At 66.9% G+C, this 57,671-nt stretch carries 47 protein-coding genes and 1 pseudogene (1 of these 48 running past the window's edge); 35 read left to right on the top strand and 13 right to left on the bottom strand.

All coding sequences use genetic code 11. The annotated features are described in order from the left end of the window. From LXT21_RS33180 to LXT21_RS33145, 8 genes are all read left to right on the top strand, one after another. Positions 1–899 carry the final stretch of a non-ribosomal peptide synthetase gene (locus tag LXT21_RS33180; RefSeq protein ID WP_254042226.1) on the top strand. It extends 4,240 nt beyond the left edge of the window, so only the last 899 of its 5,139 coding nucleotides appear in the window; its start codon lies off the left edge, out of view; it ends in the stop codon at positions 897–899. Next, entirely contained in the window at positions 896–2,407 is a 1,512-nt protein-coding gene (locus LXT21_RS33175; protein WP_254042225.1) for a condensation domain-containing protein, read from the top strand. Before LXT21_RS33180 ends, LXT21_RS33175 begins: the two co-directional genes overlap by 4 nt. Then, on the top strand, positions 2,407–3,606 hold the full coding sequence (locus LXT21_RS33170) for a cytochrome P450 (protein ID WP_254042224.1): 1,200 nt from the start codon (positions 2,407–2,409) through the stop codon (positions 3,604–3,606). Before LXT21_RS33175 ends, LXT21_RS33170 begins: the two co-directional genes overlap by 1 nt. Before the next feature lie 81 nt (positions 3,607–3,687). After that, the gene (locus LXT21_RS33165; protein ID WP_254042223.1) at positions 3,688–4,392 is read left to right on the top strand and encodes a hypothetical protein; all 705 of its coding nucleotides are present in this window, start codon (positions 3,688–3,690) and stop codon (positions 4,390–4,392) included. Between the two features lie 242 nt (positions 4,393–4,634). Beyond that, positions 4,635–5,963, top strand: coding sequence for a hydroxymethylglutaryl-CoA reductase, degradative (locus LXT21_RS33160; RefSeq protein ID WP_254042222.1), 1,329 nt, complete (start codon positions 4,635–4,637; stop codon positions 5,961–5,963). 234 nt (positions 5,964–6,197) lie between these two features. Then, positions 6,198–8,462, top strand: coding sequence for a family 2 encapsulin nanocompartment cargo protein terpene cyclase (locus LXT21_RS33155; RefSeq protein WP_254042422.1), 2,265 nt, complete (start codon positions 6,198–6,200; stop codon positions 8,460–8,462). Between the two features lie 60 nt (positions 8,463–8,522). Beyond that, positions 8,523–9,920: a family 2B encapsulin nanocompartment shell protein gene (locus LXT21_RS33150; protein WP_254042221.1), complete on the top strand. Its 1,398-nt coding sequence runs from the start codon at positions 8,523–8,525 to the stop codon at positions 9,918–9,920. A 35-nt stretch (positions 9,921–9,955) separates the two neighbouring features. Continuing rightward, entirely contained in the window at positions 9,956–11,356 is a 1,401-nt protein-coding gene (locus tag LXT21_RS33145; RefSeq protein ID WP_254042220.1) for a family 2B encapsulin nanocompartment shell protein, read from the top strand. 189 nt (positions 11,357–11,545) lie between these two features. Here the strand turns inward: LXT21_RS33145 and LXT21_RS33140 are convergent, their stop codons facing one another. Both LXT21_RS33140 and LXT21_RS33135 read right to left on the bottom strand, forming a co-directional pair. Then, the gene (locus LXT21_RS33140) at positions 11,546–13,465 is read right to left on the bottom strand and encodes an eCIS core domain-containing protein (RefSeq protein WP_254042219.1); all 1,920 of its coding nucleotides are present in this window, start codon (positions 13,463–13,465) and stop codon (positions 11,546–11,548) included. Next, entirely contained in the window at positions 13,462–15,111 is a 1,650-nt protein-coding gene (locus tag LXT21_RS33135; RefSeq protein WP_254042218.1) for an SAM-dependent methyltransferase, read from the bottom strand. The genes LXT21_RS33140 and LXT21_RS33135 overlap by 4 nt, the downstream gene beginning before the upstream one ends. Before the next feature lie 273 nt (positions 15,112–15,384). On the opposite strand from LXT21_RS33135, the gene LXT21_RS33130 reads away from it, so the two are divergent. The 4 genes from LXT21_RS33130 to LXT21_RS33115 all read left to right on the top strand — a co-directional run bounded on the left by LXT21_RS33130 (position 15,385) and on the right by LXT21_RS33115 (position 21,489). Then, positions 15,385–17,727 (top strand): DUF1588 domain-containing protein, encoded by a 2,343-nt coding sequence (locus LXT21_RS33130; protein ID WP_254042217.1) that lies wholly within the window; start codon positions 15,385–15,387, stop codon positions 17,725–17,727. A 5-nt stretch (positions 17,728–17,732) separates the two neighbouring features. Further along, positions 17,733–19,130 carry a DUF1552 domain-containing protein gene (locus LXT21_RS33125; RefSeq protein ID WP_254042216.1) on the top strand — a complete coding sequence of 466 codons (1,398 nt, stop codon included), beginning with the start codon at positions 17,733–17,735 and terminating at the stop codon, positions 19,128–19,130. Positions 19,131–19,215: 85 nt separating this feature from the next. Continuing rightward, positions 19,216–20,097 (top strand): hypothetical protein, encoded by an 882-nt coding sequence (locus tag LXT21_RS33120; protein WP_254042215.1) that lies wholly within the window; start codon positions 19,216–19,218, stop codon positions 20,095–20,097. Between the two features lie 180 nt (positions 20,098–20,277). Next, positions 20,278–21,489: an MFS transporter gene (locus LXT21_RS33115; protein WP_254042214.1), complete on the top strand. Its 1,212-nt coding sequence runs from the start codon at positions 20,278–20,280 to the stop codon at positions 21,487–21,489. On the opposite strand, the gene LXT21_RS33110 is transcribed toward LXT21_RS33115, so the two are convergent. Further along, positions 21,474–22,367: a LysR family transcriptional regulator gene (locus LXT21_RS33110; protein ID WP_254042213.1), complete on the bottom strand. Its 894-nt coding sequence runs from the start codon at positions 22,365–22,367 to the stop codon at positions 21,474–21,476. The genes LXT21_RS33115 and LXT21_RS33110 overlap by 16 nt on opposite strands. A gap of 165 nt (positions 22,368–22,532) precedes the next feature. Here LXT21_RS33110 and LXT21_RS33105 point away from each other — a divergent pair, with 165 nt between their 5' ends. Together LXT21_RS33105 and LXT21_RS33100 are read left to right on the top strand one after the other, a co-directional pair. Then, on the top strand, positions 22,533–23,006 hold the full coding sequence (locus LXT21_RS33105) for an SRPBCC family protein (protein WP_254042212.1): 474 nt from the start codon (positions 22,533–22,535) through the stop codon (positions 23,004–23,006). A gap of 61 nt (positions 23,007–23,067) precedes the next feature. Next, the gene (locus tag LXT21_RS33100) at positions 23,068–23,736 is read left to right on the top strand and encodes an NAD(P)-dependent oxidoreductase (RefSeq protein ID WP_254042211.1); all 669 of its coding nucleotides are present in this window, start codon (positions 23,068–23,070) and stop codon (positions 23,734–23,736) included. Between the two features lie 816 nt (positions 23,737–24,552). On the opposite strand, the pseudogene LXT21_RS33095 reads toward LXT21_RS33100, so the two are convergent. Then, positions 24,553–25,330: pseudogene (locus tag LXT21_RS33095) on the bottom strand (IS3 family transposase). A gap of 307 nt (positions 25,331–25,637) precedes the next feature. Between LXT21_RS33095 and LXT21_RS33090 the strand changes: the two are divergent. From LXT21_RS33090 to LXT21_RS33065, 7 genes are all read left to right on the top strand, one after another. Beyond that, positions 25,638–27,335: a metallophosphoesterase family protein gene (locus LXT21_RS33090; protein ID WP_254042210.1), complete on the top strand. Its 1,698-nt coding sequence runs from the start codon at positions 25,638–25,640 to the stop codon at positions 27,333–27,335. Then, positions 27,332–29,197, top strand: coding sequence for a hypothetical protein (locus tag LXT21_RS33085; RefSeq protein ID WP_254042209.1), 1,866 nt, complete (start codon positions 27,332–27,334; stop codon positions 29,195–29,197). The genes LXT21_RS33090 and LXT21_RS33085 overlap by 4 nt, the downstream gene beginning before the upstream one ends. Positions 29,198–29,307: 110 nt before the next feature. Continuing rightward, complete coding sequence (locus LXT21_RS45000) at positions 29,308–29,610, top strand: transposase (protein ID WP_323395261.1); 303 nt, start codon at positions 29,308–29,310, stop codon at positions 29,608–29,610. Beyond that, positions 29,559–30,128 (top strand): transposase, encoded by a 570-nt coding sequence (locus LXT21_RS45700; protein ID WP_407667078.1) that lies wholly within the window; start codon positions 29,559–29,561, stop codon positions 30,126–30,128. Before LXT21_RS45000 ends, LXT21_RS45700 begins: the two co-directional genes overlap by 52 nt. A gap of 482 nt (positions 30,129–30,610) precedes the next feature. Next, complete coding sequence (locus tag LXT21_RS33075) at positions 30,611–30,799, top strand: Rossmann-fold NAD(P)-binding domain-containing protein (protein ID WP_254042207.1); 189 nt, start codon at positions 30,611–30,613, stop codon at positions 30,797–30,799. Then, positions 30,796–31,005 (top strand): Rossmann-fold NAD(P)-binding domain-containing protein, encoded by a 210-nt coding sequence (locus LXT21_RS33070; RefSeq protein ID WP_254042206.1) that lies wholly within the window; start codon positions 30,796–30,798, stop codon positions 31,003–31,005. The genes LXT21_RS33075 and LXT21_RS33070 overlap by 4 nt, the downstream gene beginning before the upstream one ends. A gap of 61 nt (positions 31,006–31,066) precedes the next feature. After that, positions 31,067–31,735 carry an NAD(P)-dependent oxidoreductase gene (locus LXT21_RS33065; protein WP_254042205.1) on the top strand — a complete coding sequence of 223 codons (669 nt, stop codon included), beginning with the start codon at positions 31,067–31,069 and terminating at the stop codon, positions 31,733–31,735. A gap of 84 nt (positions 31,736–31,819) precedes the next feature. Here LXT21_RS33065 and LXT21_RS33060 read toward each other — a convergent pair whose 3' ends face one another. Then, a complete protein-coding gene (locus LXT21_RS33060) occupies positions 31,820–33,751 on the bottom strand; it encodes a c-type cytochrome (RefSeq protein WP_254042204.1) in 1,932 nt (643 codons plus the stop codon). Positions 33,752–34,088: 337 nt separating this feature from the next. On the opposite strand from LXT21_RS33060, the gene LXT21_RS33050 reads away from it, so the two are divergent. Beyond that, entirely contained in the window at positions 34,089–34,739 is a 651-nt protein-coding gene (locus tag LXT21_RS33050; RefSeq protein WP_254042203.1) for a TetR/AcrR family transcriptional regulator, read from the top strand. A 22-nt stretch (positions 34,740–34,761) separates the two neighbouring features. On the opposite strand, the gene LXT21_RS33045 is transcribed toward LXT21_RS33050, so the two are convergent. Next, entirely contained in the window at positions 34,762–35,091 is a 330-nt protein-coding gene (locus tag LXT21_RS33045; protein ID WP_254042202.1) for a hypothetical protein, read from the bottom strand. A gap of 130 nt (positions 35,092–35,221) precedes the next feature. Here LXT21_RS33045 and LXT21_RS33040 point away from each other — a divergent pair, with 130 nt between their 5' ends. The 5 genes from LXT21_RS33040 to LXT21_RS33020 all read left to right on the top strand — a co-directional run bounded on the left by LXT21_RS33040 (position 35,222) and on the right by LXT21_RS33020 (position 38,861). After that, on the top strand, positions 35,222–35,773 hold the full coding sequence (locus LXT21_RS33040) for a dihydrofolate reductase family protein (RefSeq protein ID WP_254042201.1): 552 nt from the start codon (positions 35,222–35,224) through the stop codon (positions 35,771–35,773). Beyond that, positions 35,770–36,765, top strand: a complete 996-nt coding sequence (locus LXT21_RS33035) for an RNA polymerase sigma factor (RefSeq protein ID WP_254042200.1) — start codon at positions 35,770–35,772, stop codon at positions 36,763–36,765. The genes LXT21_RS33040 and LXT21_RS33035 overlap by 4 nt, the downstream gene beginning before the upstream one ends. A gap of 65 nt (positions 36,766–36,830) precedes the next feature. Continuing rightward, positions 36,831–38,021, top strand: coding sequence for a glycosyltransferase family 39 protein (locus tag LXT21_RS33030; RefSeq protein ID WP_254042199.1), 1,191 nt, complete (start codon positions 36,831–36,833; stop codon positions 38,019–38,021). Positions 38,022–38,142: 121 nt separating this feature from the next. Then, positions 38,143–38,343, top strand: a complete 201-nt coding sequence (locus LXT21_RS33025; protein ID WP_254042198.1) for a hypothetical protein — start codon at positions 38,143–38,145, stop codon at positions 38,341–38,343. Between the two features lie 41 nt (positions 38,344–38,384). After that, a complete protein-coding gene (locus LXT21_RS33020; RefSeq protein WP_254042197.1) occupies positions 38,385–38,861 on the top strand; it encodes a YybH family protein in 477 nt (158 codons plus the stop codon). Between the two features lie 261 nt (positions 38,862–39,122). Here the strand turns inward: LXT21_RS33020 and LXT21_RS33015 are convergent, their stop codons facing one another. After that, a complete protein-coding gene (locus tag LXT21_RS33015) occupies positions 39,123–39,791 on the bottom strand; it encodes a hypothetical protein (protein ID WP_254042196.1) in 669 nt (222 codons plus the stop codon). 35 nt (positions 39,792–39,826) lie between these two features. Between LXT21_RS33015 and LXT21_RS33010 the strand changes: the two genes are divergently transcribed. After that, positions 39,827–40,864 carry an AraC family transcriptional regulator gene (locus tag LXT21_RS33010; RefSeq protein WP_254042195.1) on the top strand — a complete coding sequence of 346 codons (1,038 nt, stop codon included), beginning with the start codon at positions 39,827–39,829 and terminating at the stop codon, positions 40,862–40,864. Positions 40,865–40,972: 108 nt separating this feature from the next. Here LXT21_RS33010 and LXT21_RS33005 read toward each other — a convergent pair whose 3' ends face one another. From LXT21_RS33005 to LXT21_RS32985, 5 genes are all read right to left on the bottom strand, one after another. Beyond that, positions 40,973–41,665 (bottom strand): helix-turn-helix transcriptional regulator, encoded by a 693-nt coding sequence (locus LXT21_RS33005; RefSeq protein ID WP_254042194.1) that lies wholly within the window; start codon positions 41,663–41,665, stop codon positions 40,973–40,975. A gap of 13 nt (positions 41,666–41,678) precedes the next feature. Further along, positions 41,679–42,824 carry an epoxide hydrolase family protein gene (locus tag LXT21_RS33000; protein WP_254042193.1) on the bottom strand — a complete coding sequence of 382 codons (1,146 nt, stop codon included), beginning with the start codon at positions 42,822–42,824 and terminating at the stop codon, positions 41,679–41,681. A gap of 118 nt (positions 42,825–42,942) precedes the next feature. Continuing rightward, a complete protein-coding gene (locus LXT21_RS32995) occupies positions 42,943–44,367 on the bottom strand; it encodes a DUF1552 domain-containing protein (protein ID WP_254042192.1) in 1,425 nt (474 codons plus the stop codon). Then, the gene (locus tag LXT21_RS32990; RefSeq protein ID WP_254042191.1) at positions 44,364–46,082 is read right to left on the bottom strand and encodes a DUF1592 domain-containing protein; all 1,719 of its coding nucleotides are present in this window, start codon (positions 46,080–46,082) and stop codon (positions 44,364–44,366) included. The genes LXT21_RS32995 and LXT21_RS32990 overlap by 4 nt, the downstream gene beginning before the upstream one ends. Before the next feature lie 243 nt (positions 46,083–46,325). Beyond that, positions 46,326–47,699, bottom strand: coding sequence for a hypothetical protein (locus tag LXT21_RS32985; RefSeq protein ID WP_254042190.1), 1,374 nt, complete (start codon positions 47,697–47,699; stop codon positions 46,326–46,328). 419 nt (positions 47,700–48,118) lie between these two features. Between LXT21_RS32985 and LXT21_RS32980 the strand changes: the two genes are divergently transcribed. From LXT21_RS32980 to LXT21_RS32950, 7 genes are all read left to right on the top strand, one after another. Next, entirely contained in the window at positions 48,119–49,543 is a 1,425-nt protein-coding gene (locus LXT21_RS32980; RefSeq protein WP_254042189.1) for a WD40 repeat domain-containing protein, read from the top strand. Between the two features lie 161 nt (positions 49,544–49,704). After that, on the top strand, positions 49,705–50,784 hold the full coding sequence (locus tag LXT21_RS32975; protein WP_254042188.1) for an SMI1/KNR4 family protein: 1,080 nt from the start codon (positions 49,705–49,707) through the stop codon (positions 50,782–50,784). Positions 50,785–51,086: 302 nt separating this feature from the next. Next, positions 51,087–51,656, top strand: a complete 570-nt coding sequence (locus tag LXT21_RS32970) for a hypothetical protein (RefSeq protein WP_254042187.1) — start codon at positions 51,087–51,089, stop codon at positions 51,654–51,656. Positions 51,657–51,964: 308 nt separating this feature from the next. After that, complete coding sequence (locus tag LXT21_RS32965; RefSeq protein ID WP_254042186.1) at positions 51,965–52,567, top strand: bacteriocin fulvocin C-related protein; 603 nt, start codon at positions 51,965–51,967, stop codon at positions 52,565–52,567. Positions 52,568–53,180: 613 nt separating this feature from the next. Continuing rightward, a complete protein-coding gene (locus tag LXT21_RS32960) occupies positions 53,181–53,516 on the top strand; it encodes a putative quinol monooxygenase (protein WP_254042185.1) in 336 nt (111 codons plus the stop codon). Positions 53,517–53,933: 417 nt separating this feature from the next. Then, positions 53,934–54,779 (top strand): helix-turn-helix transcriptional regulator, encoded by an 846-nt coding sequence (locus tag LXT21_RS32955; protein WP_254042184.1) that lies wholly within the window; start codon positions 53,934–53,936, stop codon positions 54,777–54,779. 45 nt (positions 54,780–54,824) lie between these two features. Then, positions 54,825–56,078 carry a hypothetical protein gene (locus tag LXT21_RS32950; RefSeq protein WP_254042183.1) on the top strand — a complete coding sequence of 418 codons (1,254 nt, stop codon included), beginning with the start codon at positions 54,825–54,827 and terminating at the stop codon, positions 56,076–56,078. A 163-nt stretch (positions 56,079–56,241) separates the two neighbouring features. Here the strand turns inward: LXT21_RS32950 and LXT21_RS32945 are convergent, their stop codons facing one another. After that, positions 56,242–57,150 carry a carboxylesterase family protein gene (locus LXT21_RS32945; protein ID WP_254042182.1) on the bottom strand — a complete coding sequence of 303 codons (909 nt, stop codon included), beginning with the start codon at positions 57,148–57,150 and terminating at the stop codon, positions 56,242–56,244. Positions 57,151–57,671: the final 521 nt, after the last annotated feature.

Genomic DNA, 57,671 nt, shown 5'->3' with positions numbered 1-57,671 from the left:
TCATGGTCAGCGGGCACAGGCTGGACGACGGGGTCGACGCCGAAGCCACCCACGTGCCCATCGGGCGACCGCTGTTCAACACGGACCTGGTGGTGCTCGACGCGCACGGGCAGGTGGCTCCGCCGGGCGCGGTGGGGGAGCTCTGCATCGGTGGGGCCGGTGTCGCGAGAGGCTACCGCGACCAGCCGGGCCTCACCGCCGAGCGATTCGTCCCGGACCCCTTCGGCACACAGCCGGGGGCGCGGCTCTATCGCAGTGGGGACCTGGCCCGGTGGTTGCCAGGAGGCGTCATCGAGTTCCTGGGCCGCCGTGATGAGCAGGTGAAGGTCCGGGGTGTCCGGGTGGAGCTGGCCGAGGTGCGTGCCGCCTTGTCCGCGCATCCCGGCGTGGTGGATGCGCTCGCGCGGGTCGACTCGCGTGGCGGGGAGGCTCGCCTCGTGGGCTATGTCGTGGCACGGGGCGCGGGCGCGGTGTCGGCGCAGGCGGTGCGCGAGGACCTGGCGCGCAGGGTGCCGGCGCATCTGGTGCCGTCGGAGGTCATCGTCCTGGAGTCCTGGCCGCTGACCGCGAACGGGAAGGTGGATGCTTCGCGGCTGCCCACGACGGACCGGCGCCCAGACGCGCCCTACACGGCGCCGAGGACGGAGACCGAGGTCCGCGTCGCGGCGGTGGTCTCCGAGCTTCTGGGCGTGAGTCGGGTGGATGTGCACGAGAGCCTGCTCGCGCTCGGCATGCATTCATTGCAGGCGATGCGGCTTGCCTCGCGGTTGAGCCGGATGGTGGGGCGGGAGGTCGGGCTCGCCACGATTCTCACCGGGCCGACCCTCGCGCAGCTCGCCCATGCGCTCGCAGAGGCCCCGGTCGCGAAGCCCACCATCAAGAGGTTGCCTCGCGGATGACGACCGCGTTCCCGATGTCGTTCGCCCAGCAGCGATTGTGCTTCCTGCACCGGATGGACCCCACCGGCGCGGCCCACGCCACCGTTCGCTGCCACCGTGTCACCGGGCCCCTGGATTCACGAGCCCTGCGGGAGGCCCTGGACGTGCTGGTGGCCCGGCACGAGCCTCTGCGCACCGTCTTCCCGCTGGGGACGCAGCAGCAGGTCTCCGAGGCCGGGCACGCGCATGTGCGCGTCCTGGAGGTCGCGACAGAAGCCGAGGCCCTGCGACTCGCGTACGAGGAGGCGGCTCGGCCGTTCGACCTGGAGCAGGGTCCCTTGCTGCGGCTCACCGTGATGCAACTGACGCCCCGGACGCACTTCCTCGTCCTCGCCGTGCACCTGCTGGCGGCGGACGGCACCTCGCTCCAGGTGTTCACCGAGGAGCTGGCCCTCGCATATCGCGCGGCGCTCGCGGGGCAGTCCGCGGTCCTGCCCGAGCTGCCCGTGCAGTACGTGGACTGGGCCGCATGGCAGCGCGAGCAGCTCACCGCCGAGCGGCGCGAGTCGCTGTCGCGCTGGTGGAGGGAGCAGCTGTCGGGGGTCCCCCTGTTCCTGGACCTCGTCCCTCCGCGTCCCGTGCTGGGGCGGGGACGGCGCATGCATCGGGTGCTGCCCGCTGGCGTCGCCGAGGGGGTGCGTGCCCTCGCGAGCGCCGAGCGGCAGACGGTGTTCACGGTGCTGGCCGCGGCGTGCGGCAGGGTGCTCGGGCACCGGGCGGGACGCGAGCAGGTGCTGCTCGGACTGGCCGTGGCGAACCGGGACCTGCCCGAGGTCGAGCGGGTGCTCGGGTTCTTCGTCGACACCGTGGTGCTCCAGGTGGACCTGCGCGGCGACGTCGACCTCCGCGCGCTGCTCACCCGGGTGGCGTCGGCCACGGCGGCGGCCTATGCGCACAAGGACCTGCCCTTCGAGCAGCTCGTGGCGGACCTGCGCCCGCCGAGAGACCCGACGCGGTCCCCCGTCGTCCAGGTCAACTTCGCCTACCATCCCGTGGGCACGGCGGGCGCCCTGGCATTGCACGACTGCGAGGTGACGGAGCTTCTGCTGGACCTCCCCTCCGCGAAGTTCGAGCTCACCGTTCGGGTGGAGGAGCGCTCTGACGGCGCGTTCACCGTGTGGGCCGAATACGATGAGAGTCTCTTCGATTCGGTGTTCATCGAAGGGCTGCTCGCGGCCCACGAAGAAGTCCTGCGGGCGGCGACTCCCGATGCGCGTGCATCGCTTCCACGCTCGCCGCCGGAGGGGAGGGAACGACACCTCAGCCGCATCTTCGCGGACGTGCTGAGGGTTGCCTCGGTCGCTCCGGACGACGACTTCTTCCTGCGCGGCGGCCACTCCTTGCAACTCGTCGAAGTCGCGGTCCGCATCCGGAATGAAATGGGCCAGGACCTCAGCTTGCGTGAGCTGTACCAGCATCCCACCGTGGCGGGCATCGCCGCCCGGCTCGACCGGACAGGCGCACCCTGATGCGCCCTTCCTATCCCTTCCCCAAGGACTGGAGCCTCCCGCTGGAGCCTCCCGCTGAGTACGAGCGGCTGCGGCAGGAGGCCCCGGTGTGCCCCGTGAAGTTGTGGGACGGAAACACGTCGTGGCTGGTGAGCCGCTACTCCGACGTGTTGACGGTGCTGGGAGACCCTCGGTGGGTCGCGGACTCCACGCTGCCGGGGTTCCCGCACCTGTCGCCCGCGTCCGCGGCACGACAGGGCAGGCCGCTGGCCTTCTTCCTCCGCCCGGATGCGGAGTACCGGGCGCAGCGGGCCATGCTCGTGCAGGAGTTCATGCCCCGGCGGATGGAGGCCCTGCGGCCACGCATCCAGGCCACCGTGGACGCGGCGCTCGACGCGATGCTGGCGGGCCCGAAGCCCGCGGACCTGATGTCGGCGTTCGCGCTCCCCGTGGCCCTGCAAGTGATTGGCGACCTGCTCGGCGTGCCTCGGGACGGCGCCGAGGACCTGCATGGCCTCAGTCGGACCGTTGGCTCCCGTGCGTCCTCCCGCGAGGAGGCGAGGGCGGCCCTGACGGCGCTGGATGACTTCTTCCTGCGGTGTGTGGAGGCGAACCTGCGTGAGCCTGGGGACACGCTCATCGGTCGCGTCGTCACGGAGCAGGTCGCGACGGGGAAGCTGAGCCCGCCGGATGCGGCCTCCCTGTTCCACGCGCTGTACTACGCCGGGCACGGACCCTCGGCGTACATGTTCGGGCTGGGGACGTTGGCGCTGCTCCTCAACCCCGAGCAGCTCGCGAGTTTCAGGGAGATGGAGGACCCCGCCGCCATCACCGCGGCGGTCCAGGAGCTCCTGCGCTTCGTCAACGTCTCGCATCTTGCCCGGCAGCGCGTCGCCACGGCGGATGTCACCGTGGGCGGCCAGCTCATCCGCGCGGGCGAGGGGGTCCTCGCGCAGCCGGACTCCGCCAACCGCGATGGCACGGTCTTCGAGGCGCCGGACCGCCTGGACCTCCACCGGGAGGCGCACCGCAATTTCGCCTTCGGCCATGGCATCCACCTGTGCACCGGGCGCGCGCTGGCCCTCATCGAGTTCGAGGTGGTGTTCAAGACGCTCTTCCAGCGCATCCCCACGTTGCGGCTGGCCGTGCCGCTGGAGGAGATCCGCTTCAAGAAGGACGAGAACCTGCTCGGCGTGCACGCGCTGCCGCTCACCTGGTGACTCGCGTCGCATGGCCGCCGTTGCCATGGCGGGCGGATTGGATGACCCTGAGCCGGTCTCCTCCTCCCTGGGTGGGCGTGCATGCGCAATCTCGATTTCAGCTCCTGGAGTGCGGTGCTCACCACCCTGCTGGGGCTGGTCGTGGTGTCGCTGGTGGCCGTGAGCATTCGCCTGCTGCTGATGCAGACCGTCCAGCGTCGGCGCGAGCGCGAGAACCGGCAGATCAACGAGCGGCTCAAGACGCTGATCGCCGCCTACAAGACGCTGGGCGGCTCGTTCACGGGGGAGCTGGAGGTGGACCCCACCCATCTGCGCGACCTGCGCCGCCGGGCGGAGGAGGCGGCCGCCTCGGGGCAGGAGGTGTCGGCGCCCGACTCGGCCTCCGAGCGCCGGCGGCGCATCCGCGATGCCGTGGAGGCGGCGCTGTCGGATGTGCTCCTGCTGGGGACCGAAGAGCAGGTGTCCCTGGCGGCGCGGGCCGCGCGCGACATGGTCGCCGGCCGGCCGGTGCGGACGCTCGAATTGGTGGTGTCGCTGCGCGGGTTCATTCGTCAGGCCCTGGACCTGGAGCCCATCCCCCCGTCACTGGACATCCCAGAGCAAGGCCCGCTGCGGACCGTCTCGAGTGGTGGCAAGGGCGGAAGCAAGGAGGGCGGGAGTGGTCGAGGCGGGGGTGGGGGCGGAGGAGGAATGGGCGGCGCCGCGGGTGGTGGCCTGGGCCTGGGCGCGGGGCTGGGCGTTGGTGGCCTGGAGCGGGACGATGCAGGGCCTGACGAACAGCGCTGAGCCTGTCCGCCGTGAGATGGCACCCATCCTGCCTTGACAGTCGAGGCCGGCAGTGCCCCGACGCGGCCAGTGCGAGTGACTTGTCTGTGATTCGGTGACTTGACGTGTCAGCCCCCGGCGTTGACGCGTCAACCGAGCCACTCGGCGGGCGCATCCTCCTTGAATCATGCGGGATGCAGTCCGGCGCGGCATGGCGCCATCGTTGCAGAGGCTCGAGCGCGGTTCTGCACCGAAGGAACAACATGTCTGACACCGTGACCTCCCGGCTCCCGAGGTTCCACAAGCTGGCGATGGAGGAGCGCCACGCGCACCTCTCGCGCATGTTCGGGCTACAGCCCGAGGACCTGCGGCAACTGCTGGGCACGGAAGCGCTCCAGCCTGTCCTGGCGAACCAGATGATCGAGAACGCGGTGGGGACGTTCTCCCTGCCGCTGGGCCTGGGCCTCAACCTCCAGGTCAACGGGTGCGACTACCTGGTGCCCATGGCGGTGGAGGAGCCGTCCGTGGTGGCCGCCGTGTCCTTCGCCGCGAAGATTGTCCGCGAGTCCGGTGGCTTCACTGCCGAGGCGGACCCCTCGCTGATGATTGGCCAGGTGCAGGTGTCACGCTACGGCGACCCGCAGGTGGCCACCGAGCACCTCCTGGCGCACAAGGAGCAACTGCTCGCGCTGGCCAACAGCTTCCACCCGGCCATGGTGGCGCGCGGCGGCGGGGCCAAGGACGTGGAGGTGCGCGTGCTGCCGGCCCCCGAGGGCCCGTGCGGAGAGCCGTTGCTCATCGTCCACCTCATCGTCGACACGCAGGAGGCGATGGGGGCCAACCTCATCAACACCATGGCGGAGGGCGTGGCGCCGCTCATCGAGCAGCTCACCGGCGGCAAGGTGTACCTGCGCATCCTCTCCAACCTGGCGGACCGGCGGCTGGCGCGCGCCATCTGCCGCATCCCCGTGCCGCTGCTGGCGGACTTCGAGATGCCGGCCGAGGAGATCGCCGAAGGCATCGCCCAGGCCAGCCGCTTCGCGGAGGCCGACCCGTATCGCGCGGCCACGCACAACAAGGGCGTGATGAACGGCATCGACGCGGTGGCCATCGCGACGGGCCAGGATTGGCGCGCCATCGAAGCCGGCGCGCACGCCTTCGCCTGTCGCAGCGGGCAGTACCGGCCGCTCTCCACCTGGTACCTGGAGGAGGGGCACCTGGTGGGGCGCATCGAGCTGCCCCTGGCGCTGGGCACGGTGGGCGGGCCCATCAAGCTCCACCCAGGCGTGCAGATGGCGCTCAAGCTGATGCGGACCACCTCGGTGCGCGAGCTGTCCATGGTGTTCGCGGCGGTGGGCCTGGCGCAGAACTTCGCGGCGCTCCGGGCGCTGGGAAGCGTGGGCATCCAGAAGGGCCACATGGCGATGCACGCGCGCTGCGTGGCGGTCACGGCCGGCGCGCGCGGCGACTGGGTGGAGAAGATCGCCAACCTGCTGGTGAAGGCGGGCCACGTGAAGGTGGAGAAGGCCCGCGAGCTGCTGGCGAACCTCCCCGCGGAGGATGCCGCCGCCGCGACCGGCACCAGCGTCTGACGCCGTGACGACCCGCTCCGACGGACGTGTCATCCGTCTCGCTGACACGTCCGCTGCGACGACTGACGTGTCAAACGTGCGGGCCTGGCTGTTTCATCCTCCTTGAATCACGCGGGATGCGGCCTGAAACACCCCGGCACCGTCGTTGCAAACGGGGCCGGGCTCGATGAGTGAAGTCCTTCGTGAAACACGCAATGCCTATCGCTGGATAGATGGGACCCACGAGACATGAGCATGTCCAAGGCGCGGCAGCAGCAACCCTTCCAGCTCCCTGAGTTCTACGTGCCGTGGCCTGCGCGACTGAACCCGAACCTGGAATCGGCCCGCGCGCACACCAAGGCGTGGTCCTACGAGATGGGCATCCTGGGGCCGCCGAGGGACGGCACGCAGCGGGAGGTCTGGTCCGAGCGCCGCTTCGACGGCATGGACTACGCGCTCCTGTGCTCGTACACGCACCCGGAGGCGGCGGGGCCGGTGCTGGACCTCATCACGGACTGGTACGTCTGGGTCTTCTACTTCGATGACCACTTCCTGGAGGTCTTCAAGTACTCGCGCGACGTGAAGGGCGGGCAGGCCTATCTGGACCGGCTGCCGCTGTTCATGCCGCTGGACCTGAGCCAGACGCCGCCGGAGCCCGTCAACCCGGTGGAGCGCGGCCTCTGGGATTTGTGGCAGCGCACGGTGCCCGCCATGTCCATGGACTGGCGCCGCCGCTTCTACGAGAACACCCAGCACCTGCTCGACGAGTCGATGTGGGAAATCGACAACATCAGCGAGGCGCGCATCTCCAACCCCATCGAGTACATCGAGATGCGCCGCAAGGTGGGCGGCGCGCCCTGGTCCTCGGACTTGGTGGAGGTGGCCGTCGCGGCGGAGATTCCGGACCGGGTGGTGAAGAGCCGGCCGCTGCGCGTCTTCAAGGACACGTTCTCCGACGCGGTGCACCTGCGCAACGACTTGTTCTCCTACGAGCGCGAAATCCTGGAGGAGGGTGAGCTCTCCAACGGCGTGCTGGTGGTGGAGACGTTCCTCGACTGCGACACGCAGCGCGCCGCGGACCTGGTCAACGACTTGCTGACGAGCCGGCTGCAGCAGTTCGAGACGACGTTCGCCACGGAGCTGCCGTGGCTCTTCGCGGAGTACGGACTCAACCCGGTGGAGCAGGCGCAGGTGCTCACGTACCTGCGCGGGCTCCAGGACTGGCAGTCCGGCGGCCACGAGTGGCACATGCGCTCCAACCGCTACATGAACCAGCACGCCGAGGAGCGCCCGTCCCTCATGGTGCCGGTGCCCGCGGGCCTGGGCACCTCCGCGCTCCGGCTGCCGTTGACGGCGGGCGCGCTGGGGATGGGGCCTCGGGCCCGCTCGCTGAGCCACACGCCGCGCCAGCACGTGGGCCCCACGACGCTGCCGAAGTTCTACATGCCGTACAGCACGTACGTGAGCCCCCACCTGGACCACGCGCGGAGGGCCTCCAAGGCCTGGGCTCGGCGGATGGGCCTGTTGGAGGTGGTGCCCGGCGTGGGGTTCTACGTCTGGGACGACCACAAGTTCGACGCGGCGGACGTGGCCCTCTGCGGCGCGCTCATCCACCCGGACGCGACGCCCGAGCAGTTGGAGCTGACGGCGTGCTGGCTGGTGTGGGGGACGTACGCGGACGACTACTTCCCCCTGCTCTACGCCAACAGCCGGGACATGGCGGGCGCGAAGGCGTTCACCGCGCGGCTGGGGCAGTTCATGCCGGACGACGTGGAGACGGCCAGCGCGGCGGTGCCCCTCAACCCGGTGGAGCTGAGCCTGGCGGACTTGTGGAAGCGCACCGCGGGCCCGCTGACGCCGCGCGGCCGCAAGCTGTTCCGCAAGGCCATCCAGGACATGACGGACAGCTGGGTGTGGGAGCTGAACAACCAGCTGCTCAACCGCGTGCCGGACCCGGTGGACTACGTGGAGATGCGCCGCAAGACGTTCGGCTCGGACCTCACCATGTCCCTGGCGCGCCTGTCCCACGGGGACGCGGTGCCCGAGGACGTCTTCAATACCCGCACGCTGCGGGGGCTGGAGAACTCCGCCGCGGACTACGCCTGCTTCGTCAACGACTTGTACTCCTACCAGAAGGAGATTCAGTTCGAGGGCGAGCTGAACAACTGCGTGCTCGTCGTCCAGAAGTTCCTGGGCGTGGACAAGGACACGGCCGTGCACGTCGTCAACGCGATGATGACCGCGCGCATGAAGCAGTTCGAGCACCTGGTGGCCAAGGAGCTGCCCTCGGTCATCCGCACCTTCGAGCTGGATGAGAAGGCGCAGGCGAAGCTGCACAAGTACGTGGAGCAGCTGCAGCAGTGGATGGCGGGCATCCCCCGGTGGCACGCGGGCGTGACGCGCTACACCGAGGTGGAGCTCATCCACGACGCGGCGCCGAAGCTCCAGACGGGCAAGCCCGTGAGCCTGGGGACGTCGGCGATGCGCATCGCCGAGCTGTTCCGCGCCACGCGCCCCTGAGAAGTCCCAAGGCAGACACATTCCGAAGTGACGAGTCTTCAATCCGAAGAAGGGTGACCCATGTCCAATGATTCGAAGAAGTTCGACGACAACAACCAGAGCCTGGGCACGCAGGCGGCGCGGCAGCTGGCGACGACGACGAAGTCCGAGCCGCAGATGCAGGGCATCTCCTCGCGGTGGCTGCTCAAGCTGCTGCCGTGGGTGCAGGTGTCCGGCGGTACGTACCGCGTCAACCGCCGCATGACGTACGCGGTGGGCGACGGCCGCGTCACCTTCACCAGCACGGGCGCCAAGGTGGCGGTGATTCCGCAGGAGCTGGGCGAGCTGCCGCTGCTGCGTGGGTACGAGGACGTGGAGGCGCTCACCGCGCTGGCCAACCGCTTCGAGCAGAAGGAGTTCAAGGCGGGCGAGGTCATCACCGAGGCTGGCAAGGAGGCCGACTCCATCGTCCTCATCGCGCACGGCAAGGTGAACCGCATCGGCACCGGCAAGTACGGTGAGCCCGTGGTGCTGGAGACGCTGGCGGACGGCGACCACTACAGCTATCAGGCGCTGCTGGAGTCGCAGGACTACTGGCAGTTCACGGCCAAGGCCATGACGCCCGTCATTGCCCTGGTGCTGCAGCAGTCCGCCTTCGAGACGGTGGTGGCGCAAGTCCCGTCGCTGCAGAAGCACATCGAGAAGTTCAAGGCGCGCTCGAAGAAGAAGCAGGACACCACGGGCCAGAAGGCGATTGAGCTGGCGGCCGGCCACCACGGCGAGCCGGTGCTGCCGGGGACCTTCGTGGACTACGAGACGAGCCCCCGCGAGTACGAGCTGGCCATCGCGCAGACGGTGCTCCAGATTCACACCCGCGTCGCGGACCTCTTCAATGACCCGATGAACCAGACGCAGCAGCAGCTGCGCCTGACGGTGGAGGCGCTGAAGGAGCGCAAGGAGCACGAGCTCATCAACAACCGCGAGTTCGGCCTCTTGCACAACGCGGACCTCAAGCAGCGCATCCACACCCGCTCGGGCGCGCCGAGTCCGGACGACATGGACGAGCTGCTCGCCACGGTGTGGAAGGAGCCGTCGTTCTTCCTGGCGCACCCGCGCGCCATCGCCGCGTTCGGCCAGGAGTGCAACAAGCGGGGCATCTACCCCACCAGCGTGGAGATGAACGGCAACCACGTGCCCGCGTGGCGCGGCGTGCCGATTGTCTCTTGCAACAAGCTGCCCATCTCCGAGTCGCGCACCACGTCCATCATGCTGATGCGCGCGGGGGAGAAGAACCAGGGCGTGGTGGGCCTGCACCAGGCGGGCATCCCCGACGAAATCGAGCCCAGCCTCAACGTGCGCTTCATGGGCATCAACGAGAAGGCCATCATGAACTACCTGGTGACGGCGTATTTCTCCGCGGCGGTGCTGACGCCGGACGCGCTGGGCATCCTGGAGAGCGTGGAGCTGGGTCGCTCGTAGTCGTCTCCTGACTCGAAACCACGAAAGACCCCTTCATGGCGAATCCAGACAAAGAGTTGGCGGCCCACGAGGGCACCAGCCTGAGCACGGCCGGCGCGCGGCAGCTGGCGACGACGACCAAGTCGCAGCCGGTGATGCAGGGCATTTCGCCCCGCTACCTGCTGAGCATCCTGCCCTGGGTGCAGGTGTCGGGCGGCACGTACCGCGTCAACCGGCGGCTGACGTACGCGGCGGGCGATGACCGGCTGAACTTCAGCAACATCGGCGTCAAGGTGGAGGTGATTCCGCAGGAGCTGCTGAAGCTGCCGCTGATGCGGGGCTTCCAGGACGCGGATGACCTGCTCATCCGCACGCTGGCGGGCCGCTTCACCCAGCAGCAGTACAAGGCGGGGGACACCATCGTCGAGGCGGGCAAGGCCGCCCAGGACGTGTTCCTCATCGCGCACGGCAAGGCGCAGAAGCTCTCGAAGGGCAAGTACGGCGACCCGCTGGTGCTGGACACGCTGGCGGACGGCGACCACTTCGGCGACCAGGCGGTGGTGGAGTCGAACGACGTGTGGCCCTTCACCGTCAAGGCCCTCACGGCCTGCACGGTGATGGCGCTGCCGCAGGACGTGTTCGAGGCGCTCATCGTCCAGTCCCCGGCGCTCAAGGCGCACGTGGAGCGCTACAAGGCGAAGCTCAAGAAGCCGCAGGACAAGGCAGGGCAGGCGGCCATCCCGATGACGGCCGGCCACCACGGCGAGCCCGTCCTGCCGGGCGGCTTCGTGGACTACGAGCTCAAGCCTCGCGAGTACGAGCTGAGCGTGGCGCAGACCATCCTGCGCGTGCACACGCGCGTGTCGGACATCTTCAACGACCCGATGAACCAGACGCAGGAGCAGCTGCGGCTGACCATCGAGGCGCTGAAGGAGCGCAAGGAGTGGGAGCTCATCAACAACCCGGAGTTCGGCCTGTTGCACAACGCCGACCTCAAGCAGCGCCTCAACACGCGCTCGGGGCCGCCGACGCCGGACGACATGGACGAGCTGGTGACGCGCCGTCGCAAGACGCGCTACTTCCTGGCGCACCCGCGGGCCATCGCGGCGTTCGGCCGGGAGTGCACCCGGCGCGGCCTGTACCCCACGGTGGTGGACGTGGGTGGAGCGAAGTTCCAGGCGTGGCGCGGGGTGCCCATCCTCCCGTGCGACAAGCTGCCCATCAGCCGGGAGAACACGACGTCCATCATCGCCATGCGCACCGGGCAGGATGACCAGGGCGTGGTGGGCCTGCACAACGCGGGCATCCCCGACGAGGTGGAGGCGAGCCTCACCGTCAAGCGCATGGCCATCAACGACCAGGCCCTCACCCAGTACCTGGTGAGCACCTACTACTCCGCCGCCGTGCTCGTCCCCGACGCGCTGGGCGTGCTGGAGAACGTGGCGCTCGGCGCCTGAAGCGACTGAAACATCAGGACGGGCCCGGTGCGTTTGCTCGCGCCGGGCCCGTTCTCGTTTCACGAATGCCCCGGCAATAACAAACAGCCAGTCGCGCGCCGGGCAGACCTCGACTCCGTCGCCATCACCGCGACGGTGCACTTCGCCTTCGGCCATGGCCTCCACCGGGACGCGAGGGCGCGCTGGCCCTCACGATGTCGTGGAGCCCCCGTTCGGGCCCTTCTTCGACGGAGGCAGGTTCTTCGCGTCATGGAGGCTGAGGACTGGGTGGGCGGGAGCTTGCGCTCCGGGCGCGAAGGCTCTGGCCGCGGGGGCGAGGAAGAGTCCCGCCGGTGCCGCGGCGGCCATGGGTGGGTTGGCGGGCCGAGGAGGGACGGGGGGCTTCGGCCGCTGGGCCCGAGCCAACGCGTCCGCTTCCTTGGCCTGTTCCCGTGCCCGTTGCTTCATGGCTTCTCGCGCTCTGTGCTCCTCGCGGGCTTGAAGGGCGGCCTGCACGTTCAGGACGGGACGCGGCGGCGGGACTGCGAGCACCCGCTGGTATTGCTCCCAGGACTTGCCCATCTCCTCCACCCATCGGCTGTAATGCATGCTGGAGCCCAGCGGACATCGCAGCTCGAGGATGGGCGCCTTCACATCGGCGCCCCGGAAGCGCACCGTGTCGACCTTGTTCTTGAGCGCTCCGAGTCCGATGAGGATGGCCCCTCTCTCCTGCGTGAAGAGGTCTTTGTTGGGGATGTTCTCCAGCCAGTCGTTGAAGGTCGGGGGAATGCGGTTGTCGCCGTTCCAGGGAATCATTCGGTGGCTGAGCTGGATGAGGACGTCGATATGCTGCGGAGCTGTCAAGGGGGCCCTGGCCACCATGGCTTGTCTCATGAGCCAGGTCATCCACTCCTTCCGCATGATGACTTTCACGCCCTTCCGGTAACTCAACCGGTCCTGCTCGGTTTTGGGGAGCAGGCTGAAGATGGTGCGGAAGTCGGTGCGAGCCAGGGTGTCGAACTTGGCCTTGATGAAGGGCTTCGATTTTTCGTGGCAGGCACGGATGAGGTAGTCCATCACGAGCCAGAGGAATCCCCAGGTCTCGGCTGGGAGCTCGGGAAACAGCTGAGTGGGCGTGAGGGACTCCCTGCGTTCACGAACGCGCGTCCTGAGCTTGTTCCAATGCGTCTCCATGGTCTCATGCAGCCCGGCATCTCCGAAGTTATTGAAGCCGCGGTTGCCATAGATCTGCGGAATGCAAACCAGGGGGACGCCGACGGTGATCTGCAGCGCCCCGTCGATGGGGCCGCCTTTGGCGAGCTTCCACTCCACCGGCACTTGCTTGTCGGCCACGTCCTTGGCGACCACGTCCTTGGCGACGACCTTCTTGACGGGCACTCCCTTGACGGTGATGACCGGTGTCTTGCTGTCCTTGAGGGCCGCGAATTCCTTGTCCCAGGCGGCGGCCTGCTCCGCCATGCGGGTCGCTGTCGAGATCAGCTCCTCCAGGGAGTTCGCCGGAGGGTCGCTGACGAATTCGACGACCGGAATCAGGGCGCTGGTCACCTCGTTGACGGCCTTGAACGTCTTGTCGTCCTGACAGATGACGGTCCCCTTGGGCTTGCCGAGGGGACTCTTGATGTCCAGGCTGGCGCACTCCAACTCGATGCCGAAGGGCATGCACTGGCCCACCGTCGGCGCGTTCGGCTCCGCGCGCGCCCAGGGTGGGGGCGGCGGCTGCATGCCATCCTGGTCCCGGAGCACGAAGGCCGCTGCATGAGCCCCCGTCGTGTCCGCCTCGGCTTCCAGGGACGCGTCTTGGACGATGGCGCTCCGGACACCTTCAGGAGGGCGGACCCTTCCAGCGCGCTGCTGCAGCACATGGGACAGCTCGTGCGTCAGGAGCTTCAGCCCTGGGAGGGTGGCGGGATTGTACATGCCTGGGGCGAACCAGATGTCCGAGCCCACGGCCATCGCCGCCACGCGCAGTCCCGGATGGGTATGGATGCGCACACCCGAGAGGTCCTGGCCCCAGAACGCCTCCAGCTTGTTTCTCAGGGGCTCTGGCAGCGGCGCCCCCGGCTTCGGGTGAGGTGATGCGCGGTGGCTGCCTTCTTCGCGTGGGTTCATGAAGGTGTCTCTCGGGTTGTCTGATTCAGCGTCCGCAGCTTGTCCTGCCACCACCCCCTGGCCAGGGCGGTGAGTCCCAGCTCCGCCTCGCACCAGGCGCCCTGCACCTCGGAGAGCAGCTGGGTGACCTCCTGGTGGTCCGGGGAGAGCTCGCCCGCGCGCGCGCAGGCCTGGAAGGCGCGGGCGTGCTCCCCCAACTCCAAGTAGACCCGCCCCAGGGCGACATACGTCAGGGGCGCTTCGTGCTCCTGGACCGCGCGTTCGAGCAGCGCACCGGCCTGGAGGAAATCTCCCTGACGACAGAACACGTCGCTCATCCGCAGCGAGAAGTCCTGCTGCCGGAGGCCATCGCGTGAATCGCCTTCCCGCAGGTACCGCAGCGCTGTCTCGAAGTCGTCGAGCGCCAGGGCCACCGCTCCAGCCTGCACGTAGAGCGTGAGGGCATGGGGGTCCAGGGCGATGCAGCGATCGTAGAAACGCAGGGCGCGCTTGTGCTCACCCGCTTCGGAGAGCTTTTGTGCCGCGAGCTCGAAGTCGAGCCGGTCCTGGCTCGCTTGGGATTGGATGAAGCCCCGGGTGAAGGCCTCCCGCAGTGACGAGGCGATGGGGGCCCCGCTGCGCCAGAGCGCCGTGCGTGTCGAGCCGTGCCACCCCGGATTCACCAGCAGCTCAGCTCCCCTCAGGCGGGCCCACGGCGTGAAGAGGGGGAAGCAGACGGGGTGGTTGAGGCTGTCCCCATAGACGACGGGGACGCGACTGATGGACGCGATGTGTCCAGGGGAGGAGCCGTCCTCGAAGTCGCTGAACAGGAACACTCCGCCGTGCGGCATCCGTGTGAGGAACGAATCGAGCAGCTCCATGAACGCGTAGGGATAGGCCAGCTCCGCTTCGACGTCCTGGGCGAGCACCTCTTCGAGCAGGGCGGCGTGATGCGCGCCGCGGAAGGTCGCGCGCGGGTCGACGGGCAACCACGCGTGTTCGCCCAGGAGCGTCCGCCACCGCGCCGCCTCCTCGGTGGCCTCGGGCTCCGAGGATCGGGCGTCCTCGGTGAGCGGGCGGAGGTTGCGCGAATGCAGCTCGAGCCACGTGTCGGCTCGCTTGCGGAACACCTTGGTGGGGAGCACGCAGCACAGGTAGTTCGCCAGCACGGCCCAGGGGGCCAGTGTCACGGCCTCGCCGTCGAGCGTGTGCGCCACCGAGGGGGCGCGGCCATCCACCAGCGCGGGGAGCACATGGCCGGAGGCGACGAACCCGGCCAGCGCGGCTCGCTGGATGGCCTGCTCCAACGACAGGCGCGAGACGTCCGTGAAGACATAGCTCACGCGGTCGAACAGCGCGCGCCCCGCCTCACCCAACTCATCCCTCAGCGCGAGCAGCACCCCGACGCAGAAGTCTCCCAACCCTCCGCCCAGCTCGAGCACCTGGATGCGTGTCTCCGAGGTGACTCGGCCCTCTGCCTGGAGGGAATGGACCAGCGCCAGGAGCAGGACCGCGTGTTGATGGGCGAAGGCGTGGTTGTTGGTCGCCCGGTAGGGGATGTCACCCTCGGTCCAGGCGCGAATGCCTCGGGTCTCGAAGTAGGAGGCATGGGCCCGCCAGCGGTGTCCTTCGTCGTAGGGAACCCAGTCTTGAGCGTCGAACGTCATGTCTCTCTGGATGAGAATCGTGGTGGCGCGACTTCGGCTCGGCGCGCATTTGCAGACGGCGTGCCGCGAAATCTTCGCGTGTCGTGCTTCTCAAAAATTCCAGGGACTGGGTTCACTGGCAGTGGGGCACCGCGAAACCGAGTCTCGGCGCTCCAGGGTGCGTTCGACGCGAACGCGGATGCGTCGGGTGAGGACGCATGTGCCTCCCGGATACGGCCGCGTTTCGCAGGGTCTGCTTGATATCCCACCTGTCGTTCGTGCCAGTCTGACCGGATGAAACGAGTCCTCCTGCTGGCTGGACTGTTGAGCCTCGTTGCGTGCAAGGGCTCCTCCAACGGGCCCAACGACACCCCCGACGCAGGCCCCAACAACCCAGGGGACCCCGATGGTGGAGGTGGGCCCGATGGGGGCCTGGCGTCCGCGTGCGTGGTGCAGACGGTGCTCGCCGAGCGTTGCGCCAGCTGTCACGGCGCGATGCCAGCGCAGGGGGCGACGATGCCGCTGCGCACCCTGCATGACATGCGGGTGAGCTCGACGCGGGATGGGAGTCTGAGCAACGCCGAACGCGCGCTCATCCGCATGCGCGACGACGCGTCGCCGATGCCGCCCGCTCCCCATGAGCGCGCGAGCGCAGCGGAGCTCGCCGCGCTCGAGGCGTGGATAGGGGAGGGGATGCCCCTCTGCGGGGGCACCAGCGGCCCGCCCGTGCCGGAGGTGGCCGAGCCCAACCTGCTCGAACAGTCCACGCTCTTCAGCTGCACCGAGGGCGTGCGCTCGGATGCGCCGACGCGCATCCGCCGCATGAACCGGCGCGAGTTCACGCGCAACGTCGGTGGCTCGGTCGAGCGCAGCTGGACGGGGTTCAGCTTCTACGACAACCCGCTCGACCCCAGCGCCATCGAGCAGTACAGCTCCTGGGCCACGGACGAGACGCTGGACGAGGCCACGGTGGAGCTCTTCCTGCCGGTCGTCGGCGAGGCCGCCTCGCCGTGGACGATGAGCTACCCGGACGGAAACCGGATGGAGCGTGTCTTCACCAACAGCCGCTTCAACTGCATGTTCAACGACGCGAACCCGAGCGACACCTGCAAGCGCTTCCACCTGGGCCAGATGCTCGAGTTCGGCGTGTTCTTCCGCCCGCCCACCGAGGATGAGCTCACCCGCCTCACCGCCTTCGCCACCGAGGTCATCGCGCAGGAGCCGAGCAAGTCCGCGGCCATCCGCGCGGACTCCATCACGCGCATCTCCAACGCCGCGTGGATGATGACCGGCGCCATGTTCCGCCGCGAGATGGGCGGCGAGCCGGCCGACGGCCGCGTGACGCTGACCGGCCTCGAGCTGGGCTCGCAGCTGGCCTATGCGCTGGGAGGACGTGCGCCCTCGGCCACGCCGAGCTTCGTGTGGCCGCACTACTCCGCGCCCCTGGAGGGGCACCTGGCGGACGTGGCCACCGCCGCGAAGGATGGCTCGCTCGCGCAGGATGCGACGACCACTGCCCTCATCAAGAAATACCTGGGCGGCGTGGACGCCCACCAGAACGGCACTCCGCGCTTCGACCTGGTGCAGGACTACAACGAGGAGCAGCGCGGCAAGCGCGGACAGTACTGGCTGGGTGACGGCGTCGCGGGCTTCTTCCGCGAGTGGCTCGGCTATGGGCACGTGTCCGCGGTGTTCAAGGAGTCCCCGGCGGCGACGTCGCGCTTCGAAATCGAGGGGCTCGGCTACATCAGCGCCGTCTCCTACGACAACCTGCTCACCAACTTCCATCCGCTGGAGCCGACCTTCATCCAGCAGTTCGACGACCTGATTGCCCGGGTGGTCGTCGAGGACAAGGACGTGCTGGCGAACCTGCTCACCACGCGCACCTTCTACGTGCCCTCGATGCAGAACGCGGCATACGACTCGCACAAGGGCCTGTCGCACCCCTACAACGTCAGCGAAGTCCTGCCGGCGACCATCGCGGGCCGCTGGAAGACGCTGCCCGCCACCGAGCGCGCGGGCGTGCTGACCCACCCGGTGTGGCTGGCCTCGCACGGCGGCAACTTCGAGGACGACCCGTCCATCGTCCACCGCGGCAAGTGGGTGCGCGAGAACCTCCTGTGCGGCTTCGTCCCGCCGCTCAGCAGCGTGCAGGTGGCGGCGCAGGTCGGCGCTCACGCTCCCGACAAGAACGCGCGCCGCCGTCTGCAGGAGGCGACCGCCGGCGCGCAGTGTCAGGGCTGCCACCGCCTGATGGAGCCGCTCGGCCTGCCGTTCGAAATCTACAACCACGCGGGCTTCCTGCGCGCCAGGGACCACTCCCCGAGTGGAGGGTGGACGACGCCGGACGGGAGCTCGACGCTCACGGCGATGCCGGACCCCGCGCTGGACGGCCCGGTGAGAGACGCGGTGGAGTTGAGCGAGCGCCTGGCGACCTCGCGGCACGTGAAGCGCTGCTTCCTGAGACAGACCTTCCGCTACTTCATGGGCCGCCCGGAGAACGCGAGCGACGCCTGCACGCTGACGCAGATGGAGCAGGCCTACGACGCGAACAACGGCTCGTTCTCCAAGATGCTGACCACGCTGATGACCAGTGACACCTGGAAGACGCGGCGCGTGCCGCGGGCTGGAGAGTGACCGCCATGTTCTCGCGACGAACCGTCCTGAAGGGCATGGCCGCCGGCCTCTTCGCGCCCTACTTCCATGAGGTCCACGCCCAGACGTCCAAGCCGCCGGCGCGCCTGGTGCTGGTCCTCGAGTGCAATGGTGTCTACCCGCGCGCGCTCCTGAGCGCGGGCACCCGCACGGCGCTGGGGGGGCGCGCCACCACCACCGACCGCATCTTCTGGGATGCGTACAAGGACACGCCGCTGGTGCGCGAGGGCGACAACCTGGCCACCGCGGCCTGTCTGGGGCCGTTGGCGTCGTCTTCCGGGAACCTCGACCTGGTGAATCGCTCCGCCGTGCTGCTGGGGCTCTCGAGCCTCATCGCGGGTGGAGGTCACTCCAGCGGGACGGGGGCCTTGAGCTGCGCGGTGAACGGCGCGGGCGCGACCTTCGACGCGGTGATTGCGCCGCGCCTGCGCCGGGGGGCACCGTTCGACGTGCTGCGCCTGGGCACCAGCTCCGCGCGCGTGTCGATTGTCTATGAGACGTGCGCGCTCGGGCCCCGCAAGCCCGCGGGCATCATCGTCAACCCGTCGCTCGCGTTCGACAGCACCTTCGGCTCGCTGCTGGGCGGCTCGACGAACGGGAGAGATCGCAAGATGCTCTTCGACTTCGCGCTGGCCGACTCGCGCAAGGCGTTGGCGGAGTTCAGGGGCAACTCGAACGAGCGGCTGAAGCTGGAGCGCTACCTCGCGTCGCTCGAGTCGCTGCGCACGCGGGAGGACCAGCTCGGTGGCATGGCGGACCGCGTACGGCCCTACCTGCCGCCGGCGCCGAAGGACAACCCGCTCATCACCGGCGCGGGCTCACCGCCCGACTCGCTGAAGTGGTTCGAGGCGCAGTTCCAGATCGCCACGGCGTCGCTGCTGGGCGGGCTGACGAACACGGTGGTGCTGGCGACGGGGACCTCGGGCTTCGACGTCGCCTACGGCGCGGACGTGGCCGACGTCGCGCGACACAATCTGCAGCACGGCCTGGACGCGGGGCAGAACTGGGACCGCGTCGCCGAGGTGACCCGGCGCCACGTGCAGCTCGTCGCCAACCTGGCGCGGACGCTGGCCGCCACGCCCGAGGTCGGCGCGAGCGGCTCGATGCTGGACCACACCGCCATCGTCTTCATGTCCGACAACGGCGAGCAGCACCACTCGACGTCGCGGGAGTGGCCGAAGCTCGTGGTGGGTGGCAACGCGCTGGGCCTGAAGACGGACGGTCGCACGGTCGTCTACCCGAAGTTCGACGCGGCCCGGAACCGGCAGGTCTCCAACCTCTTCAACACGCTCGGCCACGCGTTCGGAGACGCGGACTTCAACACCTTCGGGCAGGAGGGCAGCACGCGCATCGCGCAGGGACCGCTGAGCGAGCTGTATGGCTGAGCGGTGAGCACGGCCGGGTTCTCTGGCCCGGCTTCGAGCTGGTATCCTCGACTCCCATCTTGGGTGTGAGTCATGGAGGTCGTTCGTGAGCGCGGGTCAGTGGCTGTCGAAGAGCGCGGGCTTCATGCTTCTGTTGTGGGGGCTCGCGTTCGTGGACGCGGCGCATGCGCAGGTGCGGCTCAAGTCCAAGCCCGCGGGCAAGATTCCCGACCAGTTCGTCGTGGAGTTCACCTACCCGCCGCAAGCGCGGCTCCGGCTGTTCGTGAACGACATCCCCGTCTACCAGCATCGCGTGGGCAGCCCGGAGGAGGAGCAGGAACCCGAGATTCGGCGAGGCTTCCCCATCCAGCACTTCGTGGTGCCTGGGGAGAACACGCTCCGGGTGGAAGTCGACGGCGATTCGGAGACGGTCCAGGGGAAGCTGCAGACGCTCTCGGTGAAGGTGGGGAAGGACCTGGCGATGACGGAGACCTACTCCGACGTCGGGGACATCCAGGTGAAGACCCCGCTCGTCTTCACCGCGCCCAAGGGCCTGAAGCCGCCTCTCTGGCGGACCGGCAAGAAGATCGCGTGGAGCGACGAGGAGAAGAAGCAGGTCCACGCCAGGATTGCCGAGCTGCAGCAGTTGCTCCAGGCGAAGAACTTCAAGGCGTTCACCGCGCGCCTGACGCCCTCCATCCAGGAGACTGTCCGTCTGACGGGAATCGGCGATGCGAAGTTGCTGGCCCGCCGGGAGGTCATGGACTGGGAGGGACTCGCGGAGGCCGGTGACTGGGCGGTCCGAAGCCCCTCGGTCGAGGCGCTGGACTGCAAGCTCCTCGGAGACGGTTGGTTGGTCGAGTGCCTGGAGAAGGGGACGGACCACACGCTCCAGGTCACCTCGGACGGCGTCACGGAGGGGCGCCGGTTCCTGTGGATGAAGCGAGACGCGGGCTACGGGCTGTATCAGAAGGTCAGCCTCTTCTGAGCCTGTCGGAAGTGTGCCGCTCGTGGTGGCCATGGTTCTCGGTGCTTTCCCGATTCGGCATTGCGTGTTGCCGAGTCAGGCCATTTCGTTAGACATGTGCCGAGTCCGGCGGAGGCATGCCGAGTCGTGCAGGGTTGCCGGCATGAAGACAAGGCCGGCCTCCCTTCGAGCGGAGACATCGTGAAGAAGCAGGACGCAGCCGCGTGGGCCCTCCTGGCCCTGTCCATGGGCGGCTTTGGCATCGGTACGACCGAGTTCGCCTCCATGGGCATCCTCCCGCTCATCGCCACCGGCCTGGGCACGACGATTCCCAAGGCCGGCTACGTCATCGCGGCCTACGCGTTGGGCGTCGTCGTGGGGGCGCCGCTGGTGGCCATCGCGACGGCGCGCATGTCACGCCGGTCGCTGCTGCTGCTCCTGATGGTGGCGTTCACCGTGGGCAACGCGGCGTCCGCGTTGGCGCCCACCCTCGACACGCTCATCCTGGCCCGGTTCGTCGCGGGGCTGCCTCACGGCGCGTACTTCGGCGTGGGCTCCGTGGTGGGCGCGGCGCTCTTGGGGCCGGGGAAGAAGGGGCGCGCGGTGGCGCTGCTCATGGCCGGGCTCACCGTGGCGAACATCATCGGGGTTCCGTTGGCCACCTTCCTGGGGCAGCGGCTGGGGTGGCGCAGCACGTACCTGCTGGTGGGCGCCATCGGGGTGGTGACGCTCATTGCCCTCTGGCGCTGGGTGCCGCACGTGGCGTCGCTGGGGGGCTCCAGCGTGCGCCAGGAACTGGGCGCCCTCAAGCGGCCCCAGGTGTGGTGGACGGTGGTGGTGGGCGCCGTGGGCTTCGGCGGGCTCTTCGCCGTCTACAGCTACATCGCGCCCACGATGACTCGCGTGGCGGGGCTGCCCGAGTCCGCGTTGCCGCTGGTGCTCGCGCTCTTCGGCATGGGCATGACGGCGGGCACGCTCTGGGGCGGGAAGCTCACGGACCGCTCGGTGACGCTCGCGATGTGGAGCGGGTTTGGTGGCGTGACGCTGGTGATGGTGCTGTTCGCGCTGCTGGCGACGTCGCTCTGGGCGGCGGTGCCGTTGGTGTTCCTCATCGGCTTCACCGCGTCGCTCCTGGGGCCCGCCGTCCAGGTGCGGCTGATGGAGGCGTCGCCGGATGCGCCCTCGTTGGCCGCGTCCATGTCGCATTCCGCGTTGAACATGGCCAACGCCGCCGGGGCGTGGCTGGGGAGCCTGGTGCTCGCGGCGGGGTATGGCTATCTGGCGCCGGCGTGGGTCGCCGTGGCGCTCAGCCTCGCGGGGGCGGCGCTCTTCTGGGGGGCGACCCGCTCCCAGCCTCGCGCGCCGACGGGTGGGCCGTCTGAACCCATCCAGGCAACTCATCCGCCGATGTAGGCGGCCAGCTCGTCAGGCTTCCCCTCGGGAAAGGCTGCCTTCAAGTAATCGAGGAAGGCGGAGACACGCGCGCTCAACAGCCGCCGCGAGGGGTAGAGCGTCCACAGCGTGATGTCGGGTCCCTCGACATCACCCCAGTGCACCAGCCTTCCGGCGGCCAGGTCGTGACTCACCAGTGAAATGGGCAGGCGTGCGGCGCCGACACCCGCGCGGACCGCATCGCGGACCATGATGAGCGACGAGAGGCGAAGGACGGGCTGGATCGCGATGCGTGACTTTCCAGTGCGTGTCACGACATTCCAGGCGGCACTGCCGTCGCCCCCGCCACGGACGACGGCGGCGACAGCGAGCTGCTTGGGAGGCCTGACGAGCTTCGGGCTCGCGACGACCACCAGCCGGTCGCGCAGGAAGCTGCGGCCCACCCATCGCTCATCTGGATCCGGATTGACACGAATGGCCAGGTCATAACCTTCCTCAATCAGGTCGACGGCCCGGTCCTCCGCGGTGACCTCGAGCTGGACGTCCGGATGTTTCAGCGCGAACCCGGCCGCGAGCTTCCCCATCGCGGTCTGCGAGAAGAGCAACGGCGCGCTGATGCGCAGCCTGCCTCTCGGCGTGTCCCCACCTGAGGCGATCTCCGCAGCCGTCTCATCGAGCTCGGTCAGCAGGGCCCCTGTTCGTTCGAACAGCGCCCGGCCCTCCTCGGTGAGCTTCAGCGTGCGCGCTCCGCGCTCGAACAGCCGCAGGTCGAGCTCCGCTTCGAGTTCCGCCACCCGGCGGGACAGGGTCGCCTTCGGGCGCCCCGCCGCGCGCGCGGCCCGTCCAAAGCCCCCGTGTCGGGCGACGAGATTGAAATCAGCGAGAGCGAGCAGGTCCATGGGGTGTTCCGCCAGTGAGACGACTCGTCCAAGAATAGCGTCTGGCGGTCCGAATCTGAAACGGTAGGTTATCGGGGGCTCGCAGCCCGAACCGGCGTGATTCCCAGTCCCTCCTGCTATCGGCGGGCTGAGTGACACCCCACCCTCACGAGAAGGAAGACCCTCATGATCTATGCGTCCGCCACCATCCCGGTGAACCCCGAAGGCGAGCCCCATCTCACCCGCGAGCAGGCCTGGAAGGGCCTGGTCCTCAAGGCCCGCGACGCGCGGCTGTTCCTCCCGCCCGGTCTCTGCACCCGTTGCGACGTCGTCGAGGAGAGCGCCTCTCACATCGTGCGTGAAGCCACGATCGCGGGCGCCGAGCTGCGCGAAATCATCACGTTCGAGCCGCAGCGCAAGGTCACCTTCTTCCAGGCCACGGGCCCGCGCGAGGGTGCCATCATCAACGAGCTGTTCGAGGACGCCGACGGCGCGCTCCAGCTGCGCTTCTATTGCTACCTCGGCCTGCGAGGCCACGCGCCGAACGGCCCCGAGGAGCGGGCCGAGCAGGAGTGGATGAGCGGCGACAAGGGCTACAAGAGCGCCTTGCTGTCGACGCTGAAGCAGACACGCGAGCTGCTCGCCGAAGGCCGGCTCTGAACAGCACCACCAACTCGGGACGGCTTCTCAGGAGGCGTCCCACCCTCTCGAGGTCACAACCATGCAGGCTTCTGAAACCAACACCCGCCAGTCCGCGCAGCCCAGGCTCCTGGTCCTTGGCGGGACCGGCGGCACTGGCCGCCTGATGGTCAGCGACGCGGTGGCGCGAGGGTATGACGTCTCCGTGCTCGTGCGCTCCGCCGAGAAGGCGAGTGCTCTCCAGGGCGCGAAGCTCATCGTCGGAGACGCCCGCGACGAGAAGGTCCTGCGTCAGGCGCTTGAGGGCCGTGACGCCGTCATCAGTTCGCTCGGCACACCCGCCAGCCCCTTCCGCGAGGTTTCCTTGCTCTCATCCGCCACGCGCTCGCTCGTGAGCGCGATGAAGGCCGAGCAGGTATCACGGCTGGTCAGCATCACGGGGATGGGCGCGGGTGATAGTGCCGGGCACGGCGGCTTGCTCTTCGACTACCTGCTCTTCCCGCTGCTCCTGCTCAAGGTGTACGCAGACAAGGATCGGCAGGAGGCCATCGTCCGGGAGAGTGGGCTCGACTGGGTGCTCGTTCGCCCGTCCGTCCTCAACAACAAGCCGGGGCGCGGGACTGTCCGCGCGCTCACGGACCTCTCCAGCTTCCACGGAGGAAGCATCTCGCGAGCGGATGTCGCGACGTTCGTCTTGGACCAGGTGAGAGGAGATGCGTGGTTGCATCTCGCTCCATTGATTACCTGGTGAACGTAATTTCGGATGCTCCGCTTCCTGTGCGCGCCTTCTTCGCTCCTACGCGGGGAAACGCTCTCGCCAATGGAGCTGTATCAGATTCGTTGAGTCCGCTCAACTGTGGGAGAAGGACCCAACACTGCCGAAGAATCCATTCCCGCCGGAGTTCAAAGCGCGAGTCGTCGAGGTGGCGAATGCGGGACGAACGACGAGCAGTCTGTCCGAGGAGTCCACGTCTCGGACACGACAGTGTGCAATTGGGTGCGTCAGAGCGAGCTGGACGAGGGCGCTCGCCAAGATGGACTGACAACGGACGAAAAGCAGGAACTGGCCCGGTTGCGGCGCGAGGTGAAGGTTCTGCGTGAGGAGCGCGACATCCTCTCAAAGTCGCGGCATGGTTCGCGCAGGAAGGCATCGGGACGCCTAAGAAGCGTTCCGCTTCGTGAGTGAGAAGCAAGTCGAGCGTGCGGTGTCGACGATGTGCCGGCCACTGAGCGTCACCGAGGCCAGTTACTACGCCTGGAGGGGAAGGCCCGCCTCAATGCGGGCCAAAGAGGATTCCCATCTCTCCGAGCGTATCCATGCCATTCATCAGAAGCTGGACGGCACCGGCCTCCACTTCAAGTGTCTTCGTATCCATTCCTAGGCTAGTCCTATGCGTTAGCGACCTGTCCGAGTGAAATGAGGGCTACACCACTGGGTCTCAAAGAGACCGGTGTAGCTCCAGTCACTCCGGATCGACACGGCGACCGGCTTGTAGAGGAAGTGGTGTGCCCACAGAACGCCCGCTGTCGGGCGGATATGACCTGTCTGGAGCCTTCGGACCACTGATTACGAGAGACGAGCCGACCGGGAGGGGTTGGGTACCACTGCTTCGCACTGCCGTCTAGATTCCAGAGGGGTGAGGTAGCCCATGCTCGAGTGAGGACGGACCTGGTTGTAGTGCTGTCGCCACGTCTCGATGACTGCTTTCGCGTCACCGCGAGAGCGAAACCACTCCATGCTGTGGCACTCGTCGCGCAAGCGCCCGTTGAAGCTCTCATCGGTGCCGTTCTGCCAGGGCTTGCCGGGTGCGATGTGGGCCAGTTCGATGCCTGCCTCCTCGGCCCACCGCAGGATGTCCGACGAGACGAACTCCGGCCCGTTGTCGCTGCGCAGGTGCCGCAGCGCCCCTCGCTGGCTCACCAGCTTCGACAGCACCTCCACGACCCGTCTGGAGCGGATGGCGCCGGCGACGTCGATGGCGAGACATTCACGTGTCCACTCGTCCACCACGGTGAGGCACTTGAGCTGCTGCCTGTTGGCACAGCCGTCGAAGACGACGTCGTAGGCCCACACCTGGTTGGGTCCCGCTGCAGGACGCGGACGGGGGCTGCACCTCGATGTCCAAGTCCCGTTCAGCCAGCAGCTTCTTCAGTCGAGCATTCTCCGCCTCCAACTGCTTCAGCCGCTTCGTGTCGTTGGCGTCCATGCCGCCGAAGCGCTTGCGCCACGCGTAGGGCGTCGGCTCACTCACCCCGTGCTTCTTCGCGGTCTCCGGCACGGACGACCGCTCCGCTTCGCGCAGAATCGCGACCATCTGCTCTTCGCTGAACCGACTCTTCTTCACCGCCTGCCTCTGTTGTCCCTGAAGACGGCATCTTCTCAATCTTCACGTGGTCCGAAAAGACCTGGGCATGTCAGATACCCAGGTGCGGAAGGCCCTGCTCCGAGTCCTATCAAGCCTGTGGAGCTTCCTGGGAGAGGTGACCAACTCGGTTCGCCTGCCCAGAGGAGGCATCGAATCTCTCGCTCTTTCGCTTGTTGTCTATTGAACGGTTGGTTTGTAGTGCTATCGCGCAGAACGTACGCGCAGCAGAACATCCCGTCAGTGCACGCCGACGATAGCCGGCGCGACGACGCCTCGGGGGTAAGCCATGGCCGACGGGCTCACGTGGATGCACGTCTCCGATCTGCACTTTCGTGCAGGTCGAGGGCGCGATGCTGCGAATCACGTTGCCGTCACACGCGAACTCATTGCTGACGCGGCGGCACAACGAGATGTCCTTGGCCCACCTGACTTGCTCATAGTGACGGGTGACGTTGCCTTTGCAGGGCAGGAAGAGGACTACAACCTAGCGAACAAGTGGCTTACGAAGCTCCTGGAAGTGCTGCGCATTGCACCTAGCCAAATGCTGGTCGTCCCTGGAAACCACGATCTCGATCGCACGACTGTGCACCGAAACTTCGTGATGGAGACTCTTCACTCGAGTCTGCGGAGTAATACGGAAAGGCTCGACGATGCACTGTCACAGCCAGATGCATTGCTTCAGCTTGCGACCAAGTTTCGGCATTACGTGCAATTCAAAGGCCTAAAAGAACAAGAGCTTCCATTGAGCTGGGTTAGCCATGTGCGTTGCAGAAGTTTTGATCAGCCGGTTGTCGCTGTGGGGTTCAATAGTGCGCTGCTTTCGTTTGACGATTCCGACGCCCCGGAGAATCTCGCCTTGGGTCGAGTGCAGCTCAATTCAGCGCTTGACGGCGTGCCAAAGAATGCTCTGCTGCTAGTGCTTCAGCATCATCCCCCTGAATGGCTAATCGATGGTGAAGTGGAACTGCAGATGCTCCGCCCTCGACCGCACATCATTCTATGCGGCCACACGCACAAACAGGCGCTGCAGGCATCTATGTCGGCTGGCCTAGGAGGCGTACTTCAGCTTAATGCGGGGGCTGGCCATACCCACGGTAACTTCACGAGTCACACCTATTATTGGGGGCAGCTCGGCAGCTGGGGCCTAAGGCTCTATCGGCGGCAGTGGAGCGGCGAACACGGGACCTTTGCCGACGCCCCTGTCCCAAGAGACGTGCCTCGAGAGGGGGATGCGGTGGTGCTTCGAGGCCATCTCCCCCAGGTGCTCCAAAACTGGCTCGGTGTCGACCTGCAAACGCCTAGTAGTCGGTCTTCTATAGTTGACGCCATTCAGCGAATAGCCGTGGAATGGCACGAGCACCTTGATCCAAGTCTCATGGAGACGATGCGTGTTCATCCTCTTTCGCTGGCCGACGAGACACTCGACTACCTAAATACATGCTCCGAGCATGAGTTGGATCAGCATGCTGCTGAGGAGTTTGAGCGATACAATGATGTCTCGCTCCCTGCTCTTCCTTTGGCTAGACATGAGGCCTATCTTGTTGCGCGATATCTGCTGCAGCGTATACTCAGGAATGACGCGGAGTCGTGTAGGCGCCGTCCGTATGTCTACCCGGTCCATCAATATCTTGCGCAGCTCGCCGCCGAGCTCCCGAACGAAAAGCGCGAGTGTTTTCAATCTACTCTTGTCTCTTGGCTCACATCCCGTAGGGTATATGAAGTGGCTAGGCATTTTGCCGCTTTTCAGCTTGGAATGAATAGAGTGCAAGCAGCTGCGGCTTCTCTGCTTGGTGCGGCAGAGAATGTGACCGAAGTAGGCGAGGTTCGCTGCTACAGTGTTCTCGCACTGGGCATGTTACGGTCCATTGAAAGTGCCCAGCGCCTCGGGCAGCTCTATGAAACGGAGCGCAATGGTGAGATCAAGAAGGTAATCGCTCATGCGTTGATGTATATTGGGCGTGAGCAGAAAGTGCAGCAGAAATGAAACGCGCGCAGGAAGTTCTCTTTCTCTCGTGGCTAGGGTTTCTGTTTGCGGGTTGTGGCTCTTATCGCAGTCATGTGTTGTCGGTGTTTGATGAGCATCAAGCTCCAGGCGTCGTCGTGCTTGCTCTGGGGGAGTCGGACTCTGCGTCAAAGGTGCGGTTCATCCAATTGAACATAGCGGTTCAAGCAGCACGCCATGGCCCTGTGCTCCTCTTGGTCACGGATCAGGAGGGCAAATTCCAGCTCCACCGCGAGTGTGCTCGCCTGAAGGGTTTGTGTGATTTTTTGGAGAACGAGACCATCCGGATTGCTTTTGTTCGACATGAGGGGCCATGGGTTCGAGACTATGGGCCGCATGTTGCTACCAGCGCTGACTCACTGATCATTCTGGATGCTCGCTATGATGACATACGCCTTGAGCGGCAGCTCACCGCGAAGCGGGCCACTGCCAATAAGATGCGACTGGAACTCGCTGAGGCATTAATGTCGGCTAAGCTGCGCTCCTCGAGCGATGATGCTGTGGCAGCCGACGAACTCGATGGTGTGGATGATGGCGAGCCGAATCATCAAGCGTCTGAATCTAGCGAAGTGGATCTGGATGAAGAGACAGCTCGGAATATATTCATTGGGAGAATTCGTGCAGCCTTGCGCCAGCAACAGCATGAGAATGAGGAAAATGGCAGAAACCTACTTGGGCTTTTAGGTGAATATGCAGATGCTCTGGCGGATAAGGCTGCGTTTCGTCGAGATGTTGATGATCAGTCGTCCGCTGAGATAGCATTTGCAGCATATGCTATCCCGCCACGTGAGGTGATTTCAGTCGACTATCGCCTCGATGGTGGAAATCTTGTTCGATTGTTTGATGGGCGCTGCCTCACCACATCCGATCTTGTTGCAGTGAATGCTCGCGGCGCTGGAGATCTGGACCGTGCGCTCCGCGACATCTATCAGTGCAAGGAAACGCTCTTTCTGCATCCGCTGCCTGGGCCCGTCATTAAGCATGTTGATATGTTTGCTCTTCCTGGGCCTGGCAGAAAGGTGTTTTTGTCGTGGTTTGACCCCGATGTGGAAGTTTTACGACCACATTGGGGCCAACTCGGCGACGTCATGCGGGCGCTAATTGTCGAGGCATCAGTTGCCATGCACCAGAACGAAGTAACCCTCCGCAGTCGAGGCTACGAAGTGGTTCGCGTTCCGGCGCTTTTCCCTCGTGAGGGTGAGCATGGCTTATACTATCCCACGGTGCTCAATGCTCTTGTCCGCGTGACACCTGAAGGAAACCGTAGTGTCGTGCTCCCTCGGTACTCGGACTATCTACTCGATGTCCAGCGAGAGGCGCGCAAGATCATCGAGAAGACCTATGGCTTCGGGACAGAGTTTGCGTACGTAGAGGCCACGGCGGCAGCGGAGGCGCAAGGAGCCGTTCACTGCTTGGCGCATGTCCTTCCCTTGCGACACTCCATTTTTGCCTCTGGAACGGGAGAGTCCGTGCGAAAAGATATTCGACAAGCACTTGCAGGCCTCGACGCAGACTCTGGATGGGATGCGGCTCGCCATTTGGAGGGCGTCTGGCATCACGAGTCAGAGGGGCGCGAAGTTCAAGTGCATTTTCGTAGCCGCCAGATTGAGCTCAGGCATGGTTCGAATAGTCAGAGTATGTCTTACGAGGTTGTTGCCCGAGATGGTCAGACGTGGACCCTGCGATTGGACGGTAAGATGACTACCTCGCTTCGTTGGCTCGATACAGGTCGACTCTTCTGGGATGACTTTGATCTTGACTTGACGCTGCGGCGTAGTGTGGCGCCGCAGTCTGAGTGCTTGTCTTTGGATGGCGGCTGTTCGGCTGTGGATGAAGGGTTTTAGCGCAGGGCTTGCTTGACGCGATCGTCGAGACTTGCTCTCTGGGATGAGCGAATAATGTCTGGTTCTGGAGGAGTTGCGACGGGCTCCATTGTAGGGACCGTCCATGACGAATGCCTGTCGTATGTGCGGGTTTCCACTGCTGGAAATTACAGCCCCAAACAAAGGCCAAGGCTGGGCTGGTTGTTTGCAAGGGCCATCCGCAGGTTGAGAGGATGGCTCGTGAACTCGTCCCTGATGCATTATGGCAGCGCGTAGCGCCCTTGCTGCCTCCGCTTCGTTCCAAGAGGAGGATGGGGCGTCCACGAGCGGTCCACCGGGCCGCCTTGGATGCCATCGTCTTCGGTCTCAAGAGCGGCATCCCGTGGGAGATGTTGCCCCGCAAGCAGTTCGGATTGTGTGGCATGGCAGCCTGACGCCGCCTTGGGGAGTGGACGCGGGCCAGAGTGTGGGAAGAACTTCAAGTTCGTCTGCTGGACGAACTGGGCCTACATGGCAAGGTAGACTTCTCTCGGGCCAGCATCGACTCTTCCTCCGTCAGGGCGTCAAAAAGGAGGCCCCCACGGGCCCAAATCCGACGGATAGAGCGAAGGCGGGTAGCCAGTATCATCTTCTCGTAGACGTCCAGGGCTTGCCGCTTACCGAGTCCGTGACGGCCGCTAGCGTGCACGACAGGCACGAACTCTTCCCACTCGTCGACTCCGTACCGCGGGTGAAGATGCCCTCGGGTCAGCGACAGAGATGTCCCAGGACGCTTCACGGCGACAAGGCGTATGCCTCCACGCAGATCCGATGGCGCCTCCGGCTGCGCGGCATCTCTCCTCGCATCGCGAGGCCGAGGAGCGAATCCAACGAGTGTCTGGGTCGTTTCCGCTGGGGTGGAGCGCACTTTTGCCTGGAAGAATCAGCTCCGCTGTCTCCGTGTTCGAGATGAGCGCACGGACGACGTTTATTACGGATTCCTTGTCCTGAGCTGTTTCCGCATGCTCCTTCGTCGCCTCTATCCTGACTTTTGTTAGAGGTTCTTAGACATGTGACGGTCAGCTGCGTCCTGCGGCTGTGCCGGGAGGCAGGAGACGTAGTGCCGCGGCCAAGTGCGGCGGATGGTTTTCGCCCAGCCAGGGCAAGGTGGCCAACGAACTCGTTTGGCTGTAACCGTCCTGCCGAGCGACGTGGCGGGGGATCATGTCCGGGGTAGTAGTCGTGGTGGACCCTAGTCGGAATGTCGAAGCCAGTTGAGACGCAAAAGTGATTTCATGTTGCCGAGAAAATCGAGGCGAGCGGGCCGACGCAGAAGGAGCTCTCCATGCTGTGACGATTGAGGCTGAGCACACTGCAGTTATGGGTGTGCTGGCGTCGATGTTAGGACCCTTGTCCGGGACCCCGCCAAGGCTCGCTTTCCGACAGGCGTCACCGTTGGGCGGGGGAGACCTGCTCGACATCGACTCGCTGCGGAGCGCCCTCTCGGGTGTCTCCACGCTCGGCCTGCTCAGCGCTGTGGTGCCAGATGAACTCACGCAGGCACTCATCGCGTTCAACCTCGCTCGCAAGGCGGGCACCCTGCGAATCGTCTACCTCTCGGTGATTCACAAGGCCGCTACGTGAACGTGCCGCACTCTGCGGGCAGGGTCGCCGTCGAACTCATGATGGAGCAGATGGGGTTTGGTGCCACCCTCCTGCGCCACGCCTACTTCATGAATAACGATGTCACCATCAAGGACGAATGGATGGGCGGCGACAAGGGCTACAAGAGCGCCTTGCTGTCGACGCTGAAGCGGACACGCGAGCTGCTCGCCGAAGGCCGGCTCTGAACAGCACCACCAACTCGGGGCGGCTTCTGAGGAGGCGTCCCACCCTCTCGAGGTCACAACCATGCAAGCTTCTGAAACCAACACCCGCCAGTCCGCGCAGCCCAGGCTCCTGGTCCTTGGCGCGACCGGTGGCACCGGCCGCCTGATCGTCCGCGAGGCGGTGTCACGAGGGTACGATGTCTGCGTGCTCGTGCGCTCCGCCGCGAAGGCGAGCGACCTCGCGGGGGCGAAGCTCATCGTCGGAGACGCCCGCGGCGAGGAGGCCCTTCGTCAGGCGCTCGAGGGTCGTGACGCCGTCATCAGCGCGCTCGGCACACCCGCCAACCCCTTCCGCGAGGTCACCTTGCTCTCGGCCGCGACGCGCGCGCTCGTGAGCGCGATGAAGGCCGAGCACGTCTCACGGCTGGTCAGCATCACGGGGATGGGCGCCGGTGAGAGTGTGGGGCACGGCGGCTTCGTCTTCGACCACCTGCTCTTCCCGCTGCTCCTGCTCAAGGTGTACGCAGACAAGGACCGGCAGGAGGCCATCGTCCGGGAGAGTGGGCTCGACTGGGTGCTCGTTCGCCCGTCCATCCTCAACGACAAGTCGGAGCGACGCACGGTCCGCGCGCTCACGGACCTCTCCAGCTTCCAGGGAGGAACCATCTCGCGAGCCGCTGTCGCCAGGTTCGTCCTGGATCAGGTGCGAGGCGATACGTGGCTCCATCGCTCTCCGTTGATCACCTGGTGAGCGACTTGGGTGGAGTCGTCACCCACGCCGATGGAGCGCGCCGGAGCGTGGCGAGCGAATCCCCGCCACGCTCCAGCGGAGGGCTCACAGCGTCTTCATGTACTCGATGAGCGCGGTGCGCTCCGCGTCGGTCAGCACGTCGGTGAACGTGTGGCCCGAGTTCGACTGGCTGAACATCCGGGTGTTGTAGATCTTCCGGTCCTCGATGTCCGAGTTCGAGAAGGTCGGGGCCACGATGCTGCCGAGGAGGTTCCAGGCCAGCGCGCCGTTGCCATACAGCAGCGACAGCCCACCCTCGATGAGCGGCGTCTCGTTCGGGTCCCACGGGTTGCAGTGGTTGAACGGCGAGAAGGTCAGGTAGCTGCACGGAATCGAGTCGTACTTCCACCCGACCTTGGTCTGGTCATAGCCCTTCGTGAGGTCGGTCTCGAAGCCCATCACGACGCCGAACCGCGACGGCTTCGACTTGCGGCGCCAGATGCGCGGGCGCTCCGACGACTTGAGCAGGCTCCAGAGGTCGGGCACCGAGCCGTTGTGGAAGTAGGGACCGGACGCCCAGATACCGTAGAGCGGCTGCGCGAGGTAGCCGATCATGTTGTACTTCTCGGCGCAGCCCTCCTGACCGTTGTACCCGTAGAAGCTGTACTTGGCCTGGGTCTCGACGGCGCCGTCGTTGGCGTGCATCCGGGCGTCATCGGTGTCGATGATGTGGATGGGCGTGACGTTGGCGGCCATGCCCTCGAACAGGGGCGTGGCGAGGAAGCTGGGGTCGTTCACGTAGCGTGGCGCGTAGGCGCCATGGCAGCTCGCGCATGAGCCGTTGCCGGCCTGCTGCGGCTTCGCGACCGGGTTGTTGCGGTTCGTGGCCCACAGGTCGAGCGTGTGGAACAGGACCGACCCCTGCTGCGCGAGCGTCGCGTTGACCGGCAGCGGGTAGGCCGGCGACTTCAGGCCGAGCATCCAGGTGTTCGCCTGGTACTCGTTCTCGAGGATCCACTCGTAGCCGCCCTGGTAGGTGGGCAACGCGGCGCCCGGCATGTACCACGACAGCTCGATGCGCGTGGCGTCGCTGCTCATCCCGGCGTCGTAGAACTTCACCGGCCGGTGCCCGAGGTTCCACCAGTTCGGTGGGTCCTCCGTGCCCGTCGAGCCGGCCGCCCAGATGCTCGGATTGAGGATGACGCCGGGAATCGTCCCATCGGGGTCGAAGATGGTGAGCAGGGCGAAGAGCTGGAAGTTGGTGATGTTGCCCGTGCCTCGGATGCGGTTCAGGGAGGCGATGGTGAAGGCGGGGTTGAGGCCTCCGAGCTCGCCCAGGAACAGGGTCGCGTCGGTGAGGCCGTTGGTCCCGTGCAACGCCCCCAGGCCCGCGCCGTCGCTCGGCTTGCCAATCTGGCCGCTGTGACAGACCGAACACGTGACGCCAATCTGTCCGCTCCACGAGCCGTCGGCGTTGCGTGTCTGCGTCAAGGCCATCGGCAACTGGCCGGAGCCACCGTTCGTGCGGTTTGGATCCTCGAACGGGAGGGGATACGGATTGCGCTGCTGACCGAGCGGGACGCCGTAACGCTCGGCGACGAGGTTGTCGAAGTCGGAGGGGCGGAACGGCAGGCCCCACCTCAGCCACAGCGCGTTGTATTGGGACGCCGGCATCGACCAGAGGCTCCAGGCGGAATGGCCGCTGAACTCCCAGCCGGCATCCGGGTCTCCGTTTCCGCCGAGCAGTCGCCCTCCCGCCGCGTTGACCGACCGCAGCTCGCCACACGTCTGCGGCGTGCGGTTCATGCACGAGTTCCACCCCACGTTGAAGACGACGTGCTTGTTCGACGTCGGCGTCACGAGGGAGCGTGGATCCGCCGGTAGGAGCGTCGCATCCGACTTGCCCGAACAGAACTCGAACCAGTAGTGCCCGCCACGCTTGCTGCCGAGCAGGTCCGATTGCGCTGCCGCCGGTGGACTGCCGGCAAATACGAAACACATCGCGACGAGACCGCTTCGAATCAGACGTGCCGCCATGACGTCCCTCCTCCTGTCTGTCTGTGGGTCGGTCGGATGGGGTCGCGGTCCGACCGGATGGGCATGTGCTCGAAGACGTCAGTTTTCGAGGCGCACGCTCGGTATGAGACTAGTTCACATTTGTCGCCAATAAGGGACATTTGTCGCGAAAGTGCCGTAGGCGACATCTGTCGCTTATTGGCATTTGGCGAAAGTCAGGGCTGGGTGAGTGTGCGTCCGGGGGGCGAGTCCACGGCGCGACTCGGCTGCCACCGCTGGGTTGTCGAGCGAACCCCGGCGTGGAAGAACCAGCTCCGCCGACTTTGCGTCCGCGACGAACGCAATGGAGTCACGAGCCATGGCTGACGATGCGCGTCAATCCGCCCCCAACCCCGACTTCGTGGCGCGCAAGCCGCAGCAGCAGCGCGCCAAGGTCCGGGTGGATGCCGTGCTCCAGGCGGCGGAGGCGCTGCTGCTCGAGTCCGGGCTCTCGGCCTTCTCCATCCCGACGCTGGCCGAGCGGCTCGAGTACCCGCGGTCGACCATCTACAAGTTCTTTCCGACCCCGCAGGCGCTGCTCAACGAGCTGGCGGAGCGCCAGCTGGCGGCGCTGGAGGCGCACCTGACGCGCTATGCCAGGCGCCTCCTGGGGGCCAAGGACTGGCAGGAGCCGCTCACGCGCATGGTCCACGAGGCGGCGGAGTTCTACCGCACGCATCCGGCGGCGCAGGTCGTCCTGCTGAGCGGGCCGGTCTCGGATGTGAGCTTCCGCGCGTTCGAGTCCACCATCGCGCGCCTGGGCACGCTCGCGCGCGGCCTGCTCGCGGTGCACGGCATCGACATCCCGAAGGGGTCACCGGACATCGCGGCGCTGGCGGTGGAGTTCGGCACCGCGAGCCTCCGGATGTCCTTCTACCTTCATGGTCGCATGACGGATGAATACACCCAGGCCGCGGCCGACGTGATGCAGTCCTTCCTGGCCCGGCGGCTGGGACTGACGCTGCGCTGAGCCAGGCCCCGTCGTCAGAGGCTCACGGGGTGACGAACAGTCGGGTCATGGCGTAGTTGTACTTGCCCGCGTCCTTGAGGGTCACCGCGGAGGCGAGCACTTCCCCTTCGTAGTTCAGGGTGATGCTCCATTTGCCCGCGTGGATCAGCGCGTCGAGCATCTCGGGCGAGGTGCAGGTCTGGAAGTCGGAGAACAGCGCGTGGGGGATGTAGTACGTGCCGGTGGTGAGGTCGATGACGAGGGTGGCGTCGACGGGGCCCACCAGGAAGCTGCCTGGGCGCTTCAGGCCCATCAGGCGGACGCGATGCCCGCGTGGAATCGGCGCGTAGAGGTCGAGGTCGGTGCTTCGCATCGCGCCAGGGTAGCCCGGCCGATGCTCGCGAAACAGCCCGTTTCACGAGGGGGAGTATCCTTCTGGAGCGCGGGTTCGTCTTCCGGGGATGACAACCCAAGAACCCACCCATCGCCGCCTTTTCGTCTCCATGGTTGTCTCGCTCGACGGCTTCATCGCGGACTCCGAAGGGCGGCTCGATTGGTTCGAGGACGGCAACCCCCAGTTCGAGCAGTACTGCGAGGAGATGATCGACTCGGTGGGCCTGGCGCTGTACGGCCGGCGCTCGTACGAGGAGATGCTCGCCTACTGGCCGAACGCGGAGCTGAACCCCCGCTCTCCCCAGGACCTCGCCTTCGCCCGCAAGATGAACGCGCTGCCGAAGGTCGTGCTGTCTCGGACGCTCGAGCATGCCGCGTGGAACAACACCCGCATCCTCCAGGAGAACATCGCCGAGGAGCTCACCGCGCTGAAGCGTCAACCTGGCAAGCCGATGGTGGCGTGGGCCGGCGCGGGGCTCGTCGCGACGCTCACCCGGCTCCGACTCGTCGATGAGTATCGGCTCATCGTCCATCCGGTGCTCCTCGGGGGAGGCACCCCGCTCTTCAAGGACCTCGAAGGTCGACAGAAGCTGAAGCTGGTGCGGACGACCCAGCTCGGCCAGGGCCTGGTGGTCCTGTGCTATGAGCCGCTGACACCGTGAGCAAGTCGCCCCCCGACATCAACGCGCTGAGCGACGAGGTGCAGTCGTCCTGGCATCGGTTCCTCGACGTCTTCGAGCCGATGCGTCCCGAGCTCTATCGCTACTGCCGCCACCTCACGCGCAGCCCGTGGGACGCGGAGGACCTGGTGCAGGACACGCTCGCCCGGGCGTTCGTGACGCTCGGGACGGTGTTCATGACGCTGCCGAATCCGCGCGCGTGGATCTTCCGGGTGGCGTCGAACCTCTGGGTGGACCGCATGCGGCGCATGCGTCTGGAGTTCGCCTTCGAGGCGCCCGTGGAGGGGGCGACGGAGCCGGACCCTCGTGCACCGCGCGAGGCCGCTGGCTCCTTGCTGGTGCGGCTGTCCCCGCAGGAGCGGGCCGCGGTGGTGCTCAAGGATGTGTTCGACTTCTCGCTCCAGGAGATCGCGGATGCGCTCTCGACGACGGTGGGCGCGGTGAAGTCCGCGCTCCATCGGGGAAGGGGCCTGTTGGCGGCGCCGGAAGAGCCTGTGACTCGAACCCCCGCGCCCGCGGCGCTGGACGCGTTCTGTGCGGCGTTCAATGCGCGGGACCTGGAGCGACTGACGGACCTGTTGCTCGACAGCGCCAGCGTGGAGATCGTCGGCGTCGTCACCGAGTACGGCCAGGACGCACCGAAGAATCCGGACACCGGCTCCTTCGCCGGAACGCTCGCGCCCATCACCTTCGACGAGCGGGGCGGTGTCCCGCCGCAACTGCTCGAAGGGTATCTGTCCACCAGCCCTCGCTGCGAAGTCCGCACGCATCGCGGCTCACCCATCCTGCTCTTCTGGTACGACCACGACGAGGGACCGCTGGTTCGCACCGTGATGACCGTGGAGACGGACGGCGAGCGCATCGTCCGGGTGCGCAACTACTTCTTCACCCCGGAGGTCATCGCGGAGCTTTGCGCGGAACTCGGCGTGCCCTTCCGGGTCAATGGCTATCGCTACTGGGTGGATGGGCGTTAGGGCGCAGGTTCGTGAGTATCCTCCGGTCATCAAGCATGGACGCACCTTCTCGATGGAGTCTCAAGATGCGTCGGTGGGATGGCTCGACGCCGCCGAAGCCCTCGACGCCCAGCGATGGCTGGGCACTCGTGGGGCTCGTGGCGGGGGTCCTGCTGCTTCACCTGCTCATCATCGATCAGCCGGCCCTGTCCTATGTCTTCGACGAGGCCCACTACGTACCGGCCGCCAGGTGTCTGCTCGACGGGACGGCGTGCAACGAGGAGCATCCGCCGCTGGCCAAGGTGCTCATCGCACTCAGCATCCAGGCGTTCGGTGACCGAGGATTCGGCTGGCGCCTGCCCTCCGTCTTCGCAGGCAGCTTCACGCTGGTGCTGCTCTACCTCCTCACCCGGAGGCTCACGGACGGTCGTGTCGCGCTCCTCGCCGCCTTCCTGCTCGGCTTCGAGAACCTCTGGTTCGTCCACTCGTCGATTGCCATGCTCGACATCCCGGCGTTCTTCTTCGCGATGCTGGGCGTCTACTTGTTCACGGGGCAGCGGTGGTGGCTCGCTGGACTCGCGCTCGGCGTTGGCATGCTGGCCAAGGGCGTGGTGGCGATGGTGTTCATCGCGCTGGTGCTCTACGTCCTGCTCAGCCAGGAGCGGTGGCGCTCCAAGGCCGCGCTGGCGGTGACGACACGGGTCGGTCTGAGCGTCGGCATCCCCGCGGCCCTGACCTTTCTCGCGGGACTGGGGCTCTACGACCTCGTGTATCAGGCCTTTCCCAGTCCGCTGCATCACCTCGCGAGCATGGCGAGCTATCATCAGACCATCGGCTCGCCGGCGATGAGCGACAGCGTGCATCCGCTGCGGTGGTTCTCGGGGTTTCCGAACTCGCCGTATTTCGTCACGTCCCTCCAGGCCGAGGACGGCAGCATCCCTCGAGATGTCCTGCAGTACATGGACCAGCCCAACCTGGTCATCCTGCTGTTCATCTGGCTCGCCATTCCGCTCGTGTGGCCGGACATCCGGGCGCGCCAGCCGCTGGCGCTCCTCTCCTCGCTGCTGGTGGGGGTCCCGTACCTGCTCTTCCTCCTGGTCGCGCACGTGCGCGTCACCTATCCGTTCTACATGCTGCTGTTTGTCCCCAGCCAATGCATCCTGTCGGCGCTGGCGCTCTCGAAGCTGCCGCGCGGGGCCACGCTGACATTCTGCGCGGGCGTCCTGGCGTGGTTCTTCTATTGGTTCCCACGCAATCCGCTCGCGCCTTGGGAGTAGGTCTCAGCGACCTCGAGTCGCACGGATGATGCATTCAATTCAGCGCTTGCCTTCAAGTCTCGGGCGGAGCCTCTCCTTGATTTTCAGGGTTCCACATGACACGCTGTCGACAGGAGGTCGTATGAAGCAATTGGCAGGTGTTTTGTCTGTTCTTGCGGTCGTCGCGCTCTTCATGAAGGGCTTTGATTCGAATGGCGTGGTGTCGACGGCCGAGGCGGCCTCGAAGGCGACAACGACAGTCACGAAGACGTCGACGACGAAGGTGACGACAAAGACCGTGACGACAACGAAGACGGCGACCAAGACGGTGGCGCCGAAGTAAGGACGTCTCCCAAGCCCAACATCCACCGGAGCCCGAGGTCCATGAGCCACTATCGCCTTGCGTGGGTCGTCCTTGGCTCGATGCTGGTGACTGAGCCCATCCTGGCTCAGGGCACTCCTGCTCCCGCCGCGGCCGTGCACCTCCCCAATGTCGCACTGCCACCTGCGTTGGACCGCGTGCTGCGCGACTATGAGCGGGCATGGCGCGCGGGCGACGCGGCCGCGCTTGCATTGCTGTTCGCGGAGGACGGGTTCTTGCTGCAGAGCAATCGCCCGCCTGTCCGTGGTCGTGCGGCCATCCGAGCCGCCTATGAAGGGCAGGGCGGTGGTCCATTGCAACTGCGCGCGCTCGCGTTCGCCGCTGAAGAGACGAGCGGCTACATCATCGGCGCATACGGTTACGGCAACAAAGCCGACGACATGGGGAAGTTCACCCTCACCCTGCGTCGTGCACCCGGTGGGCCGTGGCTGATCGTCTCGGACATGGACAACGCGAACGCGCCGCCACGAAAGCAGTAGCTCCACGTCGCCTCCAGTCGCTGCGCCCCGTACCGCGAGGAGGAGCGCCCGCATCCGTTGCCCGTGGCACCCCACCCACTGGACTGCGACACAGCGCAGTGCAGCCTCTCCGGCAAGACGCCCTGGTGAGCGCCCGCATTCCGGCCCCGGGTCCCACCGGCGTCCGGCCGGGTTCGCAAGGGCAGCGGCAGGGCCCGCCTGTCCACGGTGCCGGAGCGCGCCTGCTCCTCGCGAGGACCGTTGGACGGACCGGCACGGGGCCTAGCGAAACGGCGCAAGATGGACATAGGTCACGTCAGCGTCCGTGGCACGGCCATCTCGCAGTGGGGGTACGCGTCCGCGATACGCCACGACCTGCTCGCCCGGACCCAGGCGGAACTCTATCGGTGAGACGGCTAGCGCGACGAAGAAGCTCGTCGCACGCATCTGGACGGTGTCGCCGGTCAAGGTCAGCTCGAAGGCGTACTCGCTGCCTCGGTCCCAGAAGACCAGGGGGACGGCCTGCCCCGCACGCAGCTCGCGCAGGTGGGTGCGCGCGAATCCGAACAGCGTCGGTCCGACGACGATGTTCGCATCCCCGCGCTCACCGCCCGCGAAGTGGTGTGCCTCGCCGCGTTGACCGTGGACTTCCTCGAAGGCAATCAGCCGACCGCCTTCGTCTTGTGTCGCCTGTTGCAGCACGACAGGCGTGTCGTCCGCGAACGTGATGTGCGTCGAGACGCGCTCACCGTTCGCACGCTCGAGGACGCGCCGTTCGTAGCGAAACGCAGGGATGGTGCTCCCTTCGGGCGTCACCGTCCCGATGTAGATCAACTCACCGTGGCTCGCGGCCGGTGTCGCCAGCCGCGCCGCCTGAAGGGGGGTGATGGATGCGTGCCCACAGCCCACGACACCGAAGAGAGCGAAGAGGAACGAATAGCGCCAGTTCATGTGAAGATGGTGCTGCACCCTGGGAGCCGCCAACAATGTCGCAGGCCGCCAAACCGCTGTCCGAGGGCGACATCGCCGCGTGCAACGTCCTGCCTGCGTTCGAGGCGTCGCTCCGGTTCGGTGCCACCGAGGACGAGCTGGCCGACCGGATTGGCTGGTGCCGGAAGGCGTTGCTCTTGCCTGACGCGCGGGTCAGCGGTGCGTCGACCTACCAGCACATGGAGCTGATGTTCGCGAAGCCCCGCTATGCCGAGTTCGTTATCGCCGCGGTCCGCGCCTATGACGTCAAGAGCCTCGGCGTCGTGGGCCTCGCGTGCAAGACCATGCCGAACATCGGCGTCGCCATGGCGTGTCATGCCCGATTCCAGAAGCTGACCAACCGCACCGCGACGTACGAGACCGGGCTCCGTGACGACGGTCTCTACATCCGTGAGCAGCGAGAGGACCCGAGTCTCGGTAGTGAGCTCATCTCCGACTACACCCTGCTCGTGGCCATCCGCCTGCTCTCCCTGCTGAGCGACGCCTCCATCCCCGTGCGGGCGATGTACAGCCGCCGGGCGCGGATGCCAGCGAGGGAGCGCGCTCTCTACGAGGAGACGCTCGGCGCGGCCGTGACGACGGGGGCCGCCCTCGCCGAGCTGGTCTTGGAGCCGGGGGTCCTGGCCCTTGGCGTGCGCAAGGCAGACGCGGAGATGGAGGGCTATTTTCGTGGGGTCCTCGAGAATGCCCTGCCAAGGTCAGACGAGGCCCCGAAGCTGCTCGTCTCGGTACAAGCAGCCATTCGTGACCACCTCCAGCAGGGAGCGCCGACCCTGAGCCAGGTCGCCCAGGTCATGGGCCTCGGCGAGCGCACGCTGCAGCGCCGTCTCAGCGAATTCGGAGTCGGCTTCCAAGCGTTGCTGGACGACACGCGCAAGACGCTGGCGGAAGGGTACCTGAAGCAGCCAGAGCTGACGTTGGCCGAGGTCGCATACCTGCTCGGCTTCGTCGAGCAGGCGTCATTCTTCCGGGCTTTCCGTCGCTGGTACGGCGTGACACCCCAGGCCTACCGGATGAGCATCGCGCCGCGGTGACACCACGTGACAGGCCGCGCAGGGCCGGCCGGGGGACCACACGAAGTGCGGGCGCGCCCCCGAAACGGGTGACGCGCAAGGAACCGCGCTTCGAGCAGGTGGCCGCGCTCAATCGGGATACAGCCGCTCCCATTCCTCCCGCCATTCCCGCGCCAGCACGGACCGGGGGCGGCCGTAGCGAGCCTCCGTCGCAGAGGCAGCGGTGATGCGGTCGACGCGGAAATGGCGGAAGGCCTGGCGCAGGCAGCACCACGCTGCGACGAGCTGTTTGCCCTCATGAAACGCGAGCTGCACCGGCCAGATGTCGCGCTGGCTCGGTTGGCCCTTCTCGTCGGCGTACACGATGAGGATCGCCTTCTCCTCGCGGATGGCCCGGCGCACCAGGCCGAGCACGGGGACGGGCGCCGCCCCGCCGCGCATCAGGATGGGCCACAGCCCGGTGTCGTTCATCCGGTCGCGCAAGTCCTCGGGCGAGGCGGTGGCAATCTTGGCCAGGGCATTGCGCGCCGCCCCGGCGAGGCCGGCATCCGGCTGGGCCTCGACCCAGCGGGAGCCGAGCACCAGCGCCTCGAGCTCCTCGGCCGTGAACATCAGCGGCGGCAGGAAGAAGCCCGGCTTCAGCATGTAGCCCACGCCCGCCTCGCCCACGATGGGTGCGCCAAGACCGATGAGCGTCCTCACGTCGCGATAGAGCGTGCGCAGGGACACACCCTGTTCCTCGGCCAGCGCCGCCGCGGTGACGGGGCGGCGGTGCCGGCGAAGGGCGTCCATGACTGCGAAGAGGCGTTCGGTCTTGTCCATGCGCGCCCGTGGCTCACCGGATGGTGCCATGGAACGCGCGGATATCGGCCGCGTAGTGCTCCGGAGCCTCGAGCGCCGGGAAGTGCCCGACCTGCCGCGCCTCGGTCCAGTGGACGAGGTTCTGCAGGTGCCGCTCGCCCCACGCGCGCGGCGCGGGATTGTCGACGTCGGCGGGCACCAGCACGCCCTGCTTGACGCCGTGGTGGGGCATCGGCGCCAGCAGCTCCTGGTCGGCGAAGGCCTCCTTGTACAGCCGGACCGATGAGCCAATCGTCTGGGTGAACCAGTAGACCGAGAGCAGGGTGCACAGGTCGTCGAGCGAATAGACGGACTCGAGCTGGCCATCCCGCAGCAGGCTGCAGCCGTGGAACTTCTCGAGGATCCACGACGCCAGGCCCGCGGGTGAGTCATTGAGGCCGACGGCGAGCGTCTGCGGCTTGGTCCCGTGGAGCATGATGTAGGCGCCCTGGGTGAGGTTCCACAGGTCGACGCGCCGGAAGTAGTCCACCTCCTCGGGCGTCGGCGCCTCCGGCCGCGGGTACCCCGAGAAGACGTTGAGGTAGTGCACCCCCAGGAGCCGGCTGGGATGGTTGCGGACCAGGCTGAAGCAGACCCCGGAGCCCAGGTCCGAGCACGCCACGAGGAACTTCTCATAGCCCAGCCGGGTCATCAGCTCGGCCCACAGATGACCCATGCGGGTCATGTTCATGCCCTTCTTCGTGGGCCGGCCCGAGAATCCGAAGCCCTGCAGCGAGGGGATGATGACGTCGAACGACACCCCGTCTCGCTCGGCCGTGAGCAGCGGGATGAGCGGCAGGAACTCGACGAAGTTCGACGGCCAGCCATTGGCGAGGACGATGGGAACGCGCGTCTGTCCCTGACCCGCCGCATGAACGAAGTGGACCCGCTCGCCGTCAATCTCCTCGATGAATTGCGGAATCGCGTTGAGGCGCTGCTCGGCGGCGCGCCAGTCGAAGCGCTCCGCCCAGTGGGTGACCAGGTGTCGGATCAGCTCGGCGTCGGTGCCATCGCCCCAGCCGACGCCTTCGACCGTCGAGGGGAAGCGAGTGGCCTTCAGCCGTGCTCGGAGGTCGTCGAGCTCGGCGTCGGAAATGGCCAGGGTGAATGGGGTCTGCGTGTGTCGCTTGGAGTTGTGCATCCCAAGGTTGTGCCCGAGGGGTGCTGACAGGGTGTGTCAGCAGTGTGAGGCTGCCCAGCTCCACGGACAGCGCTCGACGACCTGCTCCAGCGCACTGGAGCAGGCCGCCATCATCCACTCAGGCGATGAGCTCGGAGAGCACGCCCTTGGTCAGCGTCGGGTCGCCGAAGTCATCCAGGTTCCCGCCGGCCGCGTTCCTCAGCCCCACGGCGGAGCCAATCGTGTTCAGCATCCGGTTGTGGTTGGGATTGCCGCCGCCCGACGCCTCGACGTAGACGCCCTGCTTGAGGAAGCCATTGCAGCTGCCCGCCAGGACGAAGGGCACGTTGCGCGCCGAGTGCGCCGGCCCGTTGCCCAGGTCGTTGTACCAGACCGCCACGCCGTGCTCGAGGAGCCGCTTGCCGTCCGGCATCTGGTAGGCCGCCAGCTTGTCCAACAGGTGCTTGAAGGTGCTCGCGAACTGCACGTCCACGTGGTGATGCAGCACATCCGAGCCAGTGATGATGCCGCCGCTGGCGTCGTGCGACGTGCGACGGTGGGACACGTAATGGAAGTTCTCCATCAACTGCCCCGTGTCCGGGTGGCGGTAGCGCGTGTCGCCGTCGTTGCCGTTGCCCACCTGGATGACGGCCGCGCGGTTGGTGCCGCAGGCCATCGCCATCACGGCGATGTCCATGTGCAACCGGGCCGTGGCGAGCACCTCGGTGCCGTCCGTGCTGTCATAGCCGGGCGCCTGCTGCTGGAGCAGGAGCTCCTGGTCCGCGCGCATGCGGCAGCTCAGGGCGACCTCCAGGTCCCGCACGTTCGACAGGTGCAGGTCCACGCGCTCATGGTCCGACGCGCTCAGCTCGGGCCGCTGCTTGAGCGACTGGAGCTGGGCCTTCACCAAATCATTCACGCTGCGCTGCCGGACGAGGAGCTGCTCGCGAGCCTCGGGCGTCAGTCCTCCCGGGCCGCCAATCATCGTCTGGTACGCGTTCCACGGGTCATGCAGCGCGGCCCGGCGCACGTTGCTGCTCCGGTAGGAGAGGCAGGGCCCCCCGAGCCAGCCGCCACGCCGGCCCGCGTAGAAGACGAGCGAGTCGCGCTGCTGCGAGTTGAGCTCGCGGCCGATGCGGTGGTCGATGGACTCACCGCCGGACTCGGAGCCGCCGCCCGCGCCCTCGACCACGGGGCCCCGCGCGGTCAGCCCCTGCATGGCGCCGCGGGCGTGGCCGTCCCCGTAGTTGTAGTCCTTCATGTTGACGTTGCGCACCAGGAGCAGGTTCGCGCGGTGGTCCTTGAGCACATCCACGGCCCGCCCGGCCATGCTGTCCGCGGTGAGCGCCCCCAAGGTGCGCGGCCAGAAGCGCTCCGGCTCCGCGCCCAGCTCCGACGTCGTCTGGGCCGAGGCGACGCCGTTGGCCTGCCGGAAGAAGATGGCGTACGGCTGCGCCCCCGAGTCCGCCGCGCGGGCGGTCCTCGGCATCAGCCCCTCGAGGAACGGCAGGCTCAGCATCGTCCCGCCCAGGCCCTTCAACACCCACCGGCGACTCAGCTTCATGGCAGCTCCTCCGGGTGGCGATTCACGAAGCCCTCGCTGGTGACGACCTCCACCACGAGGTCGACGATGGACAGGTTGCCCGCTTTCGACAGCTTTCCGAGCCGCTCCACCAGCGGCGCATCCTCGTGCGCGGACGGACGCCCGTGGAGGTACTCCACCCAGTGCTTCGCGTAGCACGCATGCACCGACTCATTGGCCGCGAGCGCGTCCGCCAGGTCGAGCGCGTCGCGCACCGGCACCGTCTCCCCGTTGATGTTGGGCGTCGAGCTGGCGTCCACCGGATGTCCGTTGTCCGTGGTGCGGAAGCCGCCGATGGCGTCGAAGTTCTCGAACGGGAAGCCGAGCGGGTTGATGAGGTGCGTGTGACAGCTGGCGCACGCGCTTCCCGGCGCTTCGGTGTGCGAGGTGACGACCTCTCGATTGGTGCGGCCCTGGGGGGCGGGGAGCGGCGGGATGTTGGCCGGCGGCGCGCCAATCTTCCGGCAGATGATGCGCTCGGAGATGTAGACGCCGCGGTGGATGGGGTCCGGGTCCACCGACGTCGCGTGCGAGGCCAGGAAGCCCACCTGGGTGAGCACGCCCTTGCGCTCGCGCGAGTCGAGCGTCACGGGGACGAAGTCGGCGGTGAACGCGCCGCTCAGCCCGTAGACGCGCGCCAGCTCGTCGTTGACGAAGGTGGCCGGCGAGGTGAGCAGGTCGCTGTAGCCGCCCTTGCGGGAGAAGACGACGTCCTGGACGAAGAGGCTCGTCTCCCGGGCCGCGTACTCGCCCAGGCGCTCGGTCACTTGCGGGTAGCGCGTGAGGGAAGGCCGGATGGCGGCATAGCGGGGCACGTCGAAGAGGGTGCGGTGGAAGGCCTCCACCACCTTGTTCGAGCGCGCGTCCTGGAGCATGCGCCTGGCCTGGGTGGCGACGCCGTCGCGCGAGTGCAGGGTGCCCTCGCTCGCGGCGGCGAACAGGGCGTCGTCCGGCATGGCGTTCCACAGGCCGTAGCTCAGCCGCGAAGCCACTTCGTAATCGTCGAGCGGCACCCGGTCCTGCACGGCCTGGGTGCTGCGCTCCACGCGGTAGAGGAAGTGGGGCGACTGGAGGAAGGCTTCGATGACCAGCCGGAGGCCGCCCTCGAACGCCGCCATGTCCGCGTAGGCCTGGGGCCCCTTGCGGTACAGCCCGAGGTAGCTCTCCACCTCCTCGGACGTCAGCGGGCGCCGGTGCGCGCGCAGGCCGAAGGACTCCACGAAGGCGCGGGCGCGCGCTTCGCCGGAGGCGGTCGACGAGGGCACCAGGCGCGCGAGCTTCGTCGCGTCCGTCGTCACCTGGCTGGCGAGCTCCGCGGCGGCGCGCTGGTAGGCGCCCCAGAGGGCCTCGTCGACGGAGAGGGCGCGCGCGTCGTTGTCGAAGAGGAAGCCGCTCTGGGCGGGGTCCGCGCGGAAGGTGCCCGCCAGCGTGGTGGGCGGCGCGTCCAGCCGGAGCAGCTCCTGCACGCTGTGGGTCCACTGCACGTGCGTCAGGCGCGCCATCCGCACGGACGGGGCGGGCTTCTCGATGGCGGTGGGCGGGGGATTACCGGGGCCGGGGCCAGGGCCAGGGCCAGGGCCTCCACCGGGGCCCTCCGGGTTGGAGAGGGTTCCTTCGCAGCCAGCAGCCCCGCTCAAGAGCAACCCGAGCACCACCGGGCGCCACCACCGTCCCCGCTCCGCTGGCTCTCGTGACAACCGTTGTGACCACATCCTCGGCACGAGCGCCTCCATGATTGGGAGACATACCAATCAGATGGATGACGCGTTCCTGTCAATGTAGCCGCGACGCGCACGCATCGGTCGAATGGCCCGATGACACGGATACTGAAAAACTCGTGTCACGCGTGCATGCGCGTCTCAATTTTCATGCGGGCCTCGCGTGAAAGTGTGGAGGAGGCGCCACAGGCGTGGGGGACAGCCCCCCTCAATGCGCCGGTGCTACAGCCTCACGTACAGGCCGAGCTGACCGCTGAAGTACAGGTCCTTGGCGCCGCCAGCGAAGACCGGGGCTCCCTCCGCGGCGTCGGCGGTGAAGGAGTAGCTGCGCACCTCTCCGCCCATCCGCAGCCCCAGGATACGCGTCAGGGCGAACTCCACGGCGAGCTCGCCATCGATGCCGGAGCCGCTCAGCTCCGGGAGGTAGTTGTCCGAGGACAGCTCGCCGCCGCTCAAGACGTGCTGGTAGCCCACGCGCGCGGCGATGGCCCAGCGTTCGTTGAGCGCCTTGCGCAGGCCCAGCTCCACGTGCGCGAAGCGGTAGTCCACGTCGGGCAGGGCGAAGGTGCTCTCCGGCGGGAGCTCCACCGCGAAGGAGTGGGTACCGTACAGCGCGCCCACGGAGAGCTCCAGCCACCGCAGCGGCAGGCGGAAGCGCAGGCCTCCCTCGATGAGCTGCGCGGTGGTGGCGTGACTGGAGCCATCCGGGAGCCGCGTGGACAGCCCGATGGAGCGTGAGCCCCGCGCGATGAGCCCCAGGTTGTGCACCATCCCATCCGTGAAGTGGGAGAGGGGGAAGTAGCTGACAGCGAGGCCCGCGGCGGCGGCGCTGTTGAGGCTGTAGTCGGGACGCTCGCTGGCGTTGCTGCCCGAGAAGTTGAAGCGGCGGAAGAGCCCCTGTCCGGACAGCAGCGCCTCCAGGATGGGGCCGTCCAGGTTGCGAGGGCTGGCGGCCTTCGGCTCGGGCTGCACCACGGGCGGCTCCTTCTTCGTCACGGTGGGCGGAGGAGGCTTCACGACCGCCTGGCGAGGTGCCTCCGCGATGGGGGCAGGGGGCGCGACCTCCGGCTCGGAGACAGGCGTCGGAGGCGTGACGGCGGTGGGTGGGAGGCTCTGCTGCGGGCCTTCCTTCAGGGCTGTTCCCAGCTTGGGCTCGAGCTCGCGCCGGACTTCGGGGAAGGCGCGGTTCGTGCGGACGTCCCAGCGCTCCTCCGCGAGGAGGGAGCCGTCCTGACCGGAGTAGGCGCGGACCTCCACGTCCCAGCGCTTGGTCCCCTTCACCGAGGAGAGGATCAGGATGTCCGCGCCGAGCTTCTTCGCCAGGGCCTGCCGCTGCTCATCCGTCTTCGGACCGCCGCGGATGAGCTTCACCTGGGCATCGACCTTCTTCGCGGGCAGCACCACGCGCCCGCGGCCCTTCTTGCCCAGCTCCGCCGTCAGCACCTTGCGCAGGGCCTCCGCCTGGCTGCCCTCGGGGCGCAGCACGGCGACCTTGGTCTGCTGCGCCTGCTTCCTCTTCGCCTGCGCGGCCTCGGCCGGGCCGTACGACACGACCAGCGAGAGCACCAGCACCACCCATCCCGCGATGCGGCTCACAGGGCCACCTCCTGGGAGCGGACAGACGAGGTGGAAGCGGCGGGGAGGGGGGGGACGAAGTGACGGGAACGCATGGGGGCTCGGCTTCCAGTGTCGAGTCGGGGGATGCTCGGCCCTAAGCAATCGAGGGGCCAACATCCCGGAGCTTATCTCGGCGGACGCGCGTGGAACCAGATGATGATGCCGAGCGCCAAGGCAGTCTTCGTGGACTCACGCGGAGGGATGGCCCTTTCGTGGTCCCGCTCCGTCTTCGAGGACGTGACCGCCGAAGAATGCATGCCCTTGCCAGGGCGCCACGGACGAGGACGGCTCCTTCACCCTGGACAGCGTGGCGCCCCGCGCGTTCGATGTCCTGGTGAGTACCGGCCATCACGCGACGGTGAGCGTGCCGGTGGAGGCCCACCCGTGAGAGGCGCACCGTGAAGCAGGACAGACACCTTCACAAGCCGAGGACGAAGCTCGAGGGCCACTCCACGCCCATCCTCGCCGCGGACTGGCTTCCGGACTCGTCCCGGCTCGTCTCGGCGGCGGCGGAGGACTCCACGGTCCGCGTATGGGACGTCGCGACCTCGCGGACCGTGTCGACGCTCACGGTCGCCGAGGGGCTCAACAAGGTCCGGCTGTTCCCGTCGGGGGACCTGCTGGCCGCGACCTTCGAGGACAAGGTCGCCCGGGTGTACGCGCTGGGTTCTGGCAGGGTGCTGGAGAGCGCACCCCTGGCGGCGCGTCCCATGGCGCTGGTGGTCTCTCCGGACGGCGCTGTGTACTGGGCGGGCTCCGCCACCCGTGGCGACGTGGTCTGGTCGTGGACGCCGGGCTCGACTCCGAAGCCGCTCCTGAAGGACGTCCACGCCTTCGAGCCGTCCTGTGGCCTGTCGCTCTCCGACGACGGGACGAAGCTGTGGTGCTTCTTCGAGTGGGATCTCGTGGTGCTCGATGCGCGGACAGGACAGGAGCTCTCGAGGTTCAAGGGAGATCGAGACGTCGCCATCGGGCCGGGCTTCGTGCTGCCGACCGGGCCTCGCGTGGTGGGTGTGAAGTCACCTCTCAACCGGGATGATGACCCGGTCCGGCCACGCCTCTACAGGTGGGACCACGAGACCGGCAGGGCGGACTGGATCTCGGAGATCCTGTCGTATGGCCACGGGCAGGGAACGGTGCTGGCGATGGCTCGCAGCACGCGCTGGCTCGCGACCGGCGGCCGGGAGGGCGTGACACTCGTTTCGAGCCGTAGCGGGCGGGTGCTCGGGGTGCTGCCATGTGAGGGGTCCGCGTGGGACGTCTCCTGTCTGAGCGTGTCCCCGAATGACCGCTTCGTCGCGGTGGGCACCTCGAAGGGCGACCTGGTCGTCCACGACCTCGGCGGCGCGGACCTCGAAAGTGATTGGGCGGTGCCGGGCATTCCCACGCGCTCGCGCAGAGGCAATCGGCTCCTGCTGCGGCTGCAGAAGCGGCCGGGACTGTGGCTCCGGGTTCACGCGAATGGCGACTTCGAGAAGGCCGAAGGCGATGCCCGCACCGACTCGGCCATCATGCCTCTGGTCGCCCAGGGAGAAGAGGCGGCCGTCGGCGCTTCCTTCCTCGCCTCGGAGCTCCGCAGGCGCCTCTGGTCGTGCGACCTCTCTCGGTCTTTGTTCTCGAAGAGGGCTCATGCCGTGCAGGTCTTCAACGGAACCGACCTGCTCGTCGAGGGCGTTATCGGCATCGAGGGCTCCGAGAACGACCTTGGCTTCGACAGCCTCCCAGACAGTGTCGGGGAGCGGGTCGAAGGAGAGCTCAGCGCGCGGAACATCCTCGATGGCATCAAGGGCCTGCTGTCGCAGCTGCCGGGCGACTGGGATTGATTCGCTTCAGAGGCTCGCTCTCGAGCCAGGTCTCCCGAGCCCCGATGACGAGGAGTACCCAGGGCTCGTAGACTTCCGGCAGCACTTCGGGTGGACGCTGCCGCTCACTGTCGACGCCCGTCATGCCAAGGCGCAATCACCTGCCGTGCGGAGAGCGTATCATGGAAAGTGGAGACGGCCGACGCGGGCATGTCGTGGTCGAGAAGTTGTGCGCCTTCGTCGCGGAAGGTGCACATCGCGGCATGGTATTGGAAGCGCAGAAGAAGGCGCCGAAGGGCCTCGAGCTGGGCACTGCGACGACGCGTGTCGGACGTTGGCTGAAGGGTGCGCCCTTCAAGGTGTTGGTGCCCGACTTCGTGCCGGCGTCGTATCGCCTGTTCCTCCAGATGCATGGGTCGCTGACCTGGCTCGCGCCGGACACCGACGCTCCCGAGGGTGCGTTCTCGTTGCAGAACACCGGCGCGTGGACGCTCGTCGACTTGCCGGATGCCAACGGTTGCATCGATCTCCACGAGCTTGCGGGTGAAGAAGCGTCGGAGCACCTGTGGGTCTTTCACGATGGCTACAGCGACAGCTTCGCGTTCGACGCGCGCGTGAAGAACGAGCGCGGTGATGCGCTCGTCATTCGCTTCGAAGACCATCATCTGATGCAGCCGTTCGAAGAGCGTGAGCTCGAGACGCTGGGGACGTTCGACGACTGGCTCGCCGCGCGGGTCGACCACTTCATCGCGTTGCTCCAGGACCGCGCGCCGCGCCCGAAGGTGAAACAGCTCGTCGAGGTGCCCGCCGATATCACGGTTCCCGTTGAGCGCGCACACGATGAGAAGGCGTTTCACCTGGCGTTGATGCGCGGGCTCCAGCAGGTCGCCGCCGGAGATCTACCGGGCGCGCGCGCAACCGCGAAGAAGCTGCTGTCGATGAGCGGCTCGCTTTACGCGTTGTCACTCGCGCTCGACGCGAGCGAGGACCCCGAGGAGCGGCGTCGTCTCGGCTGGCAGATGCTCGCGAGCTGCCGCGCTGGCACCAGCCGACTGCACGCCGACTACCTCAAGTTGTACCGACAGCGCTCCGCCACCGTGCTCGCCGAGCTCGCGCTGTCGCAGCCGACGTTGGTGTCGATGGACGACGCGAAGCTGCTCATCGTCGAAGCGAGGGCCGTGCGGGTCGGCAAGGACGAACAGACCGCGATGACCGGTGCGTGGGACACCGTCGCGGTCGCGAAGCGCTTGGAGTCGAAATGAGAGCCTTGTATCTCGTCGTTCACCCTCACCGCGAAGGTGCTTGGTGCGCCGCGGCCCACCAACGTGACGCTGCCTGAGCCTGACGACAGCAACCTGGTGGCTCCCCTGAAGCAGCACGCTTGGTGTTTTTGCTCCTCGGCATCGCCGGCACGGAGCGCTGATTCTGTACGCTCCGCTCTTGGTTTCGATCGTGTCCAAAACCAAGCACTCGGTATTTCTGCTGGATTGACCGAGCCAGGTATTCCCCCGACCTTCCGTCGCGCAGCAATCAACATCGGACGGAGGATTCAATGGTCCGTAGCTTGTTGGTGGCCCTGGTTTGTATCGGAGTGATTGCGCACGCTGAAGAGCAGAACAAAGGGGCTGGCCCCGCTCCCAATCAGGCAGTGAAGCCAGTGAAGCACCAGGATGAGCCCACCAAGGCCGCTCCTGTGACCGAGACGCTAGGCCCTGAGACGAAGCAGCCCTCCAACAAGAAGGCGTATAAAGGGCCTTCTCCAGAGGTGGCTGCCAAGATGGAGGCCCTGCTCAAGCAGCCTCGCGTCGAAGGGGACACGCAGTCGTGTATCGAGTCGGGTTACATGGGCGCGGCGGATTCAGTGCTCGTTGCGAATATGTACCTCTCGAATTGTGCATTCATCAGTCGCTCCAACAGCGGCTTCCCCGAGCGCAAGTATACATTCAATTGCTGTGCCTCGAGCGCCGTCATTCGTGTCAATCAGACCGACTGGAACAACCTGAGGAATCAAGGCAAGTTGGATGGACTCCGCTATCAGCAGATTTTCTGGGATGGGAATTCCTACAGTGTTTCGCATAAGAGGATGAAGGGCTCTGGTCCAGAGGAGATCTCCACCCAGCAATATCTGCCTTGAGGGGTGCGCGGTCATAAGTCCGAGGCCGCATCGTGATGACCGAGTCCCAGGCCTGGGGCTCCCGTGGCCACTCTCGGCCCGCACGGCCGCTGTCCGCGGCGTGTGAGGGCTTGCCTCCGCAGACGGTGTCGAGCCCGGCCGCACGCGGAAGCCGCCGGGTACGCCCCGGTGCTCCACCTCGCCCTTCGCCTCCACGGGCACGGCGGAGAGATTATTTTGGGACGCGTGATGGCGCAGTCCCTCTTCCCGTCCGAGCTCCCAGCGGAATTCCCGGTGGGGTGACTCGTGTACGGAAAGGAAGACACATCGTGAAAGGCACGCTACTGTCTCTCGGAGTCGCGCTTCTGGCGGTTGCAACGCTGCTGGCGCCGACGTCGGCGTCCGCGGAAGACTCGTGCGAGGCGGCACAGAAGCAGGTTCAGGACTGGGTCAATGCCCATGCAGGAAATCTCCCGACAGAGCTGAAGGACCTGAGCCACCTCCCAGTGGCCTATCGAAAGGCCGTCGTCGCGGAGCTCTCACCTGTCAAAAAGGCGTCGCTCTGGCGTGAGCATCTCAGCCAGTACGCCGCCTCCCATCCGAACCTCTCCAGGCCGCAAGTCGCGGCCCTGAAGTCCGCGCTCGCGCTGATCACTCCCGAGCTCTTCACCCAGGAGGAGCATCCGAGCCTCGCCCTCATTGGAGCGCAGATCCGGGATGCCTTTGGAGCAGAGGAAGCCATCGCCATCGTGGCCACGCTGGGGCCCGTGGAAGCACCCGCGGATGCTCCGCCAGGATTGGCGCCGCTGTGCCAGTGCAGCAGGGTGAGTCAGTACTGTGGGAACAACACGTGCCGGGCCTACTCGTGCAAGGTGCAGACCAGTGGATGCGGGACCTTCTATCAATTTCGCTGTGACGGCCTCTGTGGGTGATGTGAGGACACGGCCAACCTAGCTCCAACGCTCGAAGGTCGCTTTCAAATGAGCAAGCGCGACGGTTCATCGTCGCGCTTGCTCTCCAGCTGAGTGGCGCGGAGCGAGCTGGAGACGTGCTTCCGTACGACGGAGGCGCGCCGCCTGCGTGACAGATGTCAGGCGGCGTGGATGGCCGCCCGGGGCCATCCCCCGCGGCAGATTGCCGGGGACCTGCGGACGACGACACGCGACATCCAGCGCTTCCTGGCCCGCTCCGAAGCGCTGGCGCCCACCCTGCCGCAGCCAACATCCTGTCACCGACCGGAAGCGCTGCCGCGAGCGCCGTCACTTCCGGGACGCCCAGCTGACCCGTCCGGTGGGAGGCATCTCCGTCCGCGATCAAATCGGACTCGTGCATCCGTCACCCTTCTCCAGGGAGTCGTCCCCGCACCGGACGCCAGCGCAGGACCGAACCTGCCCGCGCCAGACTCAGGACGCTGCGCCATGTGTGCGTCAAGAGGATGCCGCGGGAAGGGCGGCTCCACGGGCCTGCGTTCGTTGACGACTTCGAGTCTGTCGGATGGTACGACGAACGCCATCCCTCGGAATGCAGCCTGTGCAGGAGCGTCGAATGAGCCTTCTGGTGATTTGTGAGTTCAAGACACGGACCGGTGGGGAGACGGAGTTCCTCCGAGCGGCGCGGGCATTGGCCTCGGTCGCCGCGACCGAGCCGGGGACATTGCGCTACCAGTGGTTCACCACGCAGAAGCCCGGTCACTATTCGATCATCGAGGAGTACGTGGACGCTGACGCCGCCGAAACACATAACAACCATGTGGGCGCGCTGCTCCGGGACCTCTTCGCGGTGTCGGACCTGGTGTCGATATCGTTCTTCGGGGAACTCAACGCGTACTTGCGCGAGTGGGCGACCGGGCGTGAGGGGGTCGCGGTCAACGTCGCGTTGTGACGTCGGTCTCGTGCCACGGGCCCGCCTCGCGCATTGCCGACCTGCGCTGGCGACCCTGTATGGATTCAGCCCTGTCGAAGAGGGGCGCCGGCGCGCCTTCCATGGCGTTGGCTGTCGCAGGTCGAGCAATGCGGCCGAGACACGCCGGGATTCGTCTCGGAGCGTCTGCGCCGCGCGAAGAGGCCGAGGATACCGAGTCACGGGGCCCCGCTGCGCGCGGGACCTGGGATGAGCGAAGCCCTGTCCCGGTGGCCTCGTGGCCCATCGCGGCCGGCCTGACCCGCGTCCTCTCATTGCGTTGTCGCGCCAGGTTGCCGCCCGAAAGCAGTTTCGCCCGGCGGTGCGGCGCGCTCGACCTGGGCTCGAGGATGGCGCCTGGCGATTGCAATCGATTCACGGGCTGGGCATAGGGACTTCGTGCCCTCCGCACCCGTCCTTGGATTTGGTCGCTATCTCGGCACGCCGCTCCAGCGCCTGGAGGTGGCAGGGCTCGTCCTGACGGAGAGCACCTATCCTCCCGACGTCGTCCTCCCCCGGCACCGGCACCAGCACGCGGGCTTCCGGCTCACGCTGGAAGGCGGCTTCACCGACGTGTTGGAACGACGTGCCCGGGAATGTCCTCCCAGGTCGGTGGCCTTTCAGGAACCCGAGGTCGCCCACGAGCAGCGCATCGCCGGTCGGCTCACCCGCACCTTCAACGTCGACTTCTCCGAGTCGGTCTGGCGGTCGCGCTACCCCCTCGTCTCCCGGCTGGACAGCCGGATGGAGCTGACGTCGGCGCGACTGTCCTCGTTGACCGCGCGCCTCTATCAGGAGTTCCGCAGCGGGGATGACCTGGCGGCGCTGGCCATCGAAGGGCTGGCGTTGGAGCTGCTGGCCGAGGCCGTGCGCGCCACGGTGCCCCCGAAGGCGTCGGTCCCTCCCGCGTGGCTCGCACGGGTGCGGGAGTCGCTCGATGCGGTCCGGGGGCCGCCTCCCACGCTCGCGCAACTGGCTCGCGAGGCGGGGGTGAGCCCCACGCAACTGGGTCGCGGCTTCCGCCAGTTCTTTCAGTGCACCCCCGTCGACCACCTGCGCCGCTCCCGACTGGAGCGCGCCAGCCGGGCACTGCGAGAGACGGCGCAGCCCCTCAGCGTCATCGCGCTGGAGGCGGGCTACTGCGACCAGAGTCACATGACGCGCGAGTTCAGCCGCCGCCTCCACCTGACCCCGGCCGAGTACCGGCGGCTGCTCGCGGGTCGCTCGTTTCGTCCAATGGGATGAGTTCTGTCCAAGACGTCCTCGCGCGGACGGGGCAGCTTCCGCGCCATGACTCCGGACCCGCTCGCTTCCCCCGTTCCCGCCCCGACCTCCGACTCCCGCCGGGGCCTGCCCGCCGTGGCCCTCGTCGCCACGCTGTGGCTGGCATCATCCGGCTGCGCATCACGGCAGGTGGTCCCCACCTCTCCCGCGCCGGCCGTCACTCGCGTGGAGGCCAGACGCACGCACTGGGTGCTGCGTCCCTCCGAGGCCTACGACGCCCTCTGCCTGCTGAACCTGCTCCGTGGTGACGCGTTCTACACGCGGTTCTATCCTGAGGAGTTTGAGCGCTTCTCCGCCCTGCTCGAGCCCGGGGAGAAGGCCGCGCTCGCGCACCTGACCGAGCGGATGGGAAAGCAGGCCGGGAAGATGGTGGGGCCCTACCTGACGCTCGTCTTCTCCGTCACGGGCGCCACCACCGTGGAGGGCCTGTCCAGGACGGTGTCGGACGATGCCGCCTGGACGGCGATGCGCCGGGACTTCCAGGCGACGAGCTACAGCGAGGACTCCGACTTCACCGAGATGGAGGACGTGCGCCAGGACCTGGGCGTGCTGTTCGCCTTTCTCCAGCGCATTGGCTTCTCGCGCATCTGGCGCGCGGAGTACCTGCCCCAGGTCGAGCAGGCCATCGCGCAGCTCGGCGTCCAGGTGGCGCCCCATGACGTGGTGGGCTGGGACGAGGACGTCCTCGGCCGGGCGCTCCACGTGGAGGAACTCAACGCCCACGTGCTGAAGTTCGCCAAACCCCACGGCATCCGGGTGACGGGCTGGAACTTCCTCACCGACCTCACCTACCCGCTGAGCGTCACGGTGAAGACGGCCGTCCACGAGCTGCTCCACCCGCCGTTCAAGCGCGAGGGCGCCATCGACGCGCGGTTGACGGCCTTGGAGGCGGACCCCTACTTCCAGCGACTGGTGCGCGAGCACGACCCGGCGTTCGGCTACACCACCGCCAAGGGGCTGACGGAGGAGGACTGCGCCGAGGCCATCGACGTCTTCGTCAGCGAGCGCCAGGGTCTGCTCCGCGCGAGGGATGGCAAGCCGCTCACGGGCGCGGCCTTCTTCCGCGACCACGACGATGGAATGCACGTGTTGGCCTACGTGCTCTACGAGGAGCTTCGGCGAGCGGACTTCTCCCGGTGGACGACGTACGAGGACTTCCTGCTGAAGCTGTTCAACTCAGGCGTGCTCGTGCCCGGAAAGCTGGAGCAGCGATTCCGTTCCTACTCCGGCAGCTATCCCGTGAAGGCGTTGAAGGATTAGGCCCTCGGGCGCACGCCGCGAAGAGACAGGCGCGCAGCCGCCTCGGCCCATCTTCGAGCCGGGCCGGGCGCGCCTGTCTCACGCGCTGCTGGAAGTGGCGTTGACGCGCTCATGACGTGGCAGCCGACTCATCCCGGCAGGAGCGCGTCCAGTGCACCCCGTGTCAGCGGTGCTGTGCGAGCAGCCAGTCCCAGAACGCGTAGTTGTCATACTGCTGGGTCCAGCAGTCGTGCGCGGTGCCGGGCAGCACGGTGAAGCGCGCGATGGCGTTCCCGGTGGCCACCACGCCGGGCTGTGACGTCCAGGCGGGGCTGCTGGCGCCCGGGAAGAGGTATGTCACGGTCTGGGACGGCGCTGGCACCTGGAGCGATTGACTCAGGCCGTAGTTCTTCGTCACGCCCGTCAACCAGGAGCGGTCGGCGGTGTACGAGAGGCTGTCCCCGTACGAATGCACCGCCCACACGGGCACGTTCTTCAGTTGGGTGATGGTGGGGCCCGGCGCACCGATGCTGGTGGCCATGGGCGCCAGCGCGGCCAGCCGGCTGCCGTAGGTATACGCGTAGCGCCAGGCTCCGTGGCCTCCGGCGCTGATGCCCGTCAGGTAGATGCGCGTCGTGTCCACGCGGTAGTTGGCGACGAGGAAGTTGATGAACGTCTCGATGTCCGCCGCCGGCCAGCTCGTCGGCGCGCGCGGCGCGAAGACCATCACCTGCCGCTGTCCGAAGTACGCCTTGCCCTGGCTCGTGAAGTGGATGTTCCTCAGCGCCCCGTGGCGGGTCACCACGTTCAGCAGGTCCGCCTCCGTCGTCGAGGTGCCGAACTCCCCCATCCCGTTCAGGTGGACGACGATCGGGTAGTGCGTGGCGGACGTCAGGTAGCCGGGTGGCAGGTATTCTCCATAGGCGAAGACCGCCCCGGTGCTCGCGGGCAGTCGAGCCACCACCTGGTCCTCGGTGGTGGGGGTGAGCCCCGCCTTGGCTTCACCCCACGCCTCCGCATCTGCCTCCTCGAAACCGCCCCCGCAGGCGACGGCGCCCATCACGAGGGTCAACGCAATCCATTGCATCCGCATGGTGTCCTCCCGGTCTGTGGTTGATTCACCGAGAGTCTGCGTTGTTCAGTGGAGATAGGGAAGTCGTGTCAGCCCTCGGGCCTCAGTGGAACGGCCCCAGGACCTCGAAGGTGATGCCCTGGCTCTGCTGGGGGCTCACGCCGCTGTCCTGCCCGTACCGTTCGAGACTGGCTTCGCCTGGAGCGGCGCGGTGGCCCGACGTTCGGGCGCTCTGCCGCAGGGACAACATCGCTTCGGCAGACGGAACGAACTGACGAAGCCCCTCGCTCGCATGGCTCACTCGCGTTGACGCAAGGTGTGGAGTGGCCTTGACGCCCCCATGACGCGGCGGCCGGATTGGGGAGGCATCGATGTTTGGACGGGCCCGTAGGCACTCCCGGGAGTGCACTCTCCTTCTAAACCGAGGTTCGTCATCGGCGATCCCTTTACGGACCCGATGGGAGTAGCGGGACCAATCTACGGAAGGAGTCCTCTCGGTGGATGTCGAGCGTTCGCACTTCCGAGAGAACCTCCTCCATGAA

It is taken from the genome of Myxococcus guangdongensis (genome assembly GCF_024198255.1).
Taxonomy (GTDB): Bacteria; Myxococcota; Myxococcia; order Myxococcales; family Myxococcaceae; genus Myxococcus; species Myxococcus guangdongensis.
This window is presented reverse-complemented; position numbering and strand designations above follow the sequence as displayed.

Coding starts and splice junctions, on each gene's coding strand:
- LXT21_RS33175 (WP_254042225.1), top strand. CDS start 896: ATGACGACCGCGTTCCCGATGTCGTTCGCCCAGCAGCGATTGTGCTTC.
- LXT21_RS33170 (WP_254042224.1), top strand. CDS start 2,407: ATGCGCCCTTCCTATCCCTTCCCCAAGGACTGGAGCCTCCCGCTGGAG.
- LXT21_RS33165 (WP_254042223.1), top strand. CDS start 3,688: ATGCGCAATCTCGATTTCAGCTCCTGGAGTGCGGTGCTCACCACCCTG.
- LXT21_RS33160 (WP_254042222.1), top strand. CDS start 4,635: ATGTCTGACACCGTGACCTCCCGGCTCCCGAGGTTCCACAAGCTGGCG.
- LXT21_RS33155 (WP_254042422.1), top strand. CDS start 6,198: ATGTCCAAGGCGCGGCAGCAGCAACCCTTCCAGCTCCCTGAGTTCTAC.
- LXT21_RS33150 (WP_254042221.1), top strand. CDS start 8,523: ATGTCCAATGATTCGAAGAAGTTCGACGACAACAACCAGAGCCTGGGC.
- LXT21_RS33145 (WP_254042220.1), top strand. CDS start 9,956: ATGGCGAATCCAGACAAAGAGTTGGCGGCCCACGAGGGCACCAGCCTG.
- LXT21_RS33140 (WP_254042219.1), bottom strand. CDS start 13,465: ATGAACCCACGCGAAGAAGGCAGCCACCGCGCATCACCTCACCCGAAG.
- LXT21_RS33135 (WP_254042218.1), bottom strand. CDS start 15,111: ATGACGTTCGACGCTCAAGACTGGGTTCCCTACGACGAAGGACACCGC.
- LXT21_RS33130 (WP_254042217.1), top strand. CDS start 15,385: ATGAAACGAGTCCTCCTGCTGGCTGGACTGTTGAGCCTCGTTGCGTGC.
- LXT21_RS33125 (WP_254042216.1), top strand. CDS start 17,733: ATGTTCTCGCGACGAACCGTCCTGAAGGGCATGGCCGCCGGCCTCTTC.
- LXT21_RS33110 (WP_254042213.1), bottom strand. CDS start 22,367: ATGGACCTGCTCGCTCTCGCTGATTTCAATCTCGTCGCCCGACACGGG.
- LXT21_RS33105 (WP_254042212.1), top strand. CDS start 22,533: ATGATCTATGCGTCCGCCACCATCCCGGTGAACCCCGAAGGCGAGCCC.
- LXT21_RS33100 (WP_254042211.1), top strand. CDS start 23,068: ATGCAGGCTTCTGAAACCAACACCCGCCAGTCCGCGCAGCCCAGGCTC.
- LXT21_RS33090 (WP_254042210.1), top strand. CDS start 25,638: ATGGCCGACGGGCTCACGTGGATGCACGTCTCCGATCTGCACTTTCGT.
- LXT21_RS33085 (WP_254042209.1), top strand. CDS start 27,332: ATGAAACGCGCGCAGGAAGTTCTCTTTCTCTCGTGGCTAGGGTTTCTG.
- LXT21_RS45000 (WP_323395261.1), top strand. CDS start 29,308: ATGCCTGTCGTATGTGCGGGTTTCCACTGCTGGAAATTACAGCCCCAA.
- LXT21_RS33065 (WP_254042205.1), top strand. CDS start 31,067: ATGCAAGCTTCTGAAACCAACACCCGCCAGTCCGCGCAGCCCAGGCTC.
- LXT21_RS33060 (WP_254042204.1), bottom strand. CDS start 33,751: ATGGCGGCACGTCTGATTCGAAGCGGTCTCGTCGCGATGTGTTTCGTA.
- LXT21_RS33050 (WP_254042203.1), top strand. CDS start 34,089: ATGGCTGACGATGCGCGTCAATCCGCCCCCAACCCCGACTTCGTGGCG.
- LXT21_RS33045 (WP_254042202.1), bottom strand. CDS start 35,091: ATGCGAAGCACCGACCTCGACCTCTACGCGCCGATTCCACGCGGGCAT.
- LXT21_RS33040 (WP_254042201.1), top strand. CDS start 35,222: ATGGTTGTCTCGCTCGACGGCTTCATCGCGGACTCCGAAGGGCGGCTC.
- LXT21_RS33030 (WP_254042199.1), top strand. CDS start 36,831: ATGCGTCGGTGGGATGGCTCGACGCCGCCGAAGCCCTCGACGCCCAGC.
- LXT21_RS33025 (WP_254042198.1), top strand. CDS start 38,143: ATGAAGCAATTGGCAGGTGTTTTGTCTGTTCTTGCGGTCGTCGCGCTC.
- LXT21_RS33020 (WP_254042197.1), top strand. CDS start 38,385: ATGAGCCACTATCGCCTTGCGTGGGTCGTCCTTGGCTCGATGCTGGTG.
- LXT21_RS33015 (WP_254042196.1), bottom strand. CDS start 39,791: ATGAACTGGCGCTATTCGTTCCTCTTCGCTCTCTTCGGTGTCGTGGGC.
- LXT21_RS33010 (WP_254042195.1), top strand. CDS start 39,827: ATGTCGCAGGCCGCCAAACCGCTGTCCGAGGGCGACATCGCCGCGTGC.
- LXT21_RS33005 (WP_254042194.1), bottom strand. CDS start 41,665: ATGGACAAGACCGAACGCCTCTTCGCAGTCATGGACGCCCTTCGCCGG.
- LXT21_RS33000 (WP_254042193.1), bottom strand. CDS start 42,824: ATGCACAACTCCAAGCGACACACGCAGACCCCATTCACCCTGGCCATT.
- LXT21_RS32995 (WP_254042192.1), bottom strand. CDS start 44,367: ATGAAGCTGAGTCGCCGGTGGGTGTTGAAGGGCCTGGGCGGGACGATG.
- LXT21_RS32975 (WP_254042188.1), top strand. CDS start 49,705: ATGGAAAGTGGAGACGGCCGACGCGGGCATGTCGTGGTCGAGAAGTTG.
- LXT21_RS32960 (WP_254042185.1), top strand. CDS start 53,181: ATGAGCCTTCTGGTGATTTGTGAGTTCAAGACACGGACCGGTGGGGAG.
- LXT21_RS32950 (WP_254042183.1), top strand. CDS start 54,825: ATGACTCCGGACCCGCTCGCTTCCCCCGTTCCCGCCCCGACCTCCGAC.
- LXT21_RS32945 (WP_254042182.1), bottom strand. CDS start 57,150: ATGCGGATGCAATGGATTGCGTTGACCCTCGTGATGGGCGCCGTCGCC.